Raw genomic sequence first — 53,939 nt, forward strand, 5'->3', positions numbered from 1 at the left:
AATTGGGTCTGCAGAGCTTGATTGGTGTTGTGAGCAACTGCCGAAACATCAGCAAAGCCGACATGAAGCTCAATGATTGGATGCCGAAGATTGAAGTCGACTCTCAGACGTACCAAGTGCGCGCCGATGGTGAACTACTCACGTGTGAGCCTGCTGAAGAGCTGCCAATGGCTCAGCGGTACTTTCTATTCTAAGCCTTTGACTAAAGAATCTTATTTTAGTGACCCTATTTTGAACGTTATAAATCTCACAAGGAGATTGAGGTAATAGCATGATTGAACTGACTCAACTGAATACTCAAATACAAAATGCACCGGACGGCTATTTGAGCCTGCCGATCGATAGTCGCATCAAAAGCCGCCTTAAGGTGATGCTAGATGACGGGCGCAATGCAGGGCTGTTTCTACCACGAGGTCATATCTTGCGTGGTGGCGAACAGCTCTCAAGTGAATGTGGTTTAGTCGTAGAAGTGAAAGCGGCACCTGAAACCGTTTCGACTGTTTACTGTGAAGACTTGCTCCTTTTAACGCGAGTGGCGTATCACCTTGGCAACCGTCATGTTCCGCTGCAAGTGGAAGCGGGTTGGGTTCGTTACCAACACGACCATGTTTTGGATGAAATGGTTGAAGGTTTAGGTGCGAAGGTGACTACCGAGAAGCAACCATTTGAGCCAGAAGGAGGCGCTTATGGCGGTCGCTCAGGTGGACATCATCACCATCATTAATCGAGTCATTGATGGCTCACTAGACGATTTATATAACAACGATATTAATAACAATAATACCAATCACAGTAAGTAAGTGATCAACAATAGCGCAGAAAAAAGGCTTGAGAACAAGGCATAATTTTTCGATAAGTAGTTATTCTACAATCAAAAATTATAACGCAGTTATCGAGCATTTTAGCAAGCTAGGGTGAGCAATTATTTACTACGATTGGTATAAAGCAAGGAACTCGCGATGAACTTTAAAACAGCTGCAGGCTTATGTACTTTCACAATAGCTTCTCTAACAACATCGACATTGGCATTGGCTCATCCAGGTCATGGATCTCACTCGGTTCATGAGTCTCACTCATTTATGTCTGGCTTAACTCACCCTGTTACAGGTATGGATCACCTGATCATGTTGATCGCTTTCGGTCTGTTAATTGGCGCACTTTCATTTTCCACCAAGACAAAAGCCGCTCTGATTAGCGGTGGGTTGGCGTCTTTGGTGGTAGGACTCATCGCAGGGCAAGCCTTAGGTTTCTCTGTGATTGTTGAACCTGCAATCATCGCTTCTCTATTCGTTGTCAGCTTATGTTTATGGCATGTATTCTCACCATCAACCAAGCGTGTAAACAGCGTATTAGTTGCTTCGATTGCTATGTTGTTTTTCCATGGTTACGCACACGGCGTTGAAGCCGCAAGCAACCTGACTCAGTTCGCAACAGGCATGAGTATCAGTGCTTTGGCTCTGATGGTTATCGGTACTTTTGTTGGTCGCGCGGTTTACTCTAAATGGTTGTCAGTCGGCGTGGCTTCAGCAAGCGCACTATTGCTGTTAGGCGCGTAGGCTCTCGAACTTATTTGATTCTGGAAGACTGAGGGCACGATTATGACCACAACAGAAAATGTAGCCGTCTATCGTCTGTTTCAATTGATCAGTCCATCGTTGCCGATTGGTGGGTTCACTTATTCGCAAGGCTTAGAGTTAGCGGTTGAAGCGGGGTGGGTGACCGATCGCAACAGCATGGAACAGTGGCTCAACACCATCGTCAACTCCAGTGTCGCAACTTTGGAATTACCTATCTTAGAGCGTCTTTATCACGCGCTAGAAAAGGGTGAAATCGATGAGATTGAGCATTGGTGTAACTACTTATACTCAAGCCGTGAAACCAGTGAATTGCGAGCGGAAGAAAAGCAGCGTGGGCATGCATTGAACACCTTGTTGAAGCGCTTGGATATCGATATTTCGCTGGTGGATTCTGTTGATAGTCATCCAAACCAATTGTTGGGCATGTGTATGGCGGCTCAGCATTGGGGTATTGATTTAGAGAGCCTCAAGCAGGGTTATTTATGGAGTTGGCTTGAAAACATCGTTACCGCAGGGGTCAAGTTAGTGCCTTTAGGTCAAACCGATGGTCAGTTGGCATTGATTAATATCACCAACACCTTTCCTGAGGTGATCGAAAAGGCCCGCACGATAGAAGATTGGATGATAGGCAGCTTTTCGCCTTCGATGGCATTAGCGAGTTCATTGCACGAAACACAATACACACGACTATTTCGTTCGTAGCGGTTAGCGCGAACGATGTAGCAAAAAGAATATAAGGAAGTAGACAATGGAAAGTTATAAGCAACCACTTCGAATTGGTATTGGCGGCCCGGTAGGGTCTGGTAAAACAGCGCTATTAGAAGTGCTTTGTAAAGCGATTCGCGACAAGCTCAATATCGCAGTGGTAACCAACGACATCTACACTCAAGAAGATGCCAAGATACTTACGCGAGCAGAGGCTCTAGAACCAGATCGTATTATTGGTGTTGAAACGGGTGGCTGTCCGCACACGGCGATCCGTGAAGATGCGTCGATGAACTTAGCTGCGGTAGAAGAGCTTGCCAAGCTGCATAAGAACCTCGATGTGGTATTCGTCGAAAGTGGCGGTGATAACTTGAGTGCGACGTTCAGCCCTGAATTAGCCGATCTTACCATCTACGTGATTGATGTAGCGGAAGGGGAGAAGATCCCACGTAAAGGCGGACCGGGTATTACGCGTTCTGATCTGCTGGTTATCAATAAGATCGATTTAGCACCATATGTGGGTGCGTCACTTGAGGTGATGGAGCAAGACACACAACGCATGCGTCCAACCAAGCCATACGTGTTCACCAACCTCAAAGAGAGCCAAGGGCTAGACTTCATCATCAACTTTATTGTGACTGAAGGGATGCTAACCATGAAGGAGCCTTCTACTACTGAGTAGGGTTGGAATAGGTTAGTTTTTTGAAAGCGTTAGATACTAAAAAGCCCTGTCGATTATCGATAGGGCTTTCTGGTTTGAAACGTTAGGTCGAACTTAAAGCTCGCTCTTAGTCACTCTTGTGGTCACTTGCGACTCAATCACACCGTCTTCAACTTGAGTGGTGATCACTTCACCGACTTCGACATCGTTAATCGATGATACCGTCTTGCTCGATTCTGAATGAGTAATGCTGTAGCCACGCTTTAGGGTTGCCAGTGGACTAACGGTTTCTAGCTTCTCTGCAGCCATGGCTAGCTGATGGCGAGTGGTTAGCAGTGTTTTATCCATCGCATCTAATAGCTTTTGCTCTGAACGTTGCAGATGCAGTTTCTGTTCGCCAAGGCGTTTCACTGGCGAGTTCAGCTGAAGCTGATGCTGCTTACGTTCGACACGTTGTTGATGCTGCTTAAGGTATTGAGCCATACCGCGACGCAGGCGCATGTCTAGATCATCTAGCTGTTGGCTTTGCTTTTGTAATTGGTAGCTTGGGTGCTGTCTTTCTAAGCGGTGTTTCAAAGCTTGAGTGGACTGCGCTTGCTTGATTAACACATGGCGAATCGCACTGACTAAGCGAGCTCGTTTAGAGGCAAAAGCTTGCTCTTTATGACTGTTGTCACGGCTAACCAATTCTGCAGCAGCTGACGGCGTTGGAGCACGCATATCTGCGACGAAATCGGCGATAGTGACGTCAACTTCGTGGCCAACGGCGCTGATAATCGGGATTTGGCTTGCTGCGATTGTGCGAGCTACGATCTCGTTATTGAAGCACCATAGGTCTTCCAGTGAGCCGCCACCACGGCCGACGATTAACACATCACATTCATTGCGTTCGTTAGCGCGTCCAATCGCTTGGGCAATCTGAATCGCCGCCTCTTCGCCTTGAACCATGGTCGGGTAAACCACAACCGGTAGCGAAGGATCGCGCCTTTTTAGTACATCAAGAATATCAAACAGCGCTGCACCGGTTTTAGATGTGATAACGCCAACACGTTTTGGGTGTTCAGGAAGAGCTTGCTTACTTGATTGAGCAAACAGTCCTTCTGCGGCAAGGTTCATCTTCAGCTTTTCAAATTCTTGCTGAAGTTTACCGTCACCCTCTGGCTGCATGCTTTCGATGATCAGTTGGTAGTCACCGCGTGGCTCGTAAAGAGATAGGCGAGCTTTGACTAAAACTTGATTGCCGTTCTGAGGCTTAAAGGTCACACGGCGGTTATTGCCACGAAACATGGCGCATTTAACTTGAGCGCGAGAGTCTTTTAGCGTGAGGTACCAGTGACCAGAGACAGGTGCAGAGAAGTTTGAGATTTCACCAACGAGCCAGACTATTCCCATTTCGTTTTCTAATAGGAGACGAACCTCTGAGTTGAGGCGAGAAACAGTAAAGATGTTTGGATTAGTCATAGAAGCACTATCTTTCCTTGAAGGAAGGTCTTTCTTGGAATCTCACAGGGCGTGAGTATGGAAGATAGCGGCAATATAATACATAGCAAGGGGGTAAATGCAAATTAAAAATACAAAAATGTGTAGCCAAGCGATTTCGCCGTGCGTATAATCCGTCTGCAATATCAAATCCAAATCACTTTATTATGCGAAACGATAAAGTTGGGTTTACTCCTTTTAACACCTTTGTTGTGAGATATTGCAAATGCTACGAATCGCAAAAGAAGCTTTAACTTTTGATGACGTTTTACTCGTCCCAGCACACTCAACCGTTCTTCCGAACACAGCTGATCTTCGCACTCAGTTAACGAAAAACATTTCTTTAAACATCCCAATGATCTCTGCATCGATGGATACTGTTACGGAAGCACGCCTAGCAATTGCCCTTGCGCAAGAAGGTGGTATTGGCTTTATTCATAAGAATATGTCAATCGAGCAGCAAGCTGAAATGGTTCGCCAGGTTAAAATTTACGAAGCTGGTGTGGTTTCTCACCCAGTAACTGTAAGCCCTGACGCGACAATCGCTGATGTTGTAGCCCTTACTCAAAAACACGGCTTCGCCGGTTTCCCTGTTGTTACTGAAACAAACGAATTGGTTGGTATCATTACTGGCCGTGACGTTCGCTTTGTTACTGACCTTTCTAAGAAAGTTGATGTAGTAATGACGCCTAAAGCTCGCCTTGCTTCTGTTAAAGAAGGTGCAACTCGTGAAGAAGTTCAAGAGAAAATGCACGAAGCGCGTGTTGAAAAAGTTCTTGTTGTAAATGATGACTTCCAACTGACTGGAATGATCACTGCAAAAGATTTCCACAAAGCAGAACGTAAACCAAACGCATGTAAAGATGAGCGCGGCAGCCTACGTGTAGGTGCAGCTGTTGGTGCTGGTGCTGGTAACGAAGAGCGTGTTGCTGCTCTAGTTGAAGCTGGCGTAGACGTTCTACTTATCGACTCTTCACACGGTCACTCTGAAGGCGTACTTAACCGTATCCGCGAAACTCGCGCTGCATACCCTGATCTACAAATCATCGGTGGTAACGTAGCAACTGGTGCTGGCGCACGTGCTCTTATCGAAGCGGGTGTTAGTGCAGTTAAAGTTGGTATCGGCCCAGGTTCAATCTGTACGACTCGTATCGTTACTGGTGTTGGTGTTCCTCAAGTAACAGCAATCGCAGACGCAGCGGAAGTTGCAAACGAATACGGTATTCCAGTAATCGCAGATGGCGGTATCCGCTTCTCTGGCGATATCTGTAAAGCTATCGTTGCTGGCGCATCTTGTGTGATGGTTGGTTCAATGTTCGCTGGTACTGAAGAAGCACCGGGTGAAGTTATCCTTTACAACGGTCGTTCTTACAAGTCTTACCGTGGTATGGGTTCTCTTGGCGCTATGTCTCAAGGCTCTTCTGACCGTTACTTCCAATCTGACAACGCTGCAGACAAGCTTGTTCCAGAAGGTATTGAAGGTCGTATCGCATACAAAGGTCGTCTAAAAGAGATCGTTCACCAACAGATGGGCGGTCTACGCTCAAGCATGGGCCTAACGGGTTCTGCAACTGTTGAAGACATGCGTACTAAAGCTGAGTTTGTTCGTATCTCTGGTGCGGGCATGAAAGAATCTCACGTACACGATGTTCAAATCACGAAAGAAGCACCTAACTACCGTTTAGGTTAATAATACGTCCAAACGTTTGAATAATGTGCTGATTTAGTCGGCACATTAATATACCAATCGTAGTAAATAACTGGTCATCCTAGCTTGTTAAAAACCTCGATAACTTCGTTAGAATTTTTGATTGTAGAATAACTACTTATCAGAAAATCCTGCCTCGTTCTCAGGCTTTTTTCCTACGCTATTCCTGAACACTTACTTACTGTGATTGGTATTATATCTACCGCCTGTTTTGTTAAAAGTCCGATTTTCTCAAAACACGTGGTTAAAGATATCTAACGAAAACGTTTGCTTTATTTCTTGAAGAGTTAATCAGAGGTGAGTAAACTCGCCTCCGTTTTATCACATAGCCAATAAGACTGCTTACAATGACTAAAAATATTCATGACCAACGTATTCTAATTCTGGACTTCGGTTCTCAATACACACAGCTAGTAGCTCGTCGTATTCGTGAGATCGGTGTTTACTGTGAACTTTGGAGCTGGGACGTAGAAGAAGCGGATATTCGTGAATTCAATCCAGACGGTATCATCCTATCTGGTGGCCCTGAAAGTGTAACGGAAGAGAACTCTCCACGTGCACCTCAGTACGTATTTGATTCAGGTGTTCCTGTATTCGGTATCTGCTACGGCATGCAAACTATGGCTGAGCAACTTGGCGGTAAAGTAGCAACGTCTACTGAACGCGAGTTCGGCTACGCTGCTGTACAAGTAACTGGTGAATCTGCACTTTTCGCTGACCTTGAGTCTACTCAAGATGTTTGGATGAGCCACGGCGACAAAGTAGTTGAGATTCCAGCTGATTTCACAAAGATCGCTGAAACAGACACTTGCCCATACGCTGCAATGGCAAACGAAGAGAAGAAGTACTTCGGTGTTCAATTCCACCCAGAAGTAACACACACTAAAAACGGCCTGAAAATGCTTGAGAACTTCGTTCTTAACGTATGTGGTTGTGAAGGTCTGTGGACTTCAGCTTCAATCATTGAAGATGCAGTTGCACGTATTAAAGAACAAGTAGGTGACGACGAAGTTATCCTTGGTCTTTCTGGTGGTGTTGATTCATCTGTAGTTGCGATGCTTGCTCACCGCGCTATCGGCGACAAACTAACATGTGTATTTGTTGATAACGGCCTTCTTCGTTTAAACGAAGGTGAGCAGGTTATGGAGATGTTCGGCAACAAGTTTGGCCTAAACATCATCAAAGTAGATGCTGAGCAACGTTTCCTTGATGCTCTTGAAGGCGAAGCTGAACCAGAAGCTAAGCGTAAGATCATTGGTCACGTATTCGTAGATATCTTCGATGAAGAGTCTAAGAAACTGAAGAATGCTAAATGGCTTGCTCAGGGTACTATCTACCCAGACGTAATCGAGTCTGCTGCATCTAAGACAGGTAAAGCACACGTAATCAAATCTCACCACAACGTTGGTGGTCTTCCTGATGATATGGAAATGGGCCTTGTTGAGCCTCTACGTGAGCTGTTTAAAGATGAAGTACGTAAGATCGGTCTAGAGCTTGGTCTTCCATACAACATGCTTTACCGCCACCCATTCCCGGGTCCAGGTCTAGGTGTTCGTGTACTTGGCGAAGTGAAGAAAGAGTACTGTGATCTACTGCGTCGCGCAGATGCTATTTTCATTGAAGAGCTTCACGCTGCTGACCTTTACCACAAAGTATCTCAAGCATTCACGGTATTCCTACCAGTACGTTCAGTTGGCGTAATGGGCGATGGCCGTAAGTACGATTGGGTTGTATCTCTACGTGCCGTAGAAACTATCGACTTCATGACTGCTCACTGGGCACACCTACCATACGACTTCCTAGGTAAGGTTTCTAACCGTATTATCAACGAAGTTAACGGCATTTCACGTGTTGTTTACGATATTTCTGGTAAGCCACCAGCAACTATCGAGTGGGAATAATCTCTTAGAGATTTAACCAGCTTTGATTAAGATCTTAAGCCTCGAACTCAGTTCGGGGCTTTTTTCTTTTCGATTGATTATATTGATTCATTACATTAAAGGCTTATGAGCAATACCTCGAAATCAAATGAACAATAACTAGAAACCAAATGAGTTGGAAACTAGATATCAGCTCAAGAAACCATGAGACGCTTTGTTGTGCTGAGCCATGTATCAAAAAGATCACTCGCACTTTTTATAAATTCACACAGCTACAGCTAGGCCATTCCACATGTGAAGCATACTCTTTGATGGACTTATTAAGGACAGATAAGAGAATCCATCATGTTAAAAATCAAATATTTGGCGACAGTACTGGGCTGCACATTAGCAGCGCAAAGTCATGCGTCTTTGAACATTCAACCTGATCCGCAAAACCCGAATGGTTACCTTGTTGAAAAGTCGGCTCTACAAGCTGCTGAACAAGCGAAAACATCCGATCCTATGTATGCGATCTGGTCACAGGCCCTTCAAACTCGCCCGAATACAATCGTTGAAGCGATTGAACCCGGTTCCCCCTCCAACCCTGAAAACGTAAAGCGTGTAGAGCGCGTGTTCCCTCAATCGGAATGGAACTTCCTCACTCAGATGGCAGCGCCAGAATACACCTACACTCGCTTCTTACGTGCAATTGGCAAATTCCCAGCCTTCTGTGGAGAGTACACCGATGGCCGTGATTCTGATGCTATCTGTAAAAAATCCATCATCACGGCCTTTGCTCACTTTTCACAAGAGACGGGTGGGCATATCGCGATAGACAACACCTCTGATAATCCATTAGCTCTAGAAGAGTGGCAGCAAGCGCTGGTGCATGTTCGCGAAATGGGTTGGTCTGAAGGCCAAGAAGGTTACACCACCGGTTGTGGTCAGAACGATTGGCAGAATGCCCGTTGGCCATGTGCTGCGGGACAGGGCTACTTCGGACGTGGTGCTAAACAGCTTTCTTACCATTTTAATTATGGCGCGTTCTCTGAAGTGATGTTTGATGGTGACGCGACGGTGCTTCTCAACAATCCGGGCTTAGTGGCAGACTCTTGGTTGAACTTAGCTTCTGCTATTTGGTTTTTCCTTACCCCTCAAGCACCTAAACCAGCTATGCTGCATGTCATCGACCGCACTTGGACGCCATCTCAACGCGAATTGGATGCGGGTATTGGTTATGGCTTTGGTACCACAATCAACGTGATCAATGGTGGTATTGAATGTGGCGAGCAGAACAAAGACAAAGGCCAACCCGTTAACCGTATTCGTTATTGGGAAGGGTTAGCAGCGCACTATGAAATTCCGGTAGAAGCGGATGAAGCCAATACTTGTTGGCAGCAAACGCCTTACGGAAGCTTAAACCTCAACGGAGCAACGGATGTGTTGTACACCAACTGGGATGGTAACTGGAAATACTACGCAGACCGCCCAGAAGGTTACTCGTTTGAGTGTGAGCTTGTTGGTTTCCAAACGGCTTATTCCGCACTGGTGGCTGGTGATTACGAGAAGTGTGTGACCAACTTCTATGGTTCTCATGCGAGTTGGCCTGAAGTGAAAGTTGTCGATAAGCTGGATCCGGTAGATCCTGGTACTGATCCGGGTGGTAATGGTTGGAGTGCGACCAAGGTTTACAACGCGGGTGACCAAGTGACGCATAACGGCGCAACCTATGAAGCGAAATGGTGGACACAAGGGGATGACCCTGCCAATGGTGGCCCTTGGAAACTAGTAGCGGGCGAGCCAACACCACCAGTTGTGACAGATCCAACGCCTGTTGATCCTGCCCCTGTCGATCCAGAACCAGTAGACCCTGCACCCGTTGAACCACCTGTGACAGAACCGCCAGTGGTTGTCGATCCATCTGAATTTATTACGTGGCAAGCCGGTGTTAGCCAAGTGAGTAATGGCGATAAAGTGACGCATAACGGTAAGTGCTTCGTGGCTAAAAACGGCCCAGGTGTTTGGGAAAGCCCAGTTCAATCGAATTGGTTCTGGGATGAAATCAGCTGTAATTGATAGTCTGAATACTGAAGAGGTGGCCTAAGTTACGAGCTCAGTAGTACGACCATAGCGATATAAATAATCAAAAGCCGAAAGTTTCTACTTTCGGCTTTTTTCCGTTTCGAACTTGGCTATTTAAGCAGGGTGATTGGTCTATTTGGCTATGTTGAAGCGCATTTAAAGACTAATTATCCAGTTAGAGGATAAAGTTCTGTACAAATGATGCTTGTGAATTTATATTCAAATTTAATTTATATTTATTCTCTTATTTTAGGGTTAAGGTGTACCTATGGAACAGACAGATATCACGTCACTCATCCCCATTGTGATTACTTTGGTGTTGTCATTGGCGACAAGGAATGTGGTGATAGGCCTTTTTGCTGGTGTGCTGAGTGGTGTTGCAATGCTGACTGGCATGTTTAGCGAACTTAACCCGCTTGATACGTTTGGTACCATGGTGAAAGGTTACCTAGTCCCTCAACTTACCGACAGCTATAACGCTGGTGTGATCATGCTGTTGGTATTCATCGGTGGCTTTGTCGCATTGATGGAAAAGTCCGGTGGTGGCGTCGCGTTTGCAAAGCGAGTGACTCAGTGGGTAAGCAATAAATGCCAAGCTCAATTGTCAGCATGGTTGGGTGGAATCGTTATATTTTTCTCAGACTTAGGCACCCCTTTAATTGTTGGCCCTGTTTTTCGTCCCCTTTTCGATAAACTGAAACTTTCTAGACAGAAGCTAGCATTCATCATTGATTCAACCTCGTCGCCCGTTGCTATTCTTATCCCTTTCATTGGATGGGGTGTTTACATCATGAGCCTTATTCAGAAAGAGTTCACGGCGTTGAATGTCAACATGTCCGATTGGGATGCCTTCATCGGTGCGATTCCTTTTCAGTTCTACGCATTTCTTGCGATTTTCATCGTTCCGCTTGTGTCCGTTAAAGGTTTAGACTTTGGGCCAATGGCAAAAGCCGAGCGTGATTGCCAGGCGGGAATTAACTCTGGCGTGAATAACGAATCACTAAATCCGTTCTCGCATAAAAATGCAAAGGCATCTTTTGTCTGGGCACCATTGTTAGTGATGCTGGTGGTGTTGTGTGCCATGTTGGTTCCACAAGGCTTCCCGTTCCAAAAGGTCGCAGGTTCATCATTTAGAGCGGCGTTATCATCGGCTTATTTCTTTGCGGCGATTACATTAATTTCGTTAATGGCTTACTACGGTGTAAGAAAGTTGTCTGATGGTGTTTCTGTGTACTTAAAAGGCATGGGAAACATGATGCCAGTCGCGATCATCTTGGTATTGGCTTGGGCATTAAGCACCGTTGGTAAAGAGTTGGGTGCGGCAGCTTATATTGCTGAGCAAGCACAGAGCGGCTTTCCATATTGGTTAGTACCTGCGGTCGCGTTTTTATTATCGGCTATCATTTCATTCGCAACGGGATCGTCGTGGGGAACCTTCGCGATAATGATGCCATTGGTTATTCCAACCGCGATTGCGATAGATGCTCCGCTTCTCGTCGCAATTGGCGCTGTGTTGTCTGGTGGCTTGTTTGGTGACCATTGCTCACCGATTTCTGAAACCACGATTCTTTCTTCAACCGGGGCAGGGTGTGATCAGTTTGAACACTTTAAGACGCAGCTTCCTTACGCATTGATGAACGGCTCTATTGCTCTGATTAGTTTTGTAGTCGCAGGCTTTACGGGAAGTGCATTGGTTGTGTTAGGCGCTCTTGTTGCTCAGTTGATTGTCGTGACGTTGTTAGCCAAGCGCGATGCGAGTAAAAACGCTTCTTCAGACGTTCAATCTCAAGTGTCTGAGTCTAAAGCTCAACAAGCATAATTTAAGATAACGGGTGAGTGAGTAGATACGGGATGCGAGTAAACGAGTAACGAAAAGCTCGCTCTCTTGTTCTTCATTTCACTTACTTGCATCTAAGCAAACTTCCGTCATTCCCTACAGTGAGGAACGAACGTGATAGGGAATCTCTTTAGTGCGCCAAACGTGCTTATATCGAAGAGGAGATTCCAGATATTTCGTCCCTCGATTCTGGAATGACGCTTCAATCGAGACCTGCTCCTCTTATCCCGCTTACTCGAATCTAAAGACTCTTTTCGTATCTCGCATCTTTTTCATAGCGCGACAGGGAATTTGTTCATTTATAGGTTCTATGAATTAATTAGCGTTGTTATGAAACTAATTTTCCATAAGATCATTTACACAATCTTAGTTTTCGATAACTGGATTACCTAGTTGTACGGTTTATAGATTAAAATTTTCTGATAACTTTTATTGTTTTTTTTTAATCAACCACTTTAATAAGGTAAATTCGCAATGTCGACCAAACTAGCTAACCCAGCGCCACTAGGCTTAATGGGTTTCGGTATGACCACTATTCTTCTTAATATCCACAACGCAGGTTTCTTTCCAATCGATTCAATGATTCTTGCTATGGGTATTTTTTACGGTGGTTTGAGCCAAGTTATCGTGGGCACAATGTGTTTCAAACGTGGTGACACGTTCGGTACAACTGCGTTTACTTCTTACGGCCTATTCTGGTTGTCTTTGGTTGGTTTAATCGTGATGCCTTACATGGGCCTACCTGCAAGCCCTGCAGCATTCATGGGTTGGTACCTACTACTATGGGGCATCTTCACAGGCTTCATGTTCATCGGCTCTCTATGCTACCCAGTGGCGAAGCAAGTAGTATTCGGTTCACTAACTATCTTGTTCTTCCTACTTGCAGCTCGTGATTTCACTGGCAGTCAACTAATCGGCACTATCGCTGGTTTTGAAGGTATCTTCTGTGGCGCTTCAGCTATTTACTTTGCAATGGCACAAGTAATCAACAACGAATACGGCCGCACAGTACTGCCTATCGGTGAGAAGAAAGCACCTCAAATGGCAACACAAGAAATCGCTGCTTAATACTCTAACTCGGGAACAGTTAGTTTGTTATAAGCCATTTATTGGTTATGAATAAAACAAAAGGGGTTAGCCGAAATGGCTAACCCCTTTTTTATGCGTTATTAATAGCACTATTTGTTAAAGCGATCTATTTGCTAAGGAAAGCTTAAGCTGAAGGTTGCTCTACAGGTTTAGTGTCTGCAGCTTCTGCTTCTGGAGACTTGCCTGTTTTACGCTTGTACTTCTCTTCCCAGTAAGTTGCACCTTTAATGCCTAGTTTTACAGGGTTGAATGTGTACTCAGTTACGCCTTGTTTCTGCTGTTCTTCGTAGTCAGCTAGAGCTTTAAGCGCAGGCTTAGACATGAAGAAGATGATCAGAATACCAACGATGTTTAACCATGCCATCAAGCCAACACCAACATCACCCATTGCCCATGCAAGGTTCGCTGTTTTAACTGTGCCATAGAAAACGGCAGTGATAAGAACAAGCTTAAGTACGAACATCATGCCAGGGATCTTGATGGTACGACGTAGGTAAGCAATATTCGTTTCTGCGATGTAGTAGTAAGCAAGAATCGTTGTAAATGCGAAGAAGAACAGAGCAAATGCGATGAATGGCTTACCAATGCCTGGTAGTGCACTTTCAATAGCAAGCTGTGTAAATACAGGACCATTCGCACCGATGTTTGCTGCTAGGTTCTGAACAAGGAACACACCCTCAGCGCCGCCGTGAACGTTGTAAGCACCAGTGATGATGATCATGAACGCTGTAGCAGAACATACTAGAAGAGTATCGATGTAGATAGAGAATGCTTGTACCAAACCTTGCTGAGCTGGGTGATCAACACTTGCAGCCGCTGCCGCGTGAGGACCAGTACCTTGACCCGCTTCGTTTGAGTAAACACCACGTTTAACACCCCAACCAATTGCAGCACCGAAGCCTGCCATAGGTGTGAATGCATCACCAACAATCATTGCGAAAACCGTTGGCACTTGGCTGATGTTTAGCAGAATGATAACGAACGCGATGATGATGTAAGCCAATGCCATGAAAGGAACAACGATTTGTGTGAAGTTCGCAATACGTTTAACACCACCAAAGATGATGAAAGCAAGGATGATAGCAACAACAGTACCGGTGAAAATTTTAGCGAAACTGAATGTACCGACAGCTGTTTCAATCATATCACCTGATCCAAATGCAGCTTCTACAGCATTACCAATACTGTTTGACTGAACACCTGGAAGCAAAATACCACATGCAAAAATAGTCGCGATAGCGAAGATCCATGCGTACCACTTCTGACCCATTGCTTTTTCAATGTAGTAAGCCGGACCACCACGGAACTGGCCTTCGTCTTCTTCTTTGTAGATTTGCGCTAGCGTAGATTCTGCGTAAGCAGTTGCGGCGCCAAAGAAGGCTACAACCCACATCCAGAATACGGCACCTGGGCCACCGAAACCGATAGCGGCAGCAACACCAGCAATGTTACCTGTACCGACACGGCCAGATAGCGAAACGGCTAGAGCTTGGAAAGACGAGATGCCTTTTGATGAGCTTTTACCCGATAGTAGCAAGCGCCACATTTCAAAGAAGTGACGGATTTGAACAAATCGAGTCATGATGGAGTAGAACAAACCTGCACCTAAACATAGGTAGATAAGTACTGGGCTCCAGATTATTCCATTCAAAAAATCAACGAATGACTGCATGAGTATTTTCCCTGTTAGTTTTGCTTATGATTGTTTTTCGAACAACACAATACTTCACTTGTAACCCGAGTGTTAAATTATTTAACTGCGCATTAGGATTACTGTGACATAAAGCAAGTTATAGAGGGTGTTTGTTAATGCTTAGTGCTAATTCTAGAATCGTTCCATTTAATCTGATATGCAACTAGTTGTGATTTGTTGTGTTTTGAAAAGTGAATAAATAGTGATTAATACAGAAAGGGGATCTTGAGGTGCGCATAAGAAACGAAATTGCGCAAAACAGCGGTTAAAGCCGATTAGCATAAACGGCTGACATATGGATGGTGGGATAAGTAGGTTGGAATATATCACCTGCATCAGGTGAGCTAGCAGGTCTATGAGACTATGGCTTTTGAAGGTTTGATAATTGAGGCCTTAATATCTACCTAGTAAAAGTTGTTAATTTGATGCCTGTTTCAAACAACTACGAACCCTCGCGCCTGTAATTCTTTAGCGAACTCAGACTGAGTATTTGGCTCGCCGTGAATCAAATGCACCTCTTTCGGTGGAGTCGCGATGCCGTCTATAAATTGGTAAAGATCCTCTTTATCAGCATGGGCAGAATAGCCAGACATGCCATGAATTTGAGCATTAACCTCAACGTCTTTGTTATCAATAGAAACCTGTATTTCGCCTTGTTGCAGCTCTCGTCCGAGCGTCCCGTGCGCTTGATAGCTCGCTAAAATTACATCGGTTCGTTTATCGGGAAGCAAGGCAGATAAGTAGTTCATTATCCTACCACCCTGACACATCCCAGAAGCTGCGACCACAATCGCGGGTTCACCTGTCGACTTGAGGCGATTCACGATTTTCTTGTGCATTCTATGTCCATCGACGGTAATGCACTGCTCAAAAGCGAGTGGGTGGCGTTCCAGTTCAAGACGCTGCTTTGCTTCTTGTCCCCACAACTCTTTAAAGCGTCGGTATGAACGTGTCACTTTCTGAGCCATCGGAGAATCGAGAATAATAGGAATATCGCTACTGAGTTGATGCTCAAAGATCAGGTGCTCGATATCAAACAGCAGTTCCTGAGTTCTGCCGATACTGAAGGCCGGAATTAGAATAACGCCACCGTCGAGCAGTGAACGATCAATTATTGCTTTGAGGCGCTCAGCTCGCGTAGCGATATCATCATGAGTACTGGTGCCATAAGTGGATTCGATAAACAGATAGTCGGCTTGTCGTGGTGGCTTAGGATCGGGCAGTAGTGGTGTGTTACTTGGGCCCAAATCGCCAGAGAAGACTACCACCTCTTGGTTGGGTAACTTAATCTCGATATAGGCAGAACCTAAGATGTGCCCCGCAGGTTGAAAGCGAGCATACAGAGTATTTGGCCTATCATGATCCTTTCCGTTGTTTTGCTGTTTAGACGTGATTGGAAACCATTCCCCGTAAGGCTTGGGAGCAATTAACGAATGAATCTTTTTGAGTATCAGCTTCGACTGTTTATTGCTGAGTCCTTGCAGCTTTAAGCCATCCTCAATCATTAAAGGGGCAAGTTCAGCGGTGGCTTGCGTGCAATAAATCGGTTGGTTAAACCCACTGGCGAGTAACCAAGGTAATCGGCCAATATGATCAATGTGAGTATGGGTCAGCAGCAGAGCGTTGAGGTGGGATGTTTCAAATTCAATATCAAGAGGGCGAGTGTCCGCACATTGAAGCTTTTTACCTTGAAGATCTAAACCTTGAAAAAGGCCACAATCGATGAGCACCGCTTGGCCTGAATCTCTTAGCTCGTGACAAGATCCTGTGACAGTATGTTTGCCACCATGGTGAATCACTTCCATCGTTTGCTCCCATTGCTCTATAAGGCAGATAACGCCTGTTTTTATTTTGCGGATAAGCGCCAGCAAGTAAAACAAGAACAATGAGAGTTGCGATCGTTGAGTGTCTTTTTAAGTAACTGAGCGATGACTCAGTGGTTTCGTTGCGAGTTAGTTCGTAGAAGAACGGTCTGAATCCAACTCTGGTTTTTGCTGCGCCTCTAAACGAGCCACTTCGGCATCAAGCTCTGCTATTTTCTCTGCCATGAGTGCGTGACAGCGATTGGCCAGCTCTCTTGCGTCGCTAAGCTTGTATCCGGATACATCGATAGGTTCCAGCATCTCGGTGATCACAATGCCATTATTGGCTCGATTCAAGTCGATCTTATTGTGCGTGGTGCTGGTACACATCGGGGTGATAGGCACACCAGCTTCGATTGCCATTCGGAAAGCGCCCGTTTTGAATGGCAATAGTCCACGCCCTTTACTACGGGTTCCTTCCGGGTAAACCCAAACAGACAGATCTCTCTGATGAATCGCTTCCGCCACTTGCTTGATGGTATCGCGTGCTTTGGACTTATCTTCGCGGTTAATCATGATGTTACCGGTGATCCAATACAGCAGGCCAAAGAAAGGCACGTACAACAAATCGCGTTTGCCCAATGAAACAGTGCGTGGTCTTAGCATTCCTGGATCGGTCACAAAGTCCAATATGCTTTGGTGGTTAGATATGTAGACGCTGTTCTCTGGCGTTGGGGCATTGTCTAGGCCGCGCTGTACCAGTTTTACACCGATGATCTTTTGGAGTTGGTTGAACCAACGACAGAAAACGTACACATGCTTGGGGTTCTTGGGGCTAAACAAGCAGTAAACAAAAGCACATAGAGTGGTGAAAATAATAAACACCGTAGCCAAAATAATACGAAGAACAGCAAGCACAATTCACTCCTTACTCACCGCAGGTGGCAGTGATTAAATAGTTTTAGATGCTTGAAGTTTTCACTCTATTTAACCGAATTGCAACAATTAACTGTGATAGGGGGCTATTTTTAGATCTTTATATAAAACAAGGACTAACAATGGATGTTTGACACAGTTATCGAGCTTACACGTGTTCACCAGTAATGGCTCATGATCACCAATACTGTTTATTTGGATCCAACTCTTCTACCCATTCCGGATCTTGACGCGATTCTAAGTAGAGTTGTAGGCCGTTATAAGACATGAAAGCTGCAGGGCCGCCGAGGTGCTCGAAATAGTCAAAATACTCATCTTCGAGAGCACAAAGGTGGGCTAAATCTTTAACCTTGTTAGCCAGGGCCCACTGAATAGCAAACACAGGCGCTATTGAGCCTGAAATATTCACCTCTTCGACGTTTGGGTTAAACATTGAATTAGCTTGCTCAAGCAGTATCTCTTCTTGTTCAGACTCCTGTTGCAGCACCTCTTCGACGATCTCCGAGCGCTTGGTATTAGAGACATTCTTGTTCAGCTTGGCGATTCGCAGTGCGTAGCTAAACCTTTCTGATGAAACGATGTCGACAAGCTGCGACAACAGCTCTTTGTCTACGCCTGCTGCCTTGGTGAAATAGTCGATACATGAATTGATTGAGGCATAACGAGTACCGTCAAACTCAAAGCCACTGGTTTCGTCGTATACCTCAAGTGGGATGTCATCAACCGACAAAGGCCAGCCTTTATAATCGACGCGTTGCTTGGCGATTTGATACATCTTCCAAGCGCTGCGCCCAAACCCACCGAGCGTCGAACCCGAGAAATCAGAATCAATAAGCTCTTGCTCCGTCCAGTTCTCACCGATGCCAAGGTGCTTAGCGTACTTGTCTATCAGAGTGTGTTTTATCTGATCGCGCACAGACCAAATTGAGGTCAGATTCTTTGAATAGTTAATTCTCGCACACTCATTACAAGCCGGCAGTGCGATCGGTGAATGGCCTATCTTGGCAACTGCCTGCGCTGTCTTAGGGAATTCAACAACATCATTGGAAGGTTCACCACAAAACCAACAGCTGTGGCGCAGGTTGAATGGGGTATCTATGTGCGAGTATGTGTTCATTAGTCTTTATCGGCTAGGTGCTTGAGGCGAGTTAATCATCTTCAAACAATTATCTCTGTTCGCACGTCAGCTTGCACCTTGTTTGTTTTTGTTTTTCTGACGAGATCAATTCGAGGTGTGACTCGCCTGATGAACTCATTAGGTGGATATTGATATAAAACAGTCACTAACGATAAATGCTGATTGGTGTGGCTGAACTTACATGAGCTGCTAGCAATCGCCTAAGCTCCCCATTACTATTGAGATAGACTCCTTACTCCAATAGCGCATATGTCCTCATCGATTCCTTTTTACGATAAAAATGCTGATCAAAATCAGTAGATGTGGACTGAATTGAAGGGAATATCGATTTGGAGAAATAGAGTCATTTAAGTCCACTTAGTTTATATAGCGAAATTAGCATTGATTCCCGCTATTTTTGTATAGCTTTTTCAATATAGGATTCTACTCATGGAAAAAAACAAATGTATATGGTAGAAAGTTCATAAAATTTCGTATAAAAGCCCCCTGTCAGTTTGAGGTGACACGTAGTATGGATCGTTCGTTAGTTGATACATTTAGCCTTATCAAGGCCCATGAATTATTACTTCCAGATTTTCAGAGAGACTATAAATGGAATATTCCAAAACAACAAAGTCTCATGGCTTCAATTTTGCTCAACTTTCCTGTGGGGAGCTCACTCATTCTTAAAGGTCATTCTGATGATTTTGCTTTAAGAAAAATTGGTGAAACGGGGCAATTTAGCACTGGTTCTTCGGATCCTTGTGAGTACCTTTTAGATGGGCAGCAACGTACCACTACGTTATATAATGCTTTTAATGATGTATACAACTTCTCAAAGTTTTCGACACTAGAAGAACTGACTGAATTCGTTTCGTTAAAAGCTAATCCAATGAAGGTGCGTTGGTTTATTCGAGTTCCTGTTTTAGGAACTGTTAATGAATCTGTTACTGATTTGTTCGGGGCAAGTAAGGTTAAATTTGACAAGGAGACTGCAGACCTATTTGAACCTGATGACATTATTGATGTTTTTAATGGTGAAACTTTTAATGAAAAAAACAACAAAGGTGTTAGTAAGTGGTTTTCTCCCTACTATCAATTAAAACTGCTTCTTGAAGGTAAAACAGAACCTCAAATTGCCACTCAGTTTGTAGAAGATTGTGTTAACAGAGGTATGATTCCTTTGTATTTAGTTGGCTCTAAACCCGCCTTGGTCAGTCGAATATTAAAAGGTATTGCGGAAAAGAATGCACAAGCTATTCGAGATGAGTTCGAATTAGACTTTGAGCATATTAAATCGAATTATGATAGCGCTCAAGTTTTCGATGGCTACTCTTCGATAGAGGAATTCGAAAGTGATGGGTTAGTTTATTCAGATGAGTTGGATAACATCTTTGTGAATTGCAAAAATGATTGGCAAAACGATGTAAAAAACTATCTCATTAAAGATATTTATGAAACATACTCTTTAAGCAGCATTGTTACTGATGATATTCGACGTGCAATCCCAATATTTTGTCATCTGAACGACGGTGGAATGCCCCTTGATGATTTTGATTTGGTTTCAGCAAAAGCAGCGAAGAAGCTTCCAACTGATACTGTAACTTATTCAATGAGCACAATCGTTCGTAATATGTTTAGTCATCCATTTATCCTTTGTGACACATTGAAATATGACACCAGTTCACGCTCAGGTTTATTGGATTTTTCTAACTTTGACCTGTTAGAGGACGGGCTACCTAAGGGCTATGTATCGAAAGCGATTCTTGCAATTTGTACAGCGTTAGCAATTAGAGAAAAGTCTAACTCAGGTGATTTCATAGTTAAGAAAAAGGATACTAGTTCAAAAACCTTATTGAGCTTGGACACTGAGACTATTCGAGAGTATATGGAAATAGCAACAGAAGCAGTACAACGTGCTATTTCATTCTTAATATGTAGATGTGGTGTATATAACGGGAAGAAATTACATTACAAGTTGATGATTCAACCTATAGCCTATGTGTTAGCTGATGATGGTATTTGGAATAGTCAGTCTTCTTTAAAACGAGTGGAATATTGGTATTGGTCTAGTGCCTTTTCTGGGCGTTACTTATATGACCAAAGTGCAGTAGTTATAGAAGATATCAACCAGCTCTACGATTGGGTTAAAAATGATGAAGGTTCTATTATATTGGGTAGAGAATCTAAGATTTTCGATGATGATAAATATTGCTCTAAGGATCTTCTAACACAGAAATTAAATGAATACCCTAAAGAAGGCATTCACTCTTTAATTTTGCAGTATGTTTTAAGTGAATCTTCTAGTTATGACTTACTCGCTGATAGAAATGAGCCTCTAAATAGTTACCAATTGAATACTAATGGAGATGTAACGCTATGGCCTACAGGTTCTTCTGGTGGATTGAATGATCATCATATTATACCTTTGGGAATGATTACTGGATTAGGAGAGAAGACTGAAGAAATTAGAAAAGATCCTAACCATAAACTCAACACTCCATTAAATCGAGTGTTGATATCTAGCGATGCTAATAATGCAATTAGTTCTATGGATCCATCCCGATACTTCGCTGATATACCGTCAAACAGTATCGTTTTACAGTCTTTATTGATTGGTTCTACTTTTGGAACGATCTCGACGTCTTCTAGTGAATCTGCTATTTCGACTGCTTTAGAAGAAAGGTTTGACAATTTGGTTAAATCGGTTGGTTCAAGGCTATTAAAGCTTAGAACTTAATCAATATATAAAAATGAGTGGCTGCTGCCACTCATTTTTGAAGGTCTATTTATAACACGTCACACAAGCACCACCACCTTCATCAAGGTCGTACATTGCATCCATATCTAATGTGTCAATTAGCATACTTTCATCTACCATAGCATGCATACCTAAACGACGCTTACGCTCGCGAGCTTTTTTCTTCTCAAAGCGTTTCTGCACTTTTTCGTGGTTTGCTTTAATTTGAGCAATACGAGTAGGGTCTTCTAAAGACTCTAGAGGTTCGTTTGGACCCATCCAAAAGAATGTTTCACCATTCGCACTTGTTTCTGCTCGCTTCTCATAAGATTTTGCTTCAGCAAAAGCTTCTGGGTGTCGTTCCATAAGACGAACCCACTCAATTTTACGTTGGAAGAAACAAAATGTGCATCCTGAACGAGAGCGCCACTCATAATATTTTGGCAAACCGAGTCCTGCACTATCAAGAATATCAAGTACGCCTTGCTTCTTAATACCGTCATCAGCAAAAGGCATTTTTATCTTCAAGTACTTTTGACTTTCATTAGGACGGTAGCCGTCTCGCCAAGGTTCATCAGCACGAATGCCTACATAAGACACTACTTCATACCCTTCGTCTAAATAAGGCTTAATCCACTTTTCAAATGGTTCAAGCTTCATACGAATAGTGCACCAGCGTTGCTGTCCTGCAGGTAAGAAATTGTTGTGCTGTTCTAGCCAGTAATCAAACCCTTTTTTATCATTTATATGAGATATTGGTTTGCCAAGAACAATTTCTAGTTGCTCTAGATAATCGTAAACTTCTGGTAGTTCTTTTCCGGTATCAGTAAAGAAATAATCGATGTCGATCTCAGGATAATTTCTTGCCATGTAAACCGCTAGGGCAGCACTGTCTTTGCCACCAGAAAGCCCGAGAACATGTTTAATTTTACGTTGTTGACTCATGATTAATACCTATTCATTTAACCTTGAGCTTCCAGTGCTTGTTTCAATAATGTTTGTAAAACATGTATGCGCTCGAATTCATCCATTTCTAATTCTTTTAAGGTGTGCTCTACATGCTTAATTCTTTTATCGGCATTGGCTTGCTCTACAATGCGAACTTCTTTTTTATATGACTGCAGTTGACCGTCATTACCTTCCAGGACGAGAGATACTAATTTAGTTTTTATCTCTTTTACCTGATTATCTGGCGCTGTATCGGACGATTTAACGACGCTTAAGAAGTCTTGAGCAAATTCACTAATCTTTGTTGATGCAGTAAGCAGCAGGCCTTCATTCCAACTTTGCTTACCACGGCCAATTACGATCTGAATCATGCTTTCTAGCCACTCAAGTAGACCATCTTCGCTTTTTCCTAGTTCTCGAGCAAAAGCTTTCAGGCGAATATCTCCCGCTTTTTGTTCAACTAGCTGGCACATAGATTTAAGTTCTTTTCCGCTCTCAGGGAATAATGTTTTTACCTTTTGCTTGATATCTTTGAGCATCAACTCGTGCTTGCTACGCAATACTTTGAAGTGATGCTCCAATAGATCTACTTTTTGAGTAAACGTAAGCTCACTTTTAGGATCGAGGTATTTAGGTAAATCTACAATCAACAAAGCATGAGGATCGTTAGCTTGCAAGAACAGGTCTCGAACTGAGATTAGCTTCTTATTTTCAGTATAATCAGCGTCGAAGTCGTGTGCGTTCTTAACCCAATTAGGTAAGTTGTGCATAGTTGTAACTAATGGACTAGCAACAGATAAAATATTATTCGTTACATCTCTGTTAGTTTCAGCTGCGGCAAATGAAGCTAAAAATTGCAGCCACTCTTGCTCTGATTTATCTAAAACAATGAATTTAACGGCTAGATCTTGTGGCGACTTAATTAACTTATGTACATAGTCAACATCAGGCTCTGCGATAAATGCATATTCACCACCAAGATCTTTTTCATAAAAAGCAACTTTATCACCCAGTGATTTTAAGAATGCGAGTAAGAAAATCGGTGTAACACCTTGCGTAATCCCATAAGGTGTTTTGCTCCATAGAGAAACTATTTCTGATAAGCGAACGTTGCGACCTGAGTTTTCTATCAAGTAATCACTTGCGGCATCGAATAGGGCTTTTAGCTTCGGGTCAATATTCGCATCATGGTGCCAATGTTTTTCATTTTCAGCTTCAAACGTATGAATAGCTGTATTTTTTAGGCAGCTAATATACATGGACATCTCTGGTGGATGACCAGTAATCCCCAGACTCTCTTCACCTTCTTGATCTAACATTGCTTCAAGCAATTTCTTTAGAGCGGAGACAGCAGTACCTGATAGCTTATTACGGTTCACAAGCTCGTTCATTATTACTGGAGTTGCATTGAATACTTTTTCTGCAGTGTCACTTACGATAGTACTCAATGTCTTAGTGTCACTTCTTTGCCCAAAACAATACCAATCAGCATTACTAAACGCCTCATTGATTGCATTATCTAAAGCAATTTCGGCATTGATCAAGCGACCATTGTACTCTTTTTGAGCGACATTATCGTGCTGTAAAGTTGCGCCAATCTCCTTGTCTGATTTTATTAGCTCAAGTGCATATAGTTCTTTTGCAAGGGCGGTAATTTCATCAGAGCTCTTAGCGCTCGCTAGGATGAGGGTCGGATATTGTTTCGATACGTCTTGGAGTTTTTTTTCATTAGTTTGGTTTAGTAGCAAAACCAAGTTTGCAAACTCACCTTTACGCTCGGCAATTAGGTGTTGTGCAAATTCATCATCAAAATTATCAGAGATAGATTGCTCAGCCCAACGCAAAGTGCCGACTTTGTGGTAGTAACCTTTTGCAATAATCTGCTTTGAGAAAACAATATGGTTAATGGCTTCGTTACTCGTACCTTGCTGTTCAATTTTCTCTTCGATTAAACTTGGAATATCTAAGTCAGAGCCTTCAAATACGACCCATGAAGACAAGTGCTTACGGTAGATGATACAGGATGCATTTTTTAAACTGTGCAAATATTCATCCAATTCTTCCTGATCATGTACGTTTGAAGCTGCGAGCAGCATTTCTTCTGTTGCAGATAGGTTTGCCGGTTTTCCAAATAGAGTAATGAGTGCAATAGACTTCAGAATTTCAATTGCCTTCTCTGGTACTTGCTTTTTAGTTGCTTGGCGAATTGATTCTGTAGCTGCAGCCCAACCATGACCATCCGGAGAACCAAGGATTGCGTGCTCTAAGTTTACCTCTAGGTAATCCCAAAGGTGTTCTAGAGTATACCGAGCATCACGATTTACGTTCTCTTTCAGAAACATCTGGAAGCTATTTTGCTCATGGGAGTTTAAGAAGCTAAACGTACTACGCTCGTTCTGACTGAATCGGCGCTTTGAAATTGGTCCAAGAATTAGAGCCGTTAAAGGGTGCAGAGGTACACATTGCTCGAGGCGCTGTTTCAACTGTTTCTTACGATCAGATTTATTTTTATCCAATGCTTCCAGTACTTGCTGGACGACACTATCATCTGAGTTGTCGATAGACTCAGAATGAGTGATAGACTTACCTATTAAAGCAACGGTTTCATCCGTTGAAACATTGTAAAGAATGTCATTATAACGACCTTGGATCTTCCCCCACTCTTCTTGGAGTTTTGTGCCACGATCTTTTGCGTACTCACTAAATGCTTGGTGAAGAAGACCAACAAAAATTACAGGTGTATCAATTCGGCCTAGTACCTCGGCTAAATCTTGAAAAAGATGAAGTTCACCACGATTCTTGTTTATGAACTCAAGGCTCTTCCCCATTTCATCTGCAAGTAGCAGTACGCCATCAACCAAGGTATTAGCTTCTGTAAAAAGTGATTCCCAGGTTTCTATTAGATGAGATTCACTTTCTATTTCAATTTTGCTGTATTTGTTATGCAGTTGTTTTGTTGCAGAGTGCTCTAAAAGAGCATCAAGTGTTGCGTCCCAAAAGGTATTGACTGGACTATTTACACCACCCACAGAGCGGATTTGTAGCCAACCTTTTGAATAAGCGATACTTTGAGCAAGTAAGTCTTTTGAGTCTTGGTTAATAACTTCAAGTGCCGCCTTACGCATCTCAGCACTTTCGTGCAGCAAACCGGTAAGAAGCAATGCTATAGTAGATTTACCTGAACCATACGGACCAGTTAGTGTGTAAGCACTTTGACTTGTCTGTGAGTATTGTCTAAAGAGAGTCTCTAAGGCAGACTGCGCTGTACCGTGATACACCAATCCTTGAAAAAATTCAGGGCTAAGATCGCTATCAATACGTGTAGAACGTTGTTGTCTGGTTGCAATCGAGTATTGTTTGTTAAGCGTCACGTCTTATTCCCCGTGATAATAGTTTTCTAGGAACATTGCAGGATCTACTTGTTGTAAATCTTCAAAGTTATGTTGAACTTGTCTTAGGCCTTGGGTATCAGTCCAAGCAATTTTACCTTTACTTAATATCTCTAGTTCGTCTAGCTTTTCACTCAATCCACTTGTGGTTAAGCGGAATACGCGGCCCGGAGAACCTACATCGTTTAATAGTGAATCGAAAGATAAGGTATTGTTATTGTTGATTTTTTTACCATCGCTATCGAGTTGTTTTCGCATCATGTAATCAATTAAAGCGTATCCAAATACAGCAGTAGGTAGAGACTTTTGTAGTGACAATTCTGCACGGTAATCTTTAGCAGACTCTTGAGAAATAAGGCCTAACTCTGTGAAAGGTGAAGTAAAGCTATCTTCGTTGACTTTCGTTGCGGCAGTTGTTTTCACGGCGTACATTTGAAAAAGACAGTCAATGTCTTTTTTTAAAGTTGCATCTGTAACAGCTCGCTCTTGCTCTTTCGCTTTTTCGTGATTTTCTAAAGAGAGCTGAATATCTTTAGAAAGCTGCAATTTATCGACACGAACTCCATTGAAGTAGTTAAAGAACCAGCGAGCAGTATTGAGTTCAGCATTTTGAGAACCAATTGATTGCATCAGCCAGTGAAGTAACCAAACAGTTCCTGTTTTGTCTAAGTACTCATCGAATGCGTTGTTCCCTACAAAGAGTCTTTCTGCAAGTTCCGTTAGTTTATAGGTTTGCTTTTTTTTATCAGTGCATTCAACCAAGTTCAGCACACGAATCCAATGTCTGACAGAAAGAACCATGTTTTTACCCATGCCCATAGATACCATCTGTTCTTCTATATTCTCTTTACTAGATAATGAGTTACCTTTAATAACCTCTTGAATTATCTTGTAAATCCAACCATATCTAATCGGGAAGGTTTGATGCCCTGAGAACTTTAGGACGTTAGACTCGATGCTCAATGTGAATACCTTGTAGTGTTAATTGGAGATTTTATCCAAACAGAGTTGAGATTGTATCAGATAGACGCTTAGCAACATAGGAACAAAGCTTTAATTGATGCTTTATTCATACGATAACTAATTTATGGTATATCGTACATGTGGCTGTAGATATAGAAAAGCTTTAATGCTATAAATGGAGGTTTGTTCTACGTATCAGTTATCTAGGAAAACAAAATGCAAAAGTCTCTAGACATATTTAAGGCAGAGCCTCAATCAGTGTTTGATGTAGTTTGTGAACGTAAAAACACGGGCTTTTATATGCCTGCTTATCAGAGACCGTATTCATGGGAAGAAAGTCATATTAGAGATTTGTTTTCTGATTGTGAGAATGTGTTTAGAAACCTTCTTGAATCACCTGATGCGATAATTTTCCTTGGTTCAATCTTGAGTGTTGATGATAGTTCTGCGCAGACAATTTACCCCCTAGCTAAAAGACATCAGCCTACTCATATAAAGCTAATCATTGATGGACAACAACGCCTTTCAACGTTGATGTTAATAATTTTGTGCCTCAATGAAAGGTTGAGAATGTTATTACCTAGCCTGAAGAAAGCTATCGACTCAGAGCAAGATGATGATGTCAAAGATGTTCTTGATGAGCTGCGTCAAGTTGTATCTCAATTGGAGATTGACACTTCAAACACTGCAGTTGAAACAACTGCTGAACATGAAGTTTATAAATACCTTCCGAAAATTATTCGTTCGCAAGTAGATTGCTGGGGAAGAAATGAGAAAAAACAACAATATGATAGTCCTATTTCCGAGTTGTTGTCTTCCTATCAACGTCATATTGTCGAGCAGCGTGATAGCTCCGTATTTAAGCCTTTAGATTTATCTTTAATGAGCTCATCTGCAAAACGCGTAGTTAACAATGTTAAGGAAATCAGAAAGCAGCTTGACTGTGTACAAAAAGGTTTTGAATTCAAATTACCTGGTGGTGAAGTTGAAGAAAAGATCAATATCAGCGATCTAGTCGGTGTTGAAACATTGGATACGTGTTTAGATTTTCCTATTGATGACGATTTAGAAAATGCCGCGGAAGCTCATCCGAAAGTAGCCGAGGTTATTTATGTTGCTGCATTTGCAAAGTTTTTACTTCATCGCGTTTGCCTCACTTATGTTGAAGTAAATAATGAATCTTATGCTTTTGATATGTTTGAGGCATTGAACACTACTGGGGAGCCGCTTACTGCAATTGAAACATTTGTTCCTAAGGTGATTGAGCATATTGGCAACAAACGCAGAGATGGTGCTTCAGAAGAAGAGTTAGAGATATCTATGGAGACTCTCAACTCGGTTACAGAACGTTTTGAAGATATCATTAAGAGCAAAGAAAAAAATGATAAAACTAAGGCGTTAATACTGGCTTTTGTTCGTGCTTATGAAGGCAAAGTAAAAGTTACAAGCTTGAGAGACCAACGTGATGCTATGCTAAAGAGTTACGAAAATTGTCACTATAACTCTAAAGATCAGTACTTAACTCAGCTCGCAACTACTGCCGATTTTTTGTTTGATCATTGGCAAGCGCCGGTACCTGATGTCGCAGGGATGGTTGACTCCAATGAACTAGATATTGCGAACCTCTGTCTTCGTTATCTTGTCGACATGAAACATGACATAGTTCAAAGTTTATTGGTGCAGTTCTTACTAGTTGATCAAAAATTTGATGCAGTTGGCACTGAGAATTCTGACTTTGCAAAAGTACTCAAGGCCGTAACTGCGTTTAGTGTACTTTGGCGAGCGATGAGTGGTGGCGCTGATGGCATTGACGGAGTATACAAAAAGTTACACGAGCGCGGAATGAACCCAGGTCAAAGTGAGTACCAACTCGGTAACGGCCCTATCACATCTGAACGCTTTAGTGCTGAAGCAATTAAGTCTTTTTTTAGAGACGAGTTAGAAGCCAAGATTAGCTCAAAAGGTTCGCCGAAAGAGTCGGTAGATGAAAAATGGCTTGATATTTGTTCTAAACAACAAATCTTAACTAAGCCAAAGAGTATCAAGATGCTGTTGTTGGCAGGCATGCATGGCATTGAACTTAATGGAGTCGATCATGAGGTATCAGATAAGGTAAGTACTTTTTTCTTGACGACTATGATGTGGGAAGTGATTTCTGGTAAAGATACCATTAAGAAGGTTTTCAATGGCGGTTCGACTGATGGTTGGAGTGATGAGAATATTGCAAACCCCGAAGAGTATAACAAGATTGGTAACGTGTTAATTGATGCTCGAAATGGCATTTCAAGCACCACCCCTCCATCTTGGTATAACCTAAAACAACATATGTTACAGGCGTTATCCAACGATTCTATTAATAATATTGATGATATTTTATTAGCAGAGGGTGAAGTGTCTGATGGACCTAAGCGTAATGCATCGATATTGATGTTGGAGAAAAAGTTTGTAGATATAACCTTCGCAGAGCAGTGGACAAAACAGCAAATCAATGAAAGAAGCGTATTACTTCTCATGAATGCATGGCGAAATCTCACTCTCTGGCTGGATTAGGAATTACCATGCAATTCTCCGCACTTGGGCTCAAAGCTAAGTATGATTCCGATGAAGAAAGCATACTTGAATGTGTGCATGTCCCAATACTTACCCATGCAAATCGTTACGATAGAGCTGTAGGTTATTTCTCATCAGATGTATTAGTTTCTGCAGCGCAAGGGCTTGATAAATTTATACAAGCCGAAGGGAGAATGCGCCTCATCATTGGGGATCCTTTATCCGACGCTGAGTATGAAGCGGTGATGAATGGGATATCAACTCCATGTAAAGCTAGGTCGCTGCAATTCGCTGACCTATTGCTTGAAAGTGAAGATAATAACCTGAAACTGTTAACTTATATGGTGGCGACAGGTAAGCTTGATATTAAGTTTGCATTCACCCATCAAGGAATGTTTCACAAAAAAGTCGGTATTTTCTATCAACAAGAAGAGGTGGTTGTCTTCAGTGGTTCTGCAAATGAAACCCTTGCTGGGCTGTCTAAGTATAACTCTGAGGAAATATCACTGTTTTTTAGTTGGCGAGAATCTTTTGAGGATTATGGTCAGGTAGAAGTCGATAATTTTAATTCACTCTGGAGTAATACGAAGAAACGAGCAAGAGTTTTATCTATTGATTCCGAAGCTTATGAAAAAATTCAAGCTGGTGTAGATATTGAAGCGTTAGGCCAACAGTTGTTTCCAGCACCTCCCCGAATCAAACTTAATAAACCTTTCTTTTCATATAGTTTCTCTAAATCAGAACAACAACCAACCAAGTTAGATATTGAAGTTAAAGTTCCTCGGAAGCCTCTGGTTGTAAAAGGGAGAGCTTTTGAGCTGTTTCCCCATCAAATCGAAGCGATAGATAACTGGCGCAAAGCTGATTTCAATGGTTTGTTTAAATTGGCAACGGGCTCAGGCAAGACATTCACATCTATCTCGGCATTGGTAGAGTTGTATGAGGAACGTCATAAAAATGGTGAATCAACTTTTGCTATTATTAGTGTCCCTTATATTGAATTGGCGAATCAATGGGTTGAAGAGCTAGCTCCTTTCAACGTAGTCCCCGTGCAATGCTACGACGGATCTGATAAATGGGCTGCTGTATTGGATAAAAAGCTACTACGTTTTCGTACTGGAACATTAGATTTTATTTGTGTAATTGCTGTTAATAAAACTCTCTCATCGGAATTGTTTCAGTCCAAGATTTCCAAAGTGTCACCTGAAAATATGCTATTAATCGGAGACGAATGTCATCATCTAGGTAGCCAAGGCTATTTTGATGCTTTACCTCCAGCTCGTTATCGCATTGGATTATCCGCAACCCCTTTTCGCACCGATGATGATGAAGTGGAAGGTTCACCGTTTCCTGATACTGTAAGGCAGAACCTACTTTCATACTTTAAAGGTATCATCAGCGAATATTCTTTAAGTGATGCGATTAAAGACGGAATACTGGCACCTTATAGGTATGACTTGGTTCCAGTTTACCTCGACGAGGAAGAGCAAGCTTCTTACGAAGATTATTCAGCAAAGATTCAGAAACTAATTTTGAGAGCCAAATCTGGAAAACTCTCAAATGATGAACAGTCAATGCTGACCAATATGTGTGGTGCAAGAGCGAGGATATTGGCTACTAGCTCTGGTAAACTGCCGGCATTGTTGTCATATCTGAAAGCTAATTCTGAACTGTCTTTAACCCATTCTTTAATCTATGTTGGTGAAGGTTCCGCGCCAGGTGAAAATACCCCATACATCACAAAGGTTACGAACCGTCTGCATGATTATGGTTGTAAGGTATCAAAGTTTACCTCGCAAGAAACGTCGTCAGAGCGGCGTAAGATTATGGATAGCTTTAAAGATAAAAGCATTGACTCTTTGGTTGCGATGAAAGTTCTTGATGAAGGGATCGATGTTCCTGTATGTCAAAGTGCATTTATCTTAGCTAGTACGCGCAACCCTAGGCAATATGTTCAGAGGAGAGGGCGCGTATTAAGAAAATCAGCAGGAAAGAAAGAAGCCTTGATTGTGGACTTTGTCGTCCTTCCATTACCTGGTGTAGTAAATAATTTCAGCCAAAATTTACGACGTGCAGAGTTGGAAAGAATTGATGACTTCAAATTAACGGCGATTAACCCAGAAGACATTGAGAACAGAATCATTGAATTAGGAATCTATTAATGGACCTTAATGCATTTAAAGCTTTATTAAAGGAAGTTGATAAAGACACACAGATAGCTCATCAGGATTACTCAAAAAAGTCCGCAGTTCATAAAGCAGCATTGCAGGTGATGCAATTTGAGAAAGAGCTATATTATGGGGATATTGCACAAACACGTCATATCCAGAAGATCAAAGAGATTATTGAAGTTAATGCGGAAGACATCGTAAATGAAACTAATAAAGCTTGAGATCAGCAACTTTCGTCAATTCTATGGGAAGCAATCAATAGATTTTTCTGTAGATCCAGCTTGTGGCGTTACACTAATTCATGGTGAAAATAACGGCGGAAAAACAGCGCTGCTCAACGCATTGCGTTGGTGTCTCTATGAAGAGACCACGGATAACTTACTCGATCCTAAAAACCTTTTAAACAAACATGCAGCCGCACAAGGCACTAAGACCTTTATGGTTAGTGTTCAACTTGAACATGAGAATCGTTTACTTGAAGTTAAAAGAGTCCAGACAAAAAATAGCTCAAGTAGTGCCCTACATGTTTATGAGATTGAAGATGGTTGCTATGCCGAAAGAGCTGAAGACAACCCGAACACCCTAATTAATACTTTCTTGCCTAAAGAGATGTCGCAATACTTTTTTTATCAAGGTGAAGGTACTGGCACTTTAAGTAGTCAAAATGATTTTTCTCATATCAAAGAGGCTATAGAGAAAGTATTAGGTTTAACTGTTGCTAAAACAACATTGAGGCACTTGAGCACCGTAAAGACAAGTTATCAAAAAGACCTCAAACAGTATGATACAAACAACCAAATCGAGACTCTGTTATCAAACAAAGAAAACTTGGTTTCAGGTTTAGACCGAGATAAAGCACTGTTAGAAAAAAAACAGAATGAGTTAGATAGTGCAGATAAAGAGTACGAAGCTCAGGTTGGAAAGCTTCATCGTTTCGATAAGACTGCAATTGAAGATAAACTCAAGCTTCGTCAACAGAAGTCACATTTACTGGTTGGCTACGAACAAGAGTATAAACGATTATTATCTAGTAAAAATACAAATACACCGAGCTGGGCGTTAAGTACATATAGTCAAAGGCTTGCTTCTGTTGACCTTGCTTCCATCAACACTGAAGAGCTAAATAAGTCACTGCGTTATACCGTAGACAAGCGATTACTGCGCGAGATTATGGACAATACCGAATGCATCTGCGGTTCGCATGTTGAAAAAGGTAGCGCAGCAGAACAACTTTTAGAAGAGCTCGGAAAACATGCTGTTGATCCAGATCTTAAGCATCGTTGGAGATTAGCTGTCAAGTTACAAGAAACGTTGAGTAATCAGTTATTGCCCAAAGTTGCAATGGAAAAGTTATTAGCTGATATCGATGACCGTGAAGATGGAATCCAAGAACTAGAACGTAGTATCAAAGACTTAAGTCACACAATTGTAGAGTCTGATATTAATGATATTAAGGTTATCGAAAAAGCCAAAGATTCGGCTAAATTAAAGCGAGATCAATTGAGCCGTGAAGTACCACGACTAGCAGATCAAGTCCGCAAAAAACAGATTGATATTAAAGATATTGATAACCAAGTCGACAGTTTGTCGTTGACTCAACCCAAAGCTCAAAAAGTCCGTAACTTAATTCACGCAACAGACAGCGTTATTGATCTATATGAAGAAGCTATTGAGTCCTCACAACAAGGAGTTGACCAAATTCTATTGAATAAAATGCAGTCTTTGTTTAGCCAGGTAGCATTTAACGGATATACGATAAAAAAGGATACGAGTACTAAAGTTGGAAATTTTACTTGGGCTATTGTGGATAAAGAAGGAAAGCGTGTTGCTGCGGGGAATGGTTATCAAGCTATGCTCTCTATTTCGTTTATTGTTGCGCTAATTGAATTCTCTAAGGATCGTGCTAACAACAAGCAGCACCTTTTGACCCCAGGAACCATAGCTCCATTTATTGCAGACTCAATTCTCGCATTTATTGGTCCAGATAATGGTCGTGAGCTTGTGCGTTATATTGCTGAGAAAGTAGATCAATCAATCTTTATGTTTTCACAAGCTCAGTGGACTGAATCACATACTGACAAGGGTATTCGTCACAAGATAGGTAAGGAATATAACCTCGTTCAACATACTGTGCTAACTGAGGCAGAATTTAAAGGCCAGTATCCGACCCACCTTACCGTGCAGGGTAAAGATTACGATGTCGTGCGTTTTGGCAGTGATTTTGACAAAGTAACTATTGAGGAGATTCCAACTCATGGCTGAAATGATTGATTGGCGCAAGCTAGCAGTGCGTCGGGATGCCCGTTTTGAATCCTTGGAAGAGAGGTTTTGCTCGACGAAAGGGGCTAAAAGTGATGCACGAGTCTTCAATACAGTAAAAGAACTGATGGTATTCGCTGCATTGATTGGTTATCAATTGGATGACTATCAACCACTGGAATCTAAAGTCAATACCACGCCGATCTTATTAGACACGTATGCAACGACAGGGCATGACGCTTATATATATCTTATCGCTCTTGCAAAAGAGCCATCGCTGGATACGCTAAAAGATGAGCACTTAAAGGGTGCTATCGGTATTTTTGAGGGATATTGTAATAGTGGTTTAAAATATATCGATAGCTGGATCATGAATAATATTGGTGAGCCATTAGTCGCTAACATATTATTCAACCAAACATTAGAGTACTTGATTGAAAATGAATAACTATTTCGATTATGCTGCATCAACTCCTGTATCTTCGATTGTTTTAGAAGCTATGGTACCTTGGCAAATTGAAAGTTTTGCTAACCCGTCTGCAAGCCATATGGAAGCTGAAAAAGCATCGAATGCAATACAACAGGCTCGTGAATTAATTGCAGATAAACTTGGAGCTATGCCTAGTGAGATTATTTTTACCAGCGGCGCTAGTGAATCAAACAATCTCGCGATAAAAGGTATTTCTTTCAATAATCTCAAGGGAAAAGGTCATTTGATTACTTCTTCGATTGAGCACAAATGTATCCTAAATACATGTGCTTATTTAGAAGAATTAGGTTTTGAAGTGACTTATTTGCAGCCTAATACGGATGGCGTTATTTTATCTAAGCAAGTAGAGAATGCGATCAGACCTAACACTCTACTTATTTCAATTCATCATGTTAATAATGAGCTTGGAACTATCCAACCGGTTACAGATATTGGTGAGGTTGCGTTTGAACATGGTATCCCTTTTCATACTGATGCTGCACAAAGCTTCTGTAAGTTAGATATTGATGTAGACGACATGAATATCGATATGCTCTCTTTGTCAGGGCATAAAGTTTATGGCCCTAAAGGTATTGGTGTACTTTACGTACGAGATGCTCGTAACTCTGAGCTTGTACCATTAATTCATGGTGGCGGGCAGGAACTTGGCCTTCGAGGTGGGACATCTCCGACTCCTTTAATAGTCGGATTGGGTGTGGCTGTTGAGCATTTCCCTTCAGAAGCTTCCGCTCAACAGGCTGAGTTCGAAAAGATAGTAAACGAGTACAATTGTAGTCGAAACGGTGGCGATAACGCTTTATCTACTACTTGGAACGTCACGTTTGAAAATGATGATGAAGTGAAACGGTTTACAAAAGAACAAGATTGGCTCATATCTCAAGGCTCAGCGTGTAATGCTATGTCTAACACTCCATCTCATGTTCTAAGTGCTATAGGCTTGTCTGAGGAGGAAGCTCGTCGTACATATCGTATTAGCCTACCTCCTTATAAGGTCTAGCTAACCAGTAGCTTTTAAACTAAAGTTAGCGACTTGCTTTTGGTTTTTCTGTAGTAAAACATCGTATTCATTTCGATATAAGATAACTTCCTTATCCCAATCCATATCCACGAGCTTCGCCAATCGTTTGTCGAAGCTCTGTTGTTTCTTGTAGTTCTCGTGCTTGGTTGGCATGTAAAGGTGCTTATTAAGCAGTGGTGGCCTGCGATCTTCATTAACGTAATCGAAGAAGTCGATATCTTGCTCAGCCATCTTGATTTTTATGCGTTCGACTAAGAAAGGAACTGATTTTTCAAAGTCATCATAGGCGGTGAGGGTGAGTTTCCCGGATGTGATATGAATTTTAATTAGGTCTATTTCTTCATCCAGTTCGCCATACATTTGCAACCCTGCACCAACGTATACTCGCAGCAGTAGTGGTAAGTCGTCGATAAAGTCTCGATGTAGGATCAGTGAATGTCCTTCGTTGAGTAGGCTTGCTGGTAACTGGTTATGTGCTTTCTGGCATTGCTGCTGGATTAAGTCGATATCTGCAATTGCGAACAGTAATTCTGCAGCCAGGTTGATCGCGGTTTTGTAATCATCAAACAAGGCTTTGATATCACGCTTTAATGGCTCCGGCTGCTGCGTGTAGGGTTTTCTTTTCTCAAACAGTCCCATAGCAAAGTAGAGGAGAAGATCTTCTTTTCGGCTTTTTTCTGCTTGTTCAAACTCTTGGGTATCAAACATCTCTTGCAGTAAGTTAAAGGTTTTTCTGTGTGAGCCAACCAGCTCTCTTATTTTGTCTGATTGTTCAAATTCATCATTGGCAGGAATACGGCCGAGTTCTAAGCAGGTATTCCAAAAGTCATTAAACAAGTCTTGATGTTGAGTAATAAGCAGCTTGGCTTTGTCTTTGGCTTCAATAGGCTCTGGCGAAGTCAGTTGCTGCCATTTATGGTGGCGTTTGTATTTACTCTGCAGGTATTGTTGCTCTTCCAATTTGTCTTTGAAAATATAGAAAATACCAGGCGCGACGGTAATGGCGTCTTCTTGTAGGCTTCTCTCTATGTACGCTTTGATCTCTGATTGCGCATAGTATTTTTGGAAGGTGTTACGAGAGGTGATGACCCCATCCTTATAAGGTTTGAACTGAGCAATGTAGTTGTCGTTGGCCAGCATGACAGAAACCACCAGAAATTTATCTGCCAGCTCCCATGCGCCTAGTAGGGCATCGAGTCTTTCATCTTGATCTTCTATTACGTTAAGAACAAACCCTATGTTTACGATATCAGAATTGGATTTGTCGTTGTCGGGTTGAAAGTTCGGATCCCAACCCAGAGCATCAAGGCCATGTGCTTCGAGCTCTCTTAAATCGTCTCCGCGGCCACAGCCATAATCGAAAATTGAGTACTCGCCTTTTAAGTAACCATGTTTAACGAGAGTCTTCATTGGTGCAGAGAGTTCATGGCGCACGATGGCGGTTCTGTGCCTATCAATCCCTGCCTCTTCTTGCGTTGTCATAGAGGAGCATCGGAATAGTCGACCATCGACAAGCTCGTAACCATGGCGTGCTATTAGGTTTTCCCAAGAACGTTTAAAACCAATCAAACGGCTGTTTTCGTACAGGCCTGCATTCTCGCCTTCTTGTGTGAGTGAAACAAAGTGCTCGTAATATTCACTTGTTGGCAAAACCATGGTTTCTTTTCTATGTAAGATCGGTGGGTTTTCAGATTCACGATAACCTGTAATTTTGTGGCTTAACTTAGAGAGGTCGACATTGAGGCTTTGTTCTAATGCGGGGTAGGAATCAGTATAAAAATCAGGGTAATGAAGAAGAGATAAGCGGAACTCTTTTTTAAACAACTTAACGAGGTTCCAGTCTTCTTCATCTAAGTTAACGGCTTTTGCTACGGCAGGAATGAACTGTGTTAATACTTTAGGCAATGCGCTGAATGCGTCTTTATGAAGATAAATGGCATCGGGAAGTTGTTTTCCAACTTTTATCTGAGAGGTAAGTTCAGCAAATAGCTCTTCGTTCATTCCTATTCCTTAGATGTTTTTGAAGATTATAAATCATCAAACAATGCCTGTGTGGCGCTGCCTTTTGCACTTTTTGTGTTTACGCGAAGCCCATCACTTCGGCGTTGTCGGATAAGGGCGTATTTTGAATTATCAGCCCCAACGCTAATATGCAAAGGTTTATCTTTGCCATAAAAATAGAGTCGGTCGAACTCTAAATGCTTACAGATAAATCGAGCGACCTCATCCATACGTTGCTCATACCCTTCAACATAAATATCACACGCAGCCCCGCTGCGCTTACAGATACGACTATCCCGGGAGTTGAGTTCCATAGAGGCATGTTGGTCAATATCGGGCGCCATATCTCCAGGGCTATTTTTTAATATCCACCTCAAAAGAGGATGACTTGTATAACCATAGGTCACCGTTATTTCTCCTAGTGAGCGTTCGATAGGTTGTAAAATTTGAACCGCTAAACACTGAAGCTCAGTGGCAGAAAGTTTATTAACCTTGTTGTCTCCTAAGTAATTAGGATGTCTAGACTTATGCCAATCAATAAGCTTGTGGTGCATATTCTGTCCTTAGGTTCTAGGTTGCTACTATATTTAACGAACGACAGCAGTAAAATCAATGCAATCTGGAGGCTATGTATGTTGTTTATTCTCGCTTTGCTCTGCATTTTCTTATTGGGATATCTAGCCCAAACCACAGGCCTTTGTATGGTGAGAGGAGTAAAAGAGGCGATAAAAGGATCACCAATGTTCATCGTTGCGATTGTGTTTAGTGGATCGCTAGCTTGGGTCTCCATGGGATTGGGCTCAGTGATTGAGGGGCGCCAGCTGTCTACGGCTTTTTGGCCGAGTTTGTTCTCACTGCTTGGTGGCTTTCTATTTGGTATTGGCGCGGCAATCAATAGCGGCTGTGGGGTGTCTACAGTGAGTAGATTAGCTCGCGGCGAAGTGGTTATGTTGGCGACGATATTAGGGTGGTTTGTTGCATGGCTGGTGTTTGCTCCAGTTTTACCTTCGGAGTTGAAAGGTTCTAGGTTGGTACTGTCCGATTTTTCCAGATACGTATTCCTTGGAAGTATCTCGCTCACAATTGTAGTGAGCTGTTACTTTATGAACTCGGTTAATCGTAAGCTGTGGTTTTCGATGCTGGGTATTGGCTTAACGGCAGGTTTTGTATTCCTTTATGAACCACACTGGACGCCAAGTGGGTTGCTGAAATCTATAGGGACTTCTCTTTGGCACGGTAAAACCGAAGATTGGCCAAGTAGTGAGCGTTTTATCTTGATGATCTCTCTGTTAGTTGGAATGGTTAGCGCCGCGTTATTTACTGGGTCGTTTTCACTGAGGTTAAGCCCTATACGTCGATTGGGTAAACATTTGGTTGCTGGTGTGCTTATGGGGCTTGGCGCTGTGATGGCTGGTGGAGGGAACGATACTCAACTGTTAGTGGCGATGCCTGTACTTTCTCTGGCGGGTGTTTTTTCTGTGTTAAGTATCATTGTTGGCATATATACCGGAGTTAAGTTGATTCAAAGTCGATAGTTAGCGACAGTACAAGCTAGTGTAAGTTTGCAATTTGAGAACATAATGAAATACATCGGAATTGATGGCTGCAAGGCGGGGTGGATCGCTTGGATTGTCTCTGACAATGAGATACCTGCGTTTAAAGTGGTAAACACCCTCGATGAGCTAGCGAGTGATCTTATCGGTTCAACGGCGCTTATCGATATGCCTATTGGTTTTAGTGATGCACAAACTCCAGATCGCTTGTGTGACAAAGCAGCAAGACGTTTTCTCTCCAGCAAGCGTGGTTCTTCCGTGTTTCCTGTTCCGTGCCGAGAGGCGGTTTATCAAACTGATTACATTGCGGCGTGCAGTGCCAATGTGGATCAGCTTGATAAGAAGTTTTCTAAACAGACTTGGGGAATTGTGCCCAAGATCCGTGAGCTTGATGAACTCATTGAAGCTCATCCAGATCTTTCTATAAGAGAATCACATCCTGAGGTCGTGTTTGCAGCTTTGAAAGGCGAACCGTTGACCTTTTCCAAACGAACACAAGAAGGCAAAGATGAACGGCTTTCTATTATTCAGCAACTCGCCCCTCAATGGTGTGACGTTTTGTTGTTGGCCATTTCAAATACCAAGCGTAAAGACGTCGCAATAGATGATATTTACGACGCTTTCGTACTTATGTTGATTGCCTATTACGCTCCGCAATTATCGACCTTACCAGAGCCTTCTGATGTTGGTGGAGAAGTTGATAAGGATCAGAATGGTCGAGTTCGAGAGATTGTTTATTGGAACAAGGCGCGCTAACAAAGCGTGCGCTTAGCTTTGTTTAATATGTTATTTTCCAACCCACTGTTACTTTTCACTCTTACTATTTTTGAGTCTTTGATATGAAACGTTTTATTGTCGGCTGGCTGGCCATTGTGCTCAGTGCTGCGACTTATGCCCAAGTTGCCCCTATATCTCAATGGCAATGTGACATGATGAAAAAGAACAATGTCTTGAGTAGCGGTGCCCCCGTTGGTTGCGAGCGGTTATCCAAAGTGGATTTCGATTTCATTAACTTTAAAGGGGAAACGCAACAGGGCAATATGATCGTGCTTGATGTTGTTGCGCCTTCTGTTGGGCAAATTTTTTCAGAGCTAAAACTGCGTAATTTCCCTCTTCATTCTGCACGTCTTATGCGTGAGTTTAAAGGTGACGATAATGCATCGATGGACGCTAACAACAGCAGTGCGTTTAACGCTCGGCCTATCACTGGCGGAGGTGGTTGGTCGAAGCATGCTTATGGTGTGGCGATAGACATCAACCCAGTTCAAAATCCTTTCTTAGAGTTTGATAGCAACGGAAGAATCACGGTAAAACCATCACAATCTGCGACTCGCTATGTGAACCGTACTCGCTTTCGCGCACGTGATGAAATTGAACGTCGAGGCATGGCAGAAGATGTGGTTGAGCTGTTCGCCCATCATGGCTTTATGATCTGGGGAGGGGATTGGAATAGCCCCATCGATACTCAACATTTTGAGGTTGGATCAAGAAAGTTCGTTAACCAACTGCTCTCTAAACCACAACCTGAAGCCGAGGTGTTATTTGAGCGCTACGTCAAATCTTATCGACAGTGCTATCTCAAAAATAAAGGTGAGGACGCAGAAAAAGCTCGAGCTATCTGTGCAAAGAAAACAGTCGGGACTTTTTAGTGCTATGTTTATCTAGAACCGTTTGTGTTTTAGCAAGTTAAACTCGCTTCAGGTGTGTTTTGAATAGCTAAGGTCAGCGCTCGTCGTTGGCCTTTTTTGTATTCATTTCTTCAATAGAACACCGAGCATTGAAAAGGTTATTGGGTATCCATTAGTCAATAATCGATAAGCGAATGCAGCGCAAAGTCATCGGTTTGTCATTTAAAAACTCATAGCGTTAACGTTATGTGAGAACCATTGCTGGTGGGGGAACTCTTCGCGCAAACGCCAGTATTATTAGTGAACTGATCACAACGGACCAACTAATGAAAAAGATACCTTTGGCTCTAACTCTTTTAAGCACTCTACTTTTTTCACAATACACTTTGGCTACTGACACTTCACCTACCACTCAAAATCCCACTTACGAACTCGATGGTAAGTCGGTATTAGGTCGCACTGAGAACGTGTACCTATCTAGCGTTCAAGGGCTAAAAGACGTTCCTTTCATTGGTAAAATTGATACCGGTGCGGAAACCACTTCTATGCATGCTGAAGACATTCATGTGAAGAGCTCTAATCCCGATTACCAAAATCTCAAAGACCAAGAGTTGATGGCGGCGTTAACCGAAGACCTGTTGAACAATTCCGATGTTGATTACGATGATTGGGATGGCAGTACCTTTGCGAAATATGAGGCTGTGGTGTCTTTTAAGGTTCAAAACCCGCGGACGGGAGACATGGTATTAATCGAAGCGCCTTTAGAGCGTGTCAGCATGATACGCAGCCGCACCAGCAGCACGCCTTTGCTTCGCCCTACCGTAAAAATGTCGCTTACCATTGCAGACCAAGAGCTAAAAACAGACGTTAACCTGACCGACAGAAGCCACTTCTCTGCGCCAGTATTGATCGGAAAAACCTTCCTTGCGGACAACGCTCTGGTCTTTGCTGGTTATGACTACTTGCAAGAGCAAGAAAACGCAACCGTTGTTGGCCGAAAAGAGGTGGTGTCTATCTCGGGAATGGCGATAAATGCGACTTTCTCTTTAAAGAACCGCTACAGCATTTTGCATGCAAAAGACATCGACATAGACAAAAAGAACAAAGAAGTGACGTTTGATATGTTCGACAACGGCGGCAAGCAAAAAGAGATGACATTGCCGTTGGTTCGTATGTTAAGCGTGAGCGGTAAGAAGAGACCTTTGGTGTATGTGCCTGTTCAACTCGATGAAAACACCACAAAAGACGTTCTGGTGTACCTACGTGAGCGCTCGAGTAGTGAGTCGCAGTTGAGATTTGGAACCAACACCGCCAGCGAGCTCTTCATGATAGACACCAGTGCTGAGAATATTTTATCAGAAGGTTCAGAGAACTTTAGTGATGTGGCTGAGTCTGGTGAGCCTATGATTATCTCGCCGGAAGAGGACATCACCCTAGATGACTTCCCGCTTAAGGCTGTGGCTTCTTTCACTGTCAATACACCTTTGCTGAAGGTCGACAGTTTTGAAATGACAGGTAAAGGCAAAGATGCTTCCGTTGAATTTTATCTTACGGATGTAAATGGTGAGAAGCAGAAGGTGACCAAGCCAATTATTAAGAAGCTTAAAGTCGGGGATGATACTCGCCCTGTTGTAAGTGGTGAGTTTGCGGTGTCTGGAAAAGTGCGTACGCAAGAGTTCGCCATCGACGTGCTCAATACAAATGAGAAAGAAGCGTACTTTATTTTAGGCAAGAAGATGGCAAAAGAGGGCGTTTACGTTAATACGCGTTCTGATTACCTTCTGAAAGCCGAACCACTGTTTAAAGTTGGGCATATTGAAGTAGTAGAAGTGAACGGCATGAAGTTCCCGGCCAAGCTCGACACAGGTGCCGATGTAAGCTCAATGAACGCAGTCAACATCAAACGATTTAAGAAAGATGGCCAAGACATGGTGAGCTTTACCTATCAAAACAACCAAGGCGATAAGCAAGATTTCACCAAGCCAGTGATTGATGTAATGCGCATTAAAGCCAAGAAAGGCGAGAAGGTGAACATTCGCCCTGTGGTAGAAATGAAGGTTAAGCTCGGAGACCTAGAGAAAGAGGTGAGGGTAAACCTTCAAGACCGTTCTCGCTTCGAATACAGCATGATCCTAGGTAAGAACTTCCTGAAACACGGCGCAGTAGTGAGCAGCGATGAAGATTACCTGTTAGGTGATATGGAGTAATCCCTAAACTTATCTAAGTTCGTATCAGAATAGTTCTAAACAGCCACACATTTCAGTATTGGGATGTGTGGCTTTTTGTTGATTGTTAATTGATGATTGTTGCCGTGACAATATTTCAAGTAATCGTTTGTTTTTACTCAAGAGACAGATCGACTAGACTACAATGAAGTGGAATTCACTTTAATTTTTAAAACATCGTATTCGGCAGGCGAGTAAATCGTGCTGTCGGATCGAGAGAGAGAGCATGTCAAAAGCAGAAAAATCTTCGCGTAAGCTTAGTTTAATTATTATTTCGGTTATTTTAGTAGTGTGGCTTTACAGTTTGTGGGCCGACCGCGTCACACCAATGACGGGGATCGCCCGTGTTCACTCTTATATTGTGCGTATTGCTCCTGAAGTTTCTGGCAATATCACGTCTGTGCAAACTGAAAATAATCAGGTCGTTGAAACGAACCAAGTGTTGTTTGAAATTGATGCTCGAAACTATCAGATCAGTTTGCGTTCCGCTGAAGCGAATCTTGCTCAAGTAGGCCAAAATATTGGCGCAAGCACAGCGGCGGTTAACGTTGCACAAGCGAAAGTGACCGAGGCGGTTGCGGCTCGGGATAATTCTCGAGAGCAAGCGAGTCGAGTGAGTGAACTCGCCAGTAAAGGGCTGGTTAGCCGCTCTGAATTAGACAACGCCATAGAGAATCGTGATCGTGCTGAAGCGTCATTGAAAGCCGCAGAAGCCTCTTTGGTTCAGGCAAAACAAGCGTTAGGGCCAGAAGGGAGTGATAATCCACAAGTGTTGGCGGCGATTGCAGCCCTTGAGCAGGCTCAGCTCAACTTACAGAAAACCCAAGTGATGGCTCCTTCTCATGGCGTGGTGAGTAACCTACAACTGACGGTAGGCCAGCGAGCAACCGCAGGCTCACCTGTTTTGACCTTTGTTGATCCGCGAGAGGTGTGGATATCTGCGTTATACAGAGAAAACTCGCTAGAGCATATACAAGTCGGGCAAAGAGTTGAGATCGTATTGGATGCGTTACCGGGGCGAGTGCTATACGGCACGGTTGATAGCATTGGTTGGGGAACGGGTGGCAGTAATAGCACTGACCAAGAGACTGGCTTTTTAAATTCAGACACCAATTCTATTGCCGCGCAGCGCTACCCAGTCAATATTGTGTTTGATCATGGTGAGGTTCCAAGCAACATTCGTTTTGGTTCACAAGCCACAGTGGCTGTCATGACAGAGCAAAGTACCCCAGGTGAGTGGCTTGCTCAGCTTTGGATGAGAATTCTAAGCGTGTGGACTTATGTTTCATAGCTCAGCTAACTCCATTATTCGATTGGTGTTACTGCCGCTTTCGCTATTGTTCTACCATCAACAAAGTGGGCAGATGCTCGCTGTTTTGTCGCCCATATTTGTTGTGATGTTCATGACATTGATGCCATCCAAACCACCGATTAATTTAATATTAAAGGTGATTGTTGCATTAATCTTAATCAGCTTTGGTGTGGTGTTTTTTGGTAGTGTATTGGTCGACTCGCCAACCGGTTTTGTCCTCTATTGCTGGCTATTGCTGTTCTGGAGTTATCAGCGTAGCCATCAGAATACAAAAGATATCATCGCGACACTGACCATTATCGTGGTCATCGTGATGGTGGTGGTCAACAAGCAGATGCATCTCCCAATGGCGGGATTGCCCCTATTGTTCTTTGAAAAGCTGGTGATAGCTTTGATCGTCACTTACTTGGGGTTCTGGTTGTTCCCGGGGGATGAAGTGAATGTCCTTCCGACTGCGGCCGTTTCCGATGCGCCCACTACTGGTGACTATATCATGGTTGCATTTAAAGCGACCGCGGTTGTGGTTGTGCTGGCGATTTTGGTAGGAAATTCGGTGTCACAAACGATGTTGATTGCGATTACGCTTGGCAGTATGTTGAAAAGCCCATCGAATCACGACCACCGTACATTCAGCCGAAACAAGCTTGTCACCACTGGCGTTGGCATTCTGTTTACGTTACCTGTGATGATCATGATGGTGTCAGGCGCTCCAATCTTGGTTATTTATGGCGTGAGTTTGGTGTGTGGTTTGCAACTTGCGTGTTTTGCTATCAGGCGGCAGGCGAATCTGACGATTTATCAGCTCTTGTTTACTAATTTTACGACCTTGGCTTATCAGATCATCAGCCACCCAGGATCTGCGTCCCTCTCGGCACAAATGACACGTCTATTTGCCATTGTTTGTGCAGTCATGGTTGGCGCAGTGGTACTGGGCTTTCTCAGCAGTAATACTAATCATAGTCATACCGATCACAGTAAGTGATTAATATTTATAAGTAATAATAAGGGGATAGCTCTGCCGAGTTATCCCCTTTTCACAATATGGGTTAACGACTCAAATGCCATCAGTAAAGAGCCATTTGATGAAGTGACGTGTTACTTCAATAGTCTGACTAACAAAGCGCCCGGTTCACGCATCGGATCTTGATTGACACTGAGTACATAGCCATCAGCAGGGGCGTAATAACGTTGTTTCTCAGAACCAAAACTATCATATTGAATTGAAATCAATTGTTTTGATTGTACTGATTCACTGACCTTAACTTGAGGGAGAGCGAAACCACCGACATTGGCTCTAATGGTCACCGTTTCTTTGCCTTCAAAGCAGGCATAGTGAGGCTGATCTATCTTTGTAGAGATGATATTTTCCGAGTGCAGGATATTCATCACGCCATTCACTGAACGCTCAATGAGGTCGGGTTGTAAAACCTTTCCAGAACCAACCTCGACGGTGATAGCGGGCGTACCACTTTTATTGAGCTGCGTTTCTAAAACGCCATCATCACCTGGATCATCAAAAATACAGTCAGGATTGATCAATCGAGCCATTTTGATTGCTGCGGGGATTCGATAATCGGCAAAGACATACAAAGGATACTCTGCTCCGCGAGTTTGGGTATGCAGATCGATAGCAAGATCCGCATTATGGCTGAGTAGGTTCTGCCAAATTGAATGTGTAAAACGTTGTGAGGCATCACCGTTCGGGTTTCCAGGGAATATACGGTTAAGGTTTGCTGGGGATGCATCCGGATCCGATGAAATAAAATCTCGGCTGTGCATCAACATACCTGACACATTAATCATCGGAATAATGATGACTGTGCCGTGTATCTCCTCGTTTACGAGCTTTTGAATGACCTTCTGTGCGGTAATAACTCCATTTAATTCATCACCATGAACGCCTGCCGTTACCATTATTTTGCGAGCATTTTGACTTTGCTCACCGCGATAGACGACCACAGGTAAATGATGATTTTGACCAACACCGTTAGTTTGTGCCTCAAACCAGAAACGATGGCATCCCATCGGTAAGTCATCAACATTGAGTTGAGATATTACAGGGTGTCCATTTAGAACATCATTGGTATAAGTAGTTTTTCTCACACTAGTTTCCTTTGTCTCTGGTTCACAATCTATTCTGAGTCTGTGTTGGATGATTGTTATTGAAAGCTGTGATTAAAAATGGGCAGTAAACTGCCCATTGAGATACACGTAAATATTGAAAGGCGCTGTTATGCAAAACCCAGCAGGTGAGCCGCAACAATAATAACGCTCGACAAGCAGAATAGCAGCACGATAAAGCGCCAGCAGAATTTTGCCCAATCACCCCAGTCAATGCGGCATACACCTAGTGTTGCCATCAAAGAAGCTGATGTTGGGACGATGATATTGGTAAAGCCATCACCTAGCTGGAATGCTAAAACCGCGACTTGACGAGTCACACCTGCTAAATCGGCGAGTGGCGCCATTAATGGCATCGTTAGAGCTGCCTGCCCTGATCCTGACGTTACAAAGAAGTTGAAAATAGCTTGGAAGGCGAACATCAGCCAAGCAGCCATCGCTTCTGGCAATGCACTAATCACACCGCCCGCACTGCTTAAGATTGAATTCAGTACGCTTGGCTCGGTTGCATCGCTGCCGCCGCCTAAAATCAGCAAGATACCTTTAGCACTACCCACAAGAATAGCGGGCGCTAGCATCACACTTGCGCCTTCCTTAAATGAATCGGCCATGTCGTTGATGGTCATATCATTTAATCGGAAAATAACACCGATTAAGCCAGCAACAAATCCCATAGTGAAAAACTGAGAGGCAATTTCAGGAATGTACCATGCGTGAACCACTACACCCCAAATAACCCAGGTCATGCTCGCTATCACGGTGAGAATCACCAACGTATCGCCGATATTCCAACGTGATTGAGTCAAGTCTCCTTGTTGCTTCTTGAAGTAAACATCACCAGCTTTACTGTAAGATTTCGAAGGGTCTTTCTTTACCGAATTCGCATACCACATCGTAAAAGCGATGCCGAGCGCGGTGAAGAAAACCCATAGAGCGATACGCACCGATGCCCCAGATAAGACAGGTACACCAGCAATGCCTTGGGCAACAGCAACAGAAAATGGGTTCATCCAAGAAGCAGCAAAACCAATCTGAGTCGCTACGTACGTCACCATTACCGTAGTAATACCATCATAGCCAATACGTACCATTAGCGGCACGATAATAATGGCAAAGGCGACGGCTTCTTCACCCATACCAAATACAGCCCCACCGAGCGAGAACAGTGCAAATAATACTGGAATGAAAAGAGATTGACTGCCCTTGGTTTTGTCTATGAGACGCAAGATACCGTTATCAATAGTACCTGTGCGCATCACAATGCCGAAAGCACCGCCAATCACAAGCATAAACATGATAACGCCGATTGCTGAACCCCACTTAGATCCAGACACTAAACCTTCAAATACGAAGTTCATTAAGCCGATATCACCACCGCTGGCGAATAGTCCGACAGTATTGTAAATCGGGTTGCCTTGGGGGTCGGTGTGATAGGCAAATGAAGCTGGATCTAGAACGGTACGAGTTTTCTCTGCACCATCAGAAACATAGCTGATGTCTTGTGTTTCAAACATGCCTGCAGGTATGACATATGTCATTGCAGTCGCAAGCAACGCGATAAAGAAAATTAGCACCAGAGTATCTGGCATTTTCCATGTCTTATTTTGGATGGTATCCGATGTTGTGGTTGTCGTGCTCATTGTCAGTTTTTAGCTATAATTAAGATTGGCATAAAATATCACTAATTAAGCATATAATGTCAATTTTAAGTTGGTTTTTGGCTTGTTTGGTGGTGTTATGTTCTTGTTTTTGCGTGGCATGATGGTTTTTATTTTTAACTTGTTATTGCCTGGTTTTATTTAGAGGTAAAAAGTCCTAGCTCAGGTGCTTTTTAAGCAGTGCGGTAAGTTTCATAGAGCGACTCTGGATATATAAAAAACTATACCTTATGAGACTGTATCTAAGGTTGTCTCAAAAGCATTGACTTAGAGTTTTGATACATGTAATCCTGTAAGTGTTAAGAGGTTTTGAGACACTAGGAGTAAGCATGGCGAACGTAGGTTACATTCGAGTTAGTACAGCAGAGCAGTCCACCAGCAGACAGTTAGCAGATGTGAAACTGGATAAGGTGTTCGAGGAAAAGGTATCAGCTAAGACAGTAGACAGACCACAGCTACAGGCGTGCTTGGATTATGTCAGGGATGGTGATGTGCTGCATGTTCACAGCCTAGACCGTATCTGTCGTAGCGGTGCAGGTGATGCTGTAGGGCTGGTGGAGCAGATGAACCAGAAAGGTGTATCGGTACAGTTCCACAAGGAAGGAATGAGATTCGATGGCGTAATGAGTGCAGCGCAGAAAGGTGTACTAGGGATACTGGCAGCAGTGGCACAGATGGAAAGGGAATTGATTAAAGAGCGTCAGGCTGAGGGGATAGCAGCAGCGAAGGCAGCTGGTAAACACATAGGTAGACCGAAAGCACAGGTGACGAAAGAGGATGTGCAGAAGCTATTGGATAACGGTGTACCTAAAGCTCAGGCAGCTAAAGAATTAGGGATAGGTAGGGCTACGCTGTATAGATTACTTGATGGGCAATGATGGTATAATGCCTTGAGTATCAAAGACTAGGGATAGTTCAATGCTGGACAAGTTGTTTATCACAAAGCTCAAGAGCGTGCTTGAAGTACCAAAACTTAGGCTAGTACCGAGAAGCGGCAGTGAGGGAGCAGAGGTAGACTGTTACTCTGTTCGTATAAAGCAAGGGGAAGTTAATTACATTGGGGATAGTGTTGATGATAATTCCTTACATGTATTAGCGTGGAGTGAGGAAGACCAAGAGTACAACGTACCAGTTGAGTTTAGTCTGGATGAACTGAGTTCTCTTGTGTTTGAGATTAAGCATTACCATGGTTTGGTTGACCATACTTATTACACGAAGCGAGAGTTCTTATGGTATGAATGTACTAGGTATTACAAGTTAGCATCATTCTATGCACTAGCTAAGTACCGTGTCCCTAAGTTTTTCCATAGTAAGAAACCGCTGAAAAGACCGAATAGAATCAAGGTACTTGAAACGCTTGATAGAATGACAGAAGACAACCCACATAAAGAACTATCAGCTCGAGCAGTTAGTGATGAGTTGTACGGATACATGTCTATCTTTAACAGTAAGCGTAAGGTCAGGGTCGATAGAATCCAACGTATACTTGAATCGCTTGTAGAGTCTGGGGAGTTGAGGGCTAAAGATAGCTTTAATTTTATTGCTAAAGGCAAGTTACTAGTAACGTTAGAGCATCTAAAGGAAGAAAAAGCACGAGAAGACAGAGCTGAGAGTAATGCTGTTTGGATGAGGAGACTTACGGTGATACTAGTTATTACCGCACTTTTTCAATCAGGTCTTGTTCGAACTACTTATTTTTCGAGTATTGATTGGTTGATGCAACCATTGTTAGAGCAAATTGATGTAGCGAAGGAGTGGATGAAGACTATTAGTTAAAATAACCTGTGGCATTTTTGTGAGGCACTAATACAAAAACAGCGCATTCCCAAAAGGCGTTAACCCATTGAAATAACGCTGTTTCCAAACGTTTGGTGGAGCTGGCGGGAGTCGCCTTCAACTGCCTTAAAAAAACAGTGACTTCAATAGGTTAGGGTGTTTGTGAATTTTGAGAATAACCCTTTAGTACCTCATCTTAGTACCATATGAAGCCAGTATCAAGAAGGAAGCTTATTTTCTTAAATAAGGATGTCAGTTCAGCTCTGCTTGTGAGTTGAACTCGCGCCGTGTTTTCAATTTTGTTAGTTTAGCTACCTCAAGCCAATTTATTCTTTTGAAATAATCTGTTACATCATTCGAATTGAACCGCAATATAAACCTAATTTAATATTCACGAACTTCAGCGTTTTCGGCATCTTAATTAGTAATATCAAGTCATTAGGTGTTCGTTACATATATTCAAAGGGAAATAAATGAAAAAGGTGATCTTCTTAGCACTAGGTTCTATTGCTATGTATGGTTGTGGCGATGACTACAATGTACAGCTATCACAACCCCAAAAAGATGTCGACTTCTCACAGGTAAAGGTATATCACCTAGCCGATACGGCTGGAACTCTTTACTCTCCAGAAATCGAAAAGCAATTTAAAGCAATTGGTCTTGCTGCTGACTTAGAGGGTACGATGCAGAGGCTTCATGGTGAGGCTTCAGACTATAAGCTAGAAGAGTTGAAAGTAATAAGGGAAAAATTAACTCTACTTCCAGTATCAGATGAGCTTAAAGTTAAGTTTGATACTGATTTGGATCTTGCAGAAGAGCAAGCTGAAAAAATCTACAAGCATTACGCAGGCAAATACTCGGACGGCAATGTGGAGAAAGCATACCGCCATAAATATCCTGAGTATTTTGCAAAAATTGATGCGAGTGAAAAAAATCTGGCTGAGCGCAACGCTTATCTTAGCGAAAGTAAGAAAGAGTACGATAATTTAGGAAAGCAGGTAAAAGCAAAAAGTAATGAGCTAGTAGCTTACCGTGAAAAAGGTTTGGAAGTCGCCCGTAAGTTCTTTATTAAAAATGAACTTACAATTCCTCTTTCAAATACTAATTTTCAGGCTTATTCAAGCGCATATTTAGATACAAATGCAGAAAATTGCAGCAGTCATAATCGATACAATGCAGAGTACAGGGTTTGCTATACTATCGGATTTGCTAATGACGGCAATGGTCTGAGATCACGTGATGAACAGAAACTAACGAGTGAACAGCTAGATACCTACAATGCGTCTCTGATACCTTTATTTTCTGAGATGAATAAATTAGCTGAAGAACACGCAATTCTTAACGTTCGTCATAAGAAAGCAGATGAAAAACTTAAGAAAGTGACCATACTAGCGGATAACCAATTTGGTACTGAGCGTGATGCAAGGAGAGCGTTTGAGGACGCTCGCCGATCTTTAAATCATAAAACTGTTGGTGGCTATAGCACGCATAGTGGAATTATAGCTCCTGACGCTAACAAGTATAATAGTTCTCATAACAGGGTGTTCGACGAGGTCGCCAAAGAGTTAGATCTTTATGCTGTAGCACCTCTATCATCTTTTAATGCTGAAAATGCATACAAAATTTTCCAAAACCTAGCGAAGTCTACTGATGAAAAGCTGGTAGAAATAAATGTCAATGATAAAGGTCGTTTAGAAATTCCCGTTACGCAAGACGGTGAACCTGCTGAAGGTATTTTTCTGATCAAATACCCTACTAGTAAAAGCGCTATGGAAATCGGTGAATTGAGCTTCGGTTACCCAAACAAAGATGGTCATTTCAAAGCCCGTAGTCAATTTACAACAGCAGTTGATTCAACCAGTATGTATTATCTTGATCGTGCTGGCTCTTATGACTTGAGATTTAATAACTCGGCAGGTATAGAAGAAGGTGATAGCCTCAAAGTTTTTGCTAAGCACCTATCTAGTCGAAATGAAGGCTAGTGTAACGCGAAAAACCCAGAGAGAGCGCCATGAAGGGTGTCACAAAGAATTAGCGAGAAAAATCATAAATACCTAGCGATTAGTTCATTGATTCGCTAAGCCTTCATGAATAGAAAGCGTACATACTATGTAGAACAGTGTGTACGCTTTTTAATACCCACAAAAAGCACTTGCTAGTACCTCTCTATAATCATATATTATCTTCATCCTAGTTGCTTCTTCTAGCTTGTATCCCTACTTACGACAGGCATCACTTCATCTGGTTCAGAAAATATTGAAAAGATCCGCGTATGTCGGTGATTGCGAACACCTCCCTCCAAATCAGAATAAAATATAGCATCACAAAACAATCTTAATCGACAACGTTTTATTTGCATGGTTTATCAAAAAATCATTTAGAAACAAATATTTGCAAATTTATTTTTGTGTCACTGTGTAACTATAAATTAAGGTTCATCGCGGCTTTCCGGGGAAAGCCGCTTTTATCTTCAAGAAGAAGTAGTCGGTATCTCGATACCCATACCCCATTTGCTTGATTAGCTTTATCTTGTTGTTTATCCCTTCTAGGGTGCAGGTGTTTAGCGGATAACTTGCCGATGCGATAATACCGTGAAGATAAGGACTCAGTTTTCGTGCGAACTCTTTCAATGGCTTAATTCCACTCTCTTGTACTTGTGCCCACCAAGCCTCCCAGAGCCCTTTAGCATGTTGCATATTTCGGAGCATTCCGATCAGTCATTTCGGGATTATCCGATCACCCATTTCGGTTTAAACCGATCACTGATTCCGCGATTATCCGATCACTTTTAGCCTAACTCCGAAATCGGTGATCGGAATAGCGAAAACCGCGATCGGAATGCCCGAAATCCTTCCTTTTTCTCTTTTAAATCAATAGCTCGCTATTCTTTACTTCTTAAACAAGAACGTAAGGAAGCGACAATGGCCAAAAAGAGAACTCCAATGAACAAAATCAAAGAGGTATTACGCCTTAAGTACGACTGCGGTCTCTCCAATCGTGGTATCGCTTCTTGCCTGAAACTCGGCCCGTCCACCATATCGGAACTCCTTACTCGCTTTAAACAAAGCCAACTTGGCTGGCCTCTACCCGAAAGTTGCAGCGATGCTGATCTCACGCAAGCGCTGTATCACGGCAAGAAAGCCAGTCGCGATAAAGTCATGCCAGACTTCACTCAATACGCAGTCGAACTCAGACGTAAAGGCATGACAAAGATGTTGTTGTGGCAGGAATACCATGAGCAATATCAAGAACAAGCTTACGCTTACACTCAGTTCTGCGAGCACTTCACTCGTTGGTTCAAAACTCAAAAGCGCAGCATGCGCCAGCTCCATGTGGCAGGTGACAAGCTGTTTATCGATTACTGTGGGCCTCGGCTTCAAGTGGTCAACCCTGATACAGGTGAAGTGCGCGAAGCAGAAGTGTTCGTGGCGACCTTAGGTGCGTCCAATTACACCTATGTTGAAGCCTTCCCGAGTCAAGGTAAGTCTTACTGGTTAGAGGCGCATGCCAATGCGTTCGAGCACTTCGGTGGTGTACCACAGCTCTTGGTTCCCGATAATCTACGTAGCGCGGTCACCAAAGCCAATCGTTATGAGCCGAGACTTAACGACAGTTATCAAAAACTGGCGAATCACTATCAAACCGCAGTGATGCCAGCTCGCCCTTACAAACCGAAAGACAAAGCCAAGGCAGAGAATGCCGTGATCCTAGTGGAACGCTGGATCATGATGCGACTACGACATCAAACCTTCCATACCTTCAAAGAGCTGAACCTTGCCATCCGTGAGCTTATGAATGACTTAAACGAACGTGAGATGAAACAGTATGGTGCGAGCCGCAAAGCGCTGTTCGACAAACTCGATAAGCCAGCGTTAAAGCCGCTACCTAAGCAGCGATACCTCTATACCGAAACCAAGCGAGCCAAGGTTGGGCCTGATTATCACATAGAATATCGCCGCCACTACTACTCGGTGCCACATCAACTTGTTGGTCACCATGTCGAACTGGAAGCCTCCAACCGTCTGGTGCAGATCTACCATCAAGGTAACTTGGTAGCCCAGCATCCACGCAGCCAAAGAGAGCGCGGAAACAGCACCCAACCAGAGCACATGCCGAGTAATCATCAACATCAGAAGTGGTCGCCTGGACGCCTGCTCAACTGGGGAGCCAATATCGGCCCAGCCACACGAGAAGTCATCAATAAGATGCTCTACTCCAAGCCTCATCCAGAGCAGTCGTATCGCTCCTGCCTTGGGCTGCTCAATCTGAGTAAAGCGCATGGCGAGTCGCGCTTAGAGCAAGCCTGTAAAGATGCGCTGATGCTGACAAAACCGAACTACACCTTCATCAACAATCTGCTGAAGAACAATCGTGAAGGACAACTGAGCAAAGACAACACGAGCACGCCGAACCTTGTTCATAGCAATGTCCGTGGCCCGAACTGTTATCACTAGGAGAAATACAAATGAACGCACTGAACGACCAACTCAAAACCCTCCGCTTGAGCCATGCAGTGAAAGCGTTAGAGCAGCAACAAGAACAACTGAGCACCTACGCAGAGCTGGACTTTGTAGTGGTACGCTGAATTT

The 53,939-nt window shown here is 42.9% G+C and carries 39 protein-coding genes and 2 pseudogenes (1 of these 41 only partly in view); 28 read left to right on the forward strand and 13 right to left on the reverse strand.

The window, feature by feature from the left end; translation table 11 throughout:
• The 5 genes from ureC to ureG form a co-directional block, all read left to right on the forward strand.
• Window positions 1-194, forward strand: the end of a protein-coding gene (gene ureC, locus AB4585_RS14965; RefSeq protein WP_372050938.1) for an urease subunit alpha. 1,510 nt of this gene lie to the left of the window's left edge; 194 of the gene's 1,704 nt are visible here — the last part of the coding sequence; its start codon lies beyond the left edge, outside the window; it ends in the stop codon at window positions 192-194.
• A gap of 77 nt (window positions 195-271) precedes the next feature.
• On the forward strand, window positions 272-724 hold the full coding sequence (gene ureE / locus AB4585_RS14970) for an urease accessory protein UreE (RefSeq protein WP_004735122.1): 453 nt from the start codon (window positions 272-274) through the stop codon (window positions 722-724).
• A 235-nt stretch (window positions 725-959) separates the two neighbouring features.
• Entirely contained in the window at window positions 960-1,556 is a 597-nt protein-coding gene (locus tag AB4585_RS14975; RefSeq protein ID WP_372170140.1) for a HupE/UreJ family protein, read from the forward strand.
• A 42-nt stretch (window positions 1,557-1,598) separates the two neighbouring features.
• Complete coding sequence (locus tag AB4585_RS14980) at window positions 1,599-2,279, forward strand: urease accessory protein UreF (RefSeq protein ID WP_372170142.1); 681 nt, start codon at window positions 1,599-1,601, stop codon at window positions 2,277-2,279.
• Between the two features lie 46 nt (window positions 2,280-2,325).
• Complete coding sequence (ureG, locus tag AB4585_RS14985) at window positions 2,326-2,964, forward strand: urease accessory protein UreG (protein WP_017062498.1); 639 nt, start codon at window positions 2,326-2,328, stop codon at window positions 2,962-2,964.
• 93 nt (window positions 2,965-3,057) lie between these two features.
• Here the strand turns inward: ureG and xseA are convergent, their stop codons facing one another.
• Window positions 3,058-4,404 carry an exodeoxyribonuclease VII large subunit gene (gene xseA / locus AB4585_RS14990; protein ID WP_372170144.1) on the reverse strand — a complete coding sequence of 449 codons (1,347 nt, stop codon included), beginning with the start codon at window positions 4,402-4,404 and terminating at the stop codon, window positions 3,058-3,060.
• 244 nt (window positions 4,405-4,648) lie between these two features.
• Between xseA and guaB the strand changes: the two genes are divergently transcribed.
• From guaB to AB4585_RS15015, 5 genes are all read left to right on the forward strand, one after another.
• Window positions 4,649-6,112 carry an IMP dehydrogenase gene (gene guaB / locus AB4585_RS14995; RefSeq protein ID WP_017062496.1) on the forward strand — a complete coding sequence of 488 codons (1,464 nt, stop codon included), beginning with the start codon at window positions 4,649-4,651 and terminating at the stop codon, window positions 6,110-6,112.
• Window positions 6,113-6,477: 365 nt separating this feature from the next.
• Complete coding sequence (gene guaA / locus AB4585_RS15000) at window positions 6,478-8,031, forward strand: glutamine-hydrolyzing GMP synthase (protein WP_017066418.1); 1,554 nt, start codon at window positions 6,478-6,480, stop codon at window positions 8,029-8,031.
• A gap of 324 nt (window positions 8,032-8,355) precedes the next feature.
• The gene (locus AB4585_RS15005; protein WP_372147212.1) at window positions 8,356-10,068 is read left to right on the forward strand and encodes a glycoside hydrolase family 19 protein; all 1,713 of its coding nucleotides are present in this window, start codon (window positions 8,356-8,358) and stop codon (window positions 10,066-10,068) included.
• Window positions 10,069-10,342: 274 nt separating this feature from the next.
• Window positions 10,343-11,893: a Na+/H+ antiporter NhaC family protein gene (locus AB4585_RS15010; protein ID WP_065584648.1), complete on the forward strand. Its 1,551-nt coding sequence runs from the start codon at window positions 10,343-10,345 to the stop codon at window positions 11,891-11,893.
• 492 nt (window positions 11,894-12,385) lie between these two features.
• Window positions 12,386-12,979, forward strand: coding sequence for an acetate uptake transporter (locus tag AB4585_RS15015; RefSeq protein ID WP_017062818.1), 594 nt, complete (start codon window positions 12,386-12,388; stop codon window positions 12,977-12,979).
• A gap of 145 nt (window positions 12,980-13,124) precedes the next feature.
• On the opposite strand, the gene AB4585_RS15020 is transcribed toward AB4585_RS15015, so the two are convergent.
• The 4 genes from AB4585_RS15020 to AB4585_RS15035 form a co-directional block, all read right to left on the reverse strand.
• Complete coding sequence (locus AB4585_RS15020; protein ID WP_017069529.1) at window positions 13,125-14,672, reverse strand: sodium:alanine symporter family protein; 1,548 nt, start codon at window positions 14,670-14,672, stop codon at window positions 13,125-13,127.
• A 455-nt stretch (window positions 14,673-15,127) separates the two neighbouring features.
• Window positions 15,128-16,498 (reverse strand): MBL fold metallo-hydrolase, encoded by a 1,371-nt coding sequence (locus tag AB4585_RS15025; protein ID WP_372170146.1) that lies wholly within the window; start codon window positions 16,496-16,498, stop codon window positions 15,128-15,130.
• 147 nt (window positions 16,499-16,645) lie between these two features.
• Window positions 16,646-17,413 (reverse strand): 1-acylglycerol-3-phosphate O-acyltransferase, encoded by a 768-nt coding sequence (locus AB4585_RS15030; RefSeq protein WP_017065917.1) that lies wholly within the window; start codon window positions 17,411-17,413, stop codon window positions 16,646-16,648.
• 196 nt (window positions 17,414-17,609) lie between these two features.
• Window positions 17,610-18,548 carry a hypothetical protein gene (locus tag AB4585_RS15035; RefSeq protein WP_372170149.1) on the reverse strand — a complete coding sequence of 313 codons (939 nt, stop codon included), beginning with the start codon at window positions 18,546-18,548 and terminating at the stop codon, window positions 17,610-17,612.
• A gap of 532 nt (window positions 18,549-19,080) precedes the next feature.
• Between AB4585_RS15035 and AB4585_RS15040 the strand changes: the two genes are divergently transcribed.
• Window positions 19,081-21,288, forward strand: a complete 2,208-nt coding sequence (locus tag AB4585_RS15040; protein WP_146492993.1) for a DUF262 domain-containing protein — start codon at window positions 19,081-19,083, stop codon at window positions 21,286-21,288.
• 45 nt (window positions 21,289-21,333) lie between these two features.
• On the opposite strand, the gene AB4585_RS15045 is transcribed toward AB4585_RS15040, so the two are convergent.
• The 3 genes from AB4585_RS15045 to AB4585_RS15055 are packed head-to-tail and all read right to left on the reverse strand — an operon-like array spanning window position 21,334 to window position 26,588.
• On the reverse strand, window positions 21,334-22,233 hold the full coding sequence (locus tag AB4585_RS15045; protein ID WP_372170151.1) for a phosphoadenosine phosphosulfate reductase family protein: 900 nt from the start codon (window positions 22,231-22,233) through the stop codon (window positions 21,334-21,336).
• 17 nt (window positions 22,234-22,250) lie between these two features.
• Complete coding sequence (locus tag AB4585_RS15050) at window positions 22,251-25,607, reverse strand: hypothetical protein (RefSeq protein WP_372170152.1); 3,357 nt, start codon at window positions 25,605-25,607, stop codon at window positions 22,251-22,253.
• Between the two features lie 3 nt (window positions 25,608-25,610).
• Entirely contained in the window at window positions 25,611-26,588 is a 978-nt protein-coding gene (locus AB4585_RS15055; protein ID WP_372170154.1) for a DUF4007 family protein, read from the reverse strand.
• A 216-nt stretch (window positions 26,589-26,804) separates the two neighbouring features.
• Between AB4585_RS15055 and AB4585_RS15060 the strand changes: the two genes are divergently transcribed.
• Genes AB4585_RS15060 through AB4585_RS15085 form a run of 6 tightly spaced genes read left to right on the forward strand, consistent with a single transcriptional unit; the run spans window position 26,805 to window position 35,055 of the window.
• Entirely contained in the window at window positions 26,805-29,138 is a 2,334-nt protein-coding gene (locus AB4585_RS15060) for a DUF262 domain-containing protein (RefSeq protein WP_372170157.1), read from the forward strand.
• A gap of 8 nt (window positions 29,139-29,146) precedes the next feature.
• The gene (locus AB4585_RS15065) at window positions 29,147-31,300 is read left to right on the forward strand and encodes a DEAD/DEAH box helicase family protein (protein ID WP_372170159.1); all 2,154 of its coding nucleotides are present in this window, start codon (window positions 29,147-29,149) and stop codon (window positions 31,298-31,300) included.
• Complete coding sequence (locus AB4585_RS15070) at window positions 31,300-31,530, forward strand: CxC ATPase DNA modification system associated small protein (RefSeq protein WP_193841250.1); 231 nt, start codon at window positions 31,300-31,302, stop codon at window positions 31,528-31,530. The genes AB4585_RS15065 and AB4585_RS15070 overlap by 1 nt, the downstream gene beginning before the upstream one ends.
• Window positions 31,511-33,571 carry an AAA family ATPase gene (locus tag AB4585_RS15075; protein ID WP_372170162.1) on the forward strand — a complete coding sequence of 687 codons (2,061 nt, stop codon included), beginning with the start codon at window positions 31,511-31,513 and terminating at the stop codon, window positions 33,569-33,571. The genes AB4585_RS15070 and AB4585_RS15075 overlap by 20 nt, the downstream gene beginning before the upstream one ends.
• Window positions 33,564-34,016 carry a hypothetical protein gene (locus AB4585_RS15080; protein ID WP_081230286.1) on the forward strand — a complete coding sequence of 151 codons (453 nt, stop codon included), beginning with the start codon at window positions 33,564-33,566 and terminating at the stop codon, window positions 34,014-34,016. Before AB4585_RS15075 ends, AB4585_RS15080 begins: the two co-directional genes overlap by 8 nt.
• Window positions 34,009-35,055 carry a cysteine desulfurase family protein gene (locus AB4585_RS15085; protein ID WP_372170174.1) on the forward strand — a complete coding sequence of 349 codons (1,047 nt, stop codon included), beginning with the start codon at window positions 34,009-34,011 and terminating at the stop codon, window positions 35,053-35,055. Before AB4585_RS15080 ends, AB4585_RS15085 begins: the two co-directional genes overlap by 8 nt.
• Here AB4585_RS15085 and AB4585_RS15090 read toward each other — a convergent pair whose 3' ends face one another.
• Complete coding sequence (locus AB4585_RS15090; protein ID WP_372170164.1) at window positions 35,056-37,077, reverse strand: DNA phosphorothioation-associated putative methyltransferase; 2,022 nt, start codon at window positions 37,075-37,077, stop codon at window positions 35,056-35,058.
• 26 nt (window positions 37,078-37,103) lie between these two features.
• Window positions 37,104-37,631, reverse strand: a complete 528-nt coding sequence (locus tag AB4585_RS15095) for a hypothetical protein (RefSeq protein ID WP_372100201.1) — start codon at window positions 37,629-37,631, stop codon at window positions 37,104-37,106.
• Window positions 37,632-37,817: 186 nt separating this feature from the next.
• On the opposite strand from AB4585_RS15095, the gene AB4585_RS15100 reads away from it, so the two are divergent.
• From AB4585_RS15100 to AB4585_RS15125, 6 genes are all read left to right on the forward strand, one after another.
• Complete coding sequence (locus AB4585_RS15100) at window positions 37,818-38,612, forward strand: YeeE/YedE thiosulfate transporter family protein (RefSeq protein WP_017065618.1); 795 nt, start codon at window positions 37,818-37,820, stop codon at window positions 38,610-38,612.
• A gap of 45 nt (window positions 38,613-38,657) precedes the next feature.
• Window positions 38,658-39,386 (forward strand): DUF429 domain-containing protein, encoded by a 729-nt coding sequence (locus tag AB4585_RS15105; RefSeq protein WP_372170167.1) that lies wholly within the window; start codon window positions 38,658-38,660, stop codon window positions 39,384-39,386.
• Window positions 39,387-39,469: 83 nt separating this feature from the next.
• A complete protein-coding gene (locus tag AB4585_RS15110) occupies window positions 39,470-40,279 on the forward strand; it encodes a M15 family metallopeptidase (RefSeq protein ID WP_372170169.1) in 810 nt (269 codons plus the stop codon).
• A 305-nt stretch (window positions 40,280-40,584) separates the two neighbouring features.
• Window positions 40,585-42,465: an ATP-dependent zinc protease gene (locus tag AB4585_RS15115; RefSeq protein ID WP_372170172.1), complete on the forward strand. Its 1,881-nt coding sequence runs from the start codon at window positions 40,585-40,587 to the stop codon at window positions 42,463-42,465.
• Window positions 42,466-42,709: 244 nt separating this feature from the next.
• Complete coding sequence (locus tag AB4585_RS15120; protein WP_017059741.1) at window positions 42,710-43,774, forward strand: HlyD family secretion protein; 1,065 nt, start codon at window positions 42,710-42,712, stop codon at window positions 43,772-43,774.
• Window positions 43,764-44,777 (forward strand): DUF2955 domain-containing protein, encoded by a 1,014-nt coding sequence (locus AB4585_RS15125; RefSeq protein ID WP_017059742.1) that lies wholly within the window; start codon window positions 43,764-43,766, stop codon window positions 44,775-44,777. The genes AB4585_RS15120 and AB4585_RS15125 overlap by 11 nt, the downstream gene beginning before the upstream one ends.
• A 113-nt stretch (window positions 44,778-44,890) precedes the next feature.
• Here the strand turns inward: AB4585_RS15125 and AB4585_RS15130 are convergent, their stop codons facing one another.
• Both AB4585_RS15130 and yfcC read right to left on the reverse strand, forming a co-directional pair.
• Complete coding sequence (locus AB4585_RS15130; protein ID WP_017059743.1) at window positions 44,891-45,898, reverse strand: succinylglutamate desuccinylase/aspartoacylase family protein; 1,008 nt, start codon at window positions 45,896-45,898, stop codon at window positions 44,891-44,893.
• 128 nt (window positions 45,899-46,026) lie between these two features.
• Window positions 46,027-47,505, reverse strand: coding sequence for a putative basic amino acid antiporter YfcC (yfcC, locus tag AB4585_RS15135; protein WP_017071864.1), 1,479 nt, complete (start codon window positions 47,503-47,505; stop codon window positions 46,027-46,029).
• Between the two features lie 398 nt (window positions 47,506-47,903).
• Here yfcC and AB4585_RS15140 point away from each other — a divergent pair, with 398 nt between their 5' ends.
• From AB4585_RS15140 to AB4585_RS15150, 3 genes are all read left to right on the forward strand, one after another.
• A complete protein-coding gene (locus AB4585_RS15140) occupies window positions 47,904-48,452 on the forward strand; it encodes a recombinase family protein (RefSeq protein ID WP_017059745.1) in 549 nt (182 codons plus the stop codon).
• A 40-nt stretch (window positions 48,453-48,492) separates the two neighbouring features.
• Window positions 48,493-49,350 carry a hypothetical protein gene (locus tag AB4585_RS15145; RefSeq protein WP_017059746.1) on the forward strand — a complete coding sequence of 286 codons (858 nt, stop codon included), beginning with the start codon at window positions 48,493-48,495 and terminating at the stop codon, window positions 49,348-49,350.
• Window positions 49,351-49,823: 473 nt separating this feature from the next.
• Window positions 49,824-51,332, forward strand: a complete 1,509-nt coding sequence (locus AB4585_RS15150) for a hypothetical protein (RefSeq protein ID WP_372154772.1) — start codon at window positions 49,824-49,826, stop codon at window positions 51,330-51,332.
• Window positions 51,333-51,785: 453 nt separating this feature from the next.
• On the opposite strand, the pseudogene AB4585_RS15155 reads toward AB4585_RS15150, so the two are convergent.
• Window positions 51,786-52,025: pseudogene (locus tag AB4585_RS15155) on the reverse strand (transposase); the annotation flags it as partial.
• A 246-nt stretch (window positions 52,026-52,271) separates the two neighbouring features.
• On the opposite strand from AB4585_RS15155, the gene istA reads away from it, so the two are divergent.
• Complete coding sequence (gene istA / locus AB4585_RS15160; protein WP_372155763.1) at window positions 52,272-53,804, forward strand: IS21 family transposase; 1,533 nt, start codon at window positions 52,272-52,274, stop codon at window positions 53,802-53,804.
• Window positions 53,805-53,815: 11 nt separating this feature from the next.
• Window positions 53,816-53,920: pseudogene (locus AB4585_RS15165) on the forward strand (IS21-like element ISVch3 family helper ATPase IstB); the annotation flags it as partial.
• Between the last annotated feature and the right edge of the window lie 19 nt (window positions 53,921-53,939).

It is taken from the genome of Vibrio sp. 10N.222.49.C9 (assembly GCF_041474985.1).
Lineage (GTDB): Bacteria > Pseudomonadota > Gammaproteobacteria > Enterobacterales > Vibrionaceae > Vibrio > Vibrio crassostreae_C.

Coding starts and splice junctions, on each gene's coding strand:
- ureE (WP_004735122.1), top strand. CDS start 272: ATGATTGAACTGACTCAACTGAATACTCAAATACAAAATGCACCGGAC.
- AB4585_RS14975 (WP_372170140.1), top strand. CDS start 960: ATGAACTTTAAAACAGCTGCAGGCTTATGTACTTTCACAATAGCTTCT.
- AB4585_RS14980 (WP_372170142.1), top strand. CDS start 1,599: ATGACCACAACAGAAAATGTAGCCGTCTATCGTCTGTTTCAATTGATC.
- ureG (WP_017062498.1), top strand. CDS start 2,326: ATGGAAAGTTATAAGCAACCACTTCGAATTGGTATTGGCGGCCCGGTA.
- xseA (WP_372170144.1), bottom strand. CDS start 4,404: ATGACTAATCCAAACATCTTTACTGTTTCTCGCCTCAACTCAGAGGTT.
- guaB (WP_017062496.1), top strand. CDS start 4,649: ATGCTACGAATCGCAAAAGAAGCTTTAACTTTTGATGACGTTTTACTC.
- guaA (WP_017066418.1), top strand. CDS start 6,478: ATGACTAAAAATATTCATGACCAACGTATTCTAATTCTGGACTTCGGT.
- AB4585_RS15005 (WP_372147212.1), top strand. CDS start 8,356: ATGTTAAAAATCAAATATTTGGCGACAGTACTGGGCTGCACATTAGCA.
- AB4585_RS15010 (WP_065584648.1), top strand. CDS start 10,343: ATGGAACAGACAGATATCACGTCACTCATCCCCATTGTGATTACTTTG.
- AB4585_RS15015 (WP_017062818.1), top strand. CDS start 12,386: ATGTCGACCAAACTAGCTAACCCAGCGCCACTAGGCTTAATGGGTTTC.
- AB4585_RS15020 (WP_017069529.1), bottom strand. CDS start 14,672: ATGCAGTCATTCGTTGATTTTTTGAATGGAATAATCTGGAGCCCAGTA.
- AB4585_RS15025 (WP_372170146.1), bottom strand. CDS start 16,498: ATGGAAGTGATTCACCATGGTGGCAAACATACTGTCACAGGATCTTGT.
- AB4585_RS15035 (WP_372170149.1), bottom strand. CDS start 18,548: ATGAACACATACTCGCACATAGATACCCCATTCAACCTGCGCCACAGC.
- AB4585_RS15040 (WP_146492993.1), top strand. CDS start 19,081: ATGGATCGTTCGTTAGTTGATACATTTAGCCTTATCAAGGCCCATGAA.
- AB4585_RS15045 (WP_372170151.1), bottom strand. CDS start 22,233: ATGAGTCAACAACGTAAAATTAAACATGTTCTCGGGCTTTCTGGTGGC.
- AB4585_RS15060 (WP_372170157.1), top strand. CDS start 26,805: ATGCAAAAGTCTCTAGACATATTTAAGGCAGAGCCTCAATCAGTGTTT.
- AB4585_RS15065 (WP_372170159.1), top strand. CDS start 29,147: ATGCAATTCTCCGCACTTGGGCTCAAAGCTAAGTATGATTCCGATGAA.
- AB4585_RS15070 (WP_193841250.1), top strand. CDS start 31,300: ATGGACCTTAATGCATTTAAAGCTTTATTAAAGGAAGTTGATAAAGAC.
- AB4585_RS15075 (WP_372170162.1), top strand. CDS start 31,511: ATGAAACTAATAAAGCTTGAGATCAGCAACTTTCGTCAATTCTATGGG.
- AB4585_RS15080 (WP_081230286.1), top strand. CDS start 33,564: ATGGCTGAAATGATTGATTGGCGCAAGCTAGCAGTGCGTCGGGATGCC.
- AB4585_RS15085 (WP_372170174.1), top strand. CDS start 34,009: ATGAATAACTATTTCGATTATGCTGCATCAACTCCTGTATCTTCGATT.
- AB4585_RS15090 (WP_372170164.1), bottom strand. CDS start 37,077: ATGAACGAAGAGCTATTTGCTGAACTTACCTCTCAGATAAAAGTTGGA.
- AB4585_RS15095 (WP_372100201.1), bottom strand. CDS start 37,631: ATGCACCACAAGCTTATTGATTGGCATAAGTCTAGACATCCTAATTAC.
- AB4585_RS15100 (WP_017065618.1), top strand. CDS start 37,818: ATGTTCATCGTTGCGATTGTGTTTAGTGGATCGCTAGCTTGGGTCTCC.
- AB4585_RS15105 (WP_372170167.1), top strand. CDS start 38,658: ATGAAATACATCGGAATTGATGGCTGCAAGGCGGGGTGGATCGCTTGG.
- AB4585_RS15110 (WP_372170169.1), top strand. CDS start 39,470: ATGAAACGTTTTATTGTCGGCTGGCTGGCCATTGTGCTCAGTGCTGCG.
- AB4585_RS15115 (WP_372170172.1), top strand. CDS start 40,585: ATGAAAAAGATACCTTTGGCTCTAACTCTTTTAAGCACTCTACTTTTT.
- AB4585_RS15120 (WP_017059741.1), top strand. CDS start 42,710: ATGTCAAAAGCAGAAAAATCTTCGCGTAAGCTTAGTTTAATTATTATT.
- AB4585_RS15125 (WP_017059742.1), top strand. CDS start 43,764: ATGTTTCATAGCTCAGCTAACTCCATTATTCGATTGGTGTTACTGCCG.
- yfcC (WP_017071864.1), bottom strand. CDS start 47,505: ATGCCAGATACTCTGGTGCTAATTTTCTTTATCGCGTTGCTTGCGACT.
- AB4585_RS15140 (WP_017059745.1), top strand. CDS start 47,904: ATGGCGAACGTAGGTTACATTCGAGTTAGTACAGCAGAGCAGTCCACC.
- AB4585_RS15145 (WP_017059746.1), top strand. CDS start 48,493: ATGCTGGACAAGTTGTTTATCACAAAGCTCAAGAGCGTGCTTGAAGTA.
- AB4585_RS15150 (WP_372154772.1), top strand. CDS start 49,824: ATGAAAAAGGTGATCTTCTTAGCACTAGGTTCTATTGCTATGTATGGT.
- istA (WP_372155763.1), top strand. CDS start 52,272: ATGGCCAAAAAGAGAACTCCAATGAACAAAATCAAAGAGGTATTACGC.